Source organism: Candidatus Accumulibacter necessarius (assembly GCF_036625085.1).
The window spans coordinates 229,532-287,202 of the sequence record NZ_JAZKUM010000007.1 but is presented as its reverse complement, the minus strand read 5'-3'; the positions used below and the strand labels follow the sequence as shown (position 1 = coordinate 287,202).

Below are 57,671 nucleotides of genomic sequence, written 5' to 3'. Positions count from 1 at the left end.
CACCGATCTCTTCGAATTCGGGCTGATTCCCGAGTTCACCGGCCGCCTGCCGGTGATCGCCAACCTCCACCCCTTGAGCAAGGCGATGCTGGTGAGCATCATGAGCGTACCGAAGAACTCGATCTACCGGCAGTACATCGAGATCTTCCGGGGAGAAGGCGTGGAGTTGAGCATCGGACCGCGGGTATTCGAGCAGATTGCCGAGATCGCCATTGAATACCAGACCGGTGCCCGCAGCCTGCGCGGCATCTTCGAGGAACTGATCACGCCGATCCTCTACCTCGTGCCGGACAACCCGGAGATTGGCAAGGTTGAGATCCTTTCGTTGTTCGAAGACCCTCGCTATTTCAAGCGAAAATAGGAGCACTGTGCTGCGCCCACTGTCGTCGTCCGCCTTGCGCAGCCGCCCTGGCGGCTCGCGATGCATTGCCACGGCTGCGGCGACGCTGCGGATCGTAGTCCTCAGCGCCTTGAGTTATCTGATCGCCCTGACGGGAATCGCCATGTTCCAGAATCATCTGCTCTACTTCCCGGACCAGGCCAGCGTGGCGGAAATGGTCTCGGGTGGGCTTTCGCCCTGGCCAACGAGTAGCGACTTCCGCGGCCTGTCGGCCGAACCACTTGCGTCACCGGCACGCGCCACGGCGATCGTTTTCCACGGCAATGCCGGCCATGCCGGTCACCGCCAGTTCTACGCCGAAGTGCTCACCCGACTCGGTCTGCGCGTGATCCTCGCCGAGTATCCCGCTTATGGGCCACGCGCCGGCGAACTCGGCGAACCAAGCCTGGTCGCCGACGCCGAACAGACGATTTCCCTGGCGCACGCTCGCCACGGTGGGCCGCTGCTGATCATCGGCGAATCGCTCGGAGCCGGCGTGGCAGCCGCAGCCAGTGCGCGCCATCGCGAGGCGATCGCCGGCCTCCTGCTGATCACGCCATGGGACCGGCTTGAACACGTCGCCAGCCACCACTACCCGATGCTGCCGGTGAAGTGGCTATTGCGCGACCGCTACGACAGCGTCGGCCACCTGGCGACCATCGGACGCCCCGTGCTGGTGGTCGTTGCCGGCGACGACCAAATCGTCCCGAGCCGTTTCGGCCGGGCACTCTACGACTCGCTGGTAGAACCCAAGCGCCTGTCGGTGATCGCAGGCGCCGCGCACAACGACTGGTTCGACCGGCTGGACGAAGCCTGGTGGCGGCAGGCGATCGATTTCCTGCTGGCCGGATCTCGCTGAGCCGGGGAAGCCCGAGCGTGCCCAGGCGTTACGGGTGAACTCAATGACGATGGCTCCTTATGGCTGATTCCGCTCTCCGCAGGCGAGTGGCTGCGCAAGTCACCGGCAAGAAGCACAGAAAAGACTTCGCAACGGATCATCGAAAATCCTGATGGTTCGGCCGTTCGGCTTCGTCTAGACTAAGTTTTGCTCAACGCCAGACGCCAGCATTCATCCACCTGGGAAGGGAGTCCAGTGATGTCGTTCAGAATGGGGGTCTATGGCTTGGCAAACCAGTCGCCCCCGGTGTCGGTCTCCGGTCCCGCCTTGTCCGTCAAGGGCCAGGCGTTGTACGAGAAGAACTGAGGAACCTGGAACTCACCCAATCATCTCGCTAGAGGAGAATCCTGGGCGCCCTTGTACCAACCCTGTAACCCGCGCGGCAAGGCCGAAAGCACCGAGCTCGCGGTCATCCGCCCTTTGACAATTCCTGGCGTGCAAAATGCGCTGCGTGGCTGGCCCTGGGGGTGCAGATGTCAGGAATACGATCCTGCTTGTTGGCACTTTTGACCTTTCCATGGAGGAACCACGTATGGCAAACGAAAGCGGCACAAATCTACCCGTACTGTCCGGAGGAACGCTTTGCCCGGCGACTCTTTTCGACGGCAAGACACACTTTGGCGTGGCGGTGGCAGTGAAGGCGGACGGCAAAGAGTCTTATCTCATGATTCCCGACGCAACCAATATCACCAAAGGACAACCGGTCTATATAACAAAGCCGGTCACCATAAAGGGAGAACATCTGGTGGCTTACTTGAACAGCAAGAGCGTGTCCCTACCGGAGAGCCCCGACATAGCGAAGTTTCTAAACACAACGTCGATCTCCTGCGACGCTTTCTACTTTTCGAAAAACGAACGAGCGTTAACTGACACGGAGAAAGCAGCTTGGCTTGAGGAGCACAAAGCCGACGCCGACAGGGAAGCCAAGGTAGCGACGATCAAGGTTGACGACGGCGCTCTGCTGATGATGTTCGGGCTCAATTTTGAAGACGGCTTGATTGGCGCTTTGACGGGGGATGCGGATCTCGGCAATTTGTTTGACATCACCGGTGCGAGTTTGCGGGTGCTCAGATGTCGCGACTCTTCGAAGAAAATTCTCGAGGAGTACGCAGCGCTGCTTGGCGAAGAGTGAGGCTGTCGCGGTGGCCATGATTTCCCCGGCTGCCGTTTCGACGGCCCACTCCAGGATCCGGCTCCGGCCAGCTGCGTTTGGGGTTATCCGCGCCACGGCGGCGTAGGAGCCGAAGCGTCGCGGGCTACCCGGCCAACGGATGGTTTGTGGCTGGGACCACGGGCCCGATGCGCGAGTGCAGTTCAGGCGGGAGGGAGTTGCAGGCGGCGAGTGGATGAACGCGGGCACCTGGTTCGGACGCGGCTCCCTGCGCAGCCGCGCCGGCCATTCCGCACCTCGTCGCGCGTGTTCAGGAGGCGTACGACATGGCAGAACCGTTGGCGGTGTTGCTCGAAGCGAATGGCATGTCCGTGCCCGAGTGGTTGAGACCTCTCATTGAAGAAAACCCGGATCTCTTCTATCAGGTTCTCTTCCCTCCCGCCAAGGCGCTACCGGCAACAGGCGGGACATCCGTGGTGCCCGAACAGGCGGAGAACGCTTCCCTTGTCGTGTTGTTCAAGGCGCAGGGCGATGGGCAGTGGATGGGCAAGGTACCCGGGCTGGAGGGAATCGAGGATCTGTTTGCCGTGACGGACCTTGCCAGTGTGCGGGCGCTTCGCTGCCGCGCGGGTTCCCGACGACTGCTGGAGCAGTACTTGCGAGACCATTCTTCGAGCTGAGACGCGGGCCATGACCATCAGGATCGTCGCCAACATGTCGCAGCCGAATCGACGCCGTTCGCACTGGTTCGCGATCCGCGGGGGGAAGAGGTGGTCGCTGCGTTCGCCGGGCGTGACTCGGGAGCGTGGCCCTCTGCTTGACCGCATCCATCCGGAAGGCGTCACCACATGAATAAAGAGCGCAAGGAGCGCTTGCTTGAGGCGATCCAGCGAGCGTCCGAGTCGACGCAGTTCGCGCTCGTTCTCGATGCGAGACTGGCGGGGGAACCCGTCGATTTGAGCGCCGAGCATGGCGGTTCCGGCTGGAGGCTTGGCTGGCGCTGGAACCTCGGGGAGAGGACCCTCGATGATGTGGTCAAGCAAGTGCTGCCGAGTCTGGGCGAATTGCCGCAGGTAGGCCTTGAGGACATCAGGCTGCGCAGCATCTACGCCGAGTGCTTCTCGGGTAATGATTACAAGGGTCTGTCTTTCGGCATCGCGGATCTCAGCTTCCTCTACGTCAAGGTCTCGAAAGGGAATGAGCCTGCCACGTTATGGGGCATGGTCCACGAGAAGCCCATCGTGGTCCCCGCCTCCGGGGTGGTTGCAACGCTGATCGGCAAGGGGCTGACCCTGAGTGACTTGCGCATCGGGCAGGTCTCGGGTTTCACCCCGGATATGCGCCGCGCGGTGATCGGCCAGCTTGCCCAGGCCCGGCTCCTGCTTGACTCCGGGGGTTCGGGTTTTGTCGCCGGCATCGCCATCGGGGCAATCGGCGCCAAGACGATCGCGGTACCCCCGGTTGGCCAGCCGGCAAAGAAAACGGCCGGGAGTTCCGCGCCGTCGGGATCAGCGGTAAGCACGGCTGGCGGAGGATCGCCGACGGCTGCTGTGGACTCGGCCGATGGCATGCGCAAGTGGTTCGTGGTCGGCAAGACGATCGGCCCGCTGCGGCTTGGGCGCGTGGGCTGCGAGTGGAAGGACGGCAAGATCGGACTGCTCCTGGATTCCGCTGTTGACGTCGGCGGACTGCATCTCGGTCTGACGGGACTGTGCGTTCGCCTGCCGCCGTCCGACCCGAAACCGGCGAATCTGGAATTGGCGCTGGACGGCATCGACCTGGCCTATCGGGGCGGGCCGATCAGCATCAGCGGCAGCTTCCTGAAGAGCGAGATCTCGCTCAAGGGCCAGAAAACGGTTCAGTACGACGGCATGGCCATGATCCAGGCCGCGAACTTCGCCATTACCGGATTTGGCTCATATGCGTCGGTCGACGGCAGGGCTTCGCTGTACATATTCGCCATCGTGCACCTGGAATTGGGCGGGCCGCCCTGCTTTCGGGTTAACGGTCTGGCGGCGGGATTCGGTTACAACCGCAAACTGACCCTGCCGCCGATTGAAGAGGTCGCCAATTTCCCGCTCGTACGCGCCGCCCTCGATCCAGCTTACCTGTCCTCCGGACCGGGTAGCCTGATGCAGGATGCCATCGGGAAACTGCAGAAATTCATTCCGCCTTCGCTCGGCGATTACTGGTTCGCGATCGGTATCCGCTTCAGTTCCTTTGAAATGATCCAGGCGTTTGCCCTGCTTTCGGTTTCCTTCGGGAATGAGGTGGAGATCGGGCTCCTTGGGTTGGCCGCGATGACGATTCCCAAAGGTAGTGAGCCGGGCAAAGCGGTCGCCTATGCGGAGCTGGCGCTCAGGGTGGTGATCAAGCCCGCCGAAGGGACGATCAGGCTGGAAGCCCGGCTCACCGACGAATCGTACGTATTCTGCAAGGACTGCCACCTCACCGGCGGCTTCGCGTTCTACATCTGGTTTGGCGGACCGCTCGCCGGTGACTTCGTCCTGACGCTGGGAGGCTACCACCCGAAGTTCATGCCTCCGCCGCATTATCCGATCGTGCCCCGGCTGGGAATCAACTGGCAGGTCACCAAGGAAATGAGCATTACGGGGGGAATGTACTTCGCGCTCACCCCCTCGTGTCTGATGGCCGGCGGCAAACTTGCCGCTGTCTATCAGTCGTCCAGCGTCAAGGTCTGGTTTATTGCCTACGCCGATTTCCTGCTGAGCTGGAAGCCGTTCTACTACCTGATCGACGTGGGAGTTGCGCTCGGTGTCGAAGTCGACCTGGGGATCTTTTCGATCAGGATCCACCTTGGTGCGCAAATGCACCTCTGGGGTCCGGCGTTCGCCGGGCTCATCCAGATCGACCTCACGGTCATCACGGTTACCGTCCGCTTCGGTCCGGACAAACAGCCACCGCCGCCGCTCAGGGCGCAGGAGTTTGTCGAGTCCTTCCTGCCCCCGACGCTGAAGGGAAGCCCGGACAGCAGCAATGTGATCGTAACCCAGATCAACAGCGGGCTGATCCGCGAGGAAAAGACAAGGAGTGGGACGATGCTTCGCGTCGTCAATGCGCATGCTTTGGCGTTGACCACCCAGTCACTGATTCCCGTATCCGAGTTCACGGGGCTGAAACCGCAAGACGCTCTCACCTCCAGTCCGCCAGAACTGGGCATCCGTTCGATGGGCAAAACCGGGTTGAGGTCAAGCTACAAGGTCAGCATCAATGGCCGGACAGAGGTGCGAAAGAATATGCGCGCCTCGCTCGTCAAGACCGCTGTTCCCGATGCTCTCTGGGGCAAGAGCCTCGAAGAAGGCAAGGTGCCCTTGCCGGAGGCGCCCAAGGCCATCACGCTCCGGGCCTGGGCTGGCCTTCGGATCTCGTTCGATCCCATTCATCCGCAGGGCGCGCTGCCGGCGATGGCGATTGAAAAATTTGCCTATGAGACCTTTGACAAGCCTATCCCGTGGGACGATCAGTTGAAGGTTGCTGAAACCATCGCAGCGAACGAAAGAAAGGAGATCTGGACGGTGATGGATGATGTTTCCTCACCAAGGCGGAACGCGGTGCTCGCCGTTCTCGCCCGGGAGTCGCCCTTTGATGTGAACAAGGTGAATCTTGACGAGCTGGCCGAGGCCCGTGAATCGTATTTTCAGGCCGACCCGAAAATCTGCCGACTCGGTGAGGCATTTGTCTAGATGAGCGAACATCAAACAAGACTCGCCACTGGCGAGATTCAGTTTCACCAGTGGTGTGAGCCGCCGCTCGAACCGGGCGAATACCATGTCGAAGTCGCGCAGACCGTGCAAGAGCTGGCCGACGACCCGACTTCCAAGGGGAGCTACCGCAGCAAGTTCAGCTTTTCCGTGGCCGGTCCCCGCTTTGCGCTGAATCCAGCGGAGGTGTACTCCGTGTATCCTCCCAAGGGGCGGATTGGCGATTTTGCAAGTTCCCTGCCACACGTCGTTTTCACCCGGCGCACGCTACCCTGGGAGAGGAGCATCATCGCCGGCTCGCGGAAAACAGGTGACACGCGGCCATGGATGGCGTTGCTGGTTGTCAGTGCGGCGGATTTTCCGGCCAAGGGCTTTCCGGAGTGCAAGACGCGCAGGCTTGGTGAATTGATCAACCCGGCGGCGAACGAAACGTGGGTCGGCCCACACGTTGAACTTGCCTCCTATGAGTCAGAGGATGATCTGTGCCATACGATCGACCTTCCCTGGGAGGTCTTTCAGCGCGTCGCGCCGCGCTTCGATGACCTTGCCTATCTCGCGCATGTCCGGGAGGTGAATACCGGGGCCAAGGAAACGCTTTCCTTCCTCGCCGATGGCTGGTTTTCCGTGGTTCTTGCCAACCGTTTTCCGCTCCCCGACAGGAGTCCGGTGAAGGCGCTCGAGAACCGGGCCTACCTCGTCTCCCTGGAAGGATTGCAGGATCATCTTCCCGGCGCCGCGAAGCCGGCGGCAGACAAGCCCGTACGGCTGGCTGTGCTTTCGAGCTGGAGTTTTCACTGCTGTGAGGCCTTCGCCTTCAAGGCGTCGATGAACCAGCTCAAGGTGCAGTTGCTCCGTATTCCCCGGCAGGCTGACGGCGCCGCGGGCGCCACCCTGACGCCTGCGGAAAAACAGGTCTACGACGCCTGGGATCTGGGCTACACGGCCTTGAACCACAGCACGCGGCTCGGCGAAAAGACGGTCTCCTGGTATCGCGGCCCGCTCGTGCCGCTCTATCTTTCCAGGGAAACCAAGTACCGTTTCCTGCCTGCGGCCGACGCGGCCCTGCGCTACAGCCCGCTGGACGGAATGATGGATGTCACGTACGCCGCCGCCTTCCAGCTTGGCCGCCTGCTGGCCCTGCAGGATCGGCACTTCGCCACGGCGCTACACGCCCATCGCAAGAGGGTAAGGCGCCAGATCAATGAGGTGCTGGGCCGCAACCGGCTCAGGGCGTTTCTGGGCACCCCCGGCAACGCCGAGAGCGATATCATGACGTCCTGCGTCAAGGCGATGCAGAACGGCCAGACCCCGCAAAGCGGAAGTGAAACCTGGGCAGACCTTCCACCCAGCAGCGACGCTTTCCTGCGGGAGACGAAGGACGAGAAGACAACGCAAGCGGGCGAGTTGCAACTCACCACGGATTTCGACCTGACGATCCCGCAGACGGTCTGTCAGTGGCTGGCCCGGCTGGTGCTGCTCTATCGGGTTCCCTTCACCTATCTGGTTGCCGATGAACGGATGCTGCCGCCGGACAGCATGCGCTTTTTTTACCTCGATCCTGGCTGGCTCAAGTGCCTGCTGGAAGGAGCCTGCAGCGTCGGCAGGAGCGTCGCCCACGATGAGCTCGTGGACGAGTATTTGCGCGACAAATTCCTCGACTTCGCGATGGAGCAGTCACTGGAAGTTCGGACGAAGCCGCAGCTGATCACTTCGAACTCGGCGGCCAATCCCACCGTAGTGACGACCCTTGTTCCGCATGCGCTCAAGAGCAACGAGAGGATCCTGGTTTCTGGCGTGTCCGGGTCAAACGCGGAGATCAACGGTGAGCACCCGGTGACCTGCCTTGGCCCGACGACTTTTTCGCTGCCCGTCGATGCGAGTGGGGGCGAGGGCCAGGGCGGATCGTTTGTACGGTCGCAGCCGTCAGACATCGCCGTGAAACAGCCAGCCGGGAGGCGCCCCAACTGGCCACTCACCGGTTTCCTTCTTCGCTCGCCGGCGGTGGAAGGCTGGCAGGGGCTCGAGATGCGCGCCTGGAAAGACAGTGCTGCGACCATCCCCCTCGATCCGCTGCGCATCGACCGCCTGGCTCCCGACATCATGCTCTGCATCTTCAATGGAAAGGTTGATCGCATCGAGGTCAGGCAGCCGCCGGAGGGCATGCATTTCGGCGCTTCCGTCGATGGCACGGGCTTCCGGAAACTTCGTCTGCGGCGGCTCAATGACAACCCTGAGCATGACGAAAAGGACGGCGTCGCGCCGGGACCAGGCCATCAGCTCACTGGTAGCTCCCAGGTGCCCGTTCCTCTGCGAACCAATGCGCCGCGCGTCGTGGAGGTGGCGCAGTTGGCGAAGGCGCTGAAGGAGAAACTCGAGGCACTCAAAACAAGGGAAGCTACGCAGGAATTCACCTCCGCCGACTTCGGAGTGGAGATGGTAGAGAGCCCGGGCCGGGTCGTTTTTGACGTAGCAAACCCTCAGGACACGGACGCGCGATGAACAACGGCGACGAACCCGCCAGATTACTGGTGCCCATTCACATCGATGGACTGGTGGTAGGAACGTCGTTCCCATCAGACAGATATTTCAGTGGACGAATCTGGCCCCGAATTTTGCGAAGTTGAGTGGCAGCTACCTCTTCGGGGCGGAACTTGGCGGTGACAGCGATAGTAATGGCAATCCGTTCGAGAAGGCGGCTGACCTGCAGCCGGGGATTCATCTTCACTTTCGGCTGCCGCGGGCCTTGACGCATGGCAGTCAGTCGGGAGCTGAAAAGATTTCCTTTCCGCCGATTCCGAATCGTTGGCTGGTGCAGCGCTACGGCGGCAGCGGCGCAGCAAATGGCAAGCTATCCGGCAAGGCCTGGTTCATCAGGAGCGATGGTCAGCCAGCCGACCCTGCGAGCGCAATCACCTGGCCGACTTTTCACAAGGACAAAGCGGCAGAGTTCCAGAAGATTGGTGCCTGCACCGAGGTGACGGGAACCCTCGCAGAACAGGACGAAGCCGCGTTGGTGACGATCACGGCGATCGGTCCCGGGGATCCGGCCTTCAGCGCCTATTACCCCGCGTGTCGCGGAGTGCTTGGCTTTCATGACCCGGTGACGGGCATCCCCAAAGGCAGCCGCCTGTCCTACCTCGTCACCGGCTGGTATGCCGACCCAGAGGACGATCCGCTGGCCAGGTTGCTTGCCGAATTCCGCGCGAACAATTCCATGCCACCGGGGGACCTCACTCCGGAGCAGCAGGACAAGTATTTCACCGAGCTTCAGCGGTGGGCCAAGGAGCAGGCCTGGAGCATTACGGAGATCAAGCCGCCTACTTCGCCAGCGCGCCTTCTCTGCCACGGGTTGGTGAGAGGAATCACCTGGCAGGGGCCAACGCACAACTATATGCAGTCCGAGGAGGGGGCCGCTTCGAGTCAGCCCGCGGTCTTTCCCGCCAATCCGGATAACCACACGAAGGCTTACAAGCTTGCGGTCGGCAATACCGCAGCGGAAGCGGTAGCGGCCCTGCTCGTGCCGGGAGCGGTCGATCAGGATTTGCTCACGGCCCTGCAGGGCGACCTGCTATCTCAGTCCGTTACTGCCGCCGAGCTGCAGCATGAGTTGCATGAACGCCGCTTCAATGGGGTTCAGGGCGGCAGCATCTTCCTCATTCGCCCGGAACCCGATCTACCTGACACCAACCAAACTACCGGGCCGCCAAAGGCGGCGGGCACCAACCCGATCCCGGCAGGCCTCCGGAAGTTACTGCGTGAGCTGAATGCCAGGCAACAACGCTGCGATGACCTCTCTCGCCGTGTGGAGGACTTGCGCTGGCAGGTCTATGCGCTCTGGTATCTGTGGACCAACGAGCTCAGAGGTCGCGGCGTCTCCGCGCGGTCGAACGAGCTGGACAAACAGATCAGTGTCGCCAAAAAAGCTCTCGCTACCGAGCAAACCGCCTGGCATCGCGCCAGGAAAGAGCGGGATGCCAGCGAGAGAAGCCTCCATGACGCGTTGGGCGAGCAATTCAAGACTCAGCCGGATGGAACCCCGACGTTGGACGCTGGAAAGCGGGAGTTGAAATACCGTTTGGCGTCGGTGCCAGCGCCGCCCTTCCAGAGGCCGGGCGATCCGGCGATTGCGCTCCAGGGGCCCGCCATGGCGCGGCTCAAGACCTGGTCGTCGACCGACAATAAACTGGCGTGCCGCATCTCCGGCCAGGAGGTCACGGGGATCGTGCTGGCAATCCCTTCTGGCTCAATCGCCACGGTCACGGCCGAGCAGTTGTTTGCTGACCTGTTTCCCCAGCCGAACACGCTACCTGTCCCAGGCGGAATCCATTGGTCCCTGTTTCTTGAGGCTCTTCTGCTCGATGAGTGTAACGCTGCCACCATCGCCGGACTGGCGTCCAGACAGCACGAGAAAGAACTGAGCGATACCGTCAGAGCCTTGCAGAATCCGGGGAGTACAGCGGCACAGCAGAAGCCTGCTACGGATCCCAATTCGCTGATCGGTCGCCTGCCCGACCAGAGTTTCCCGATCAAATGGGATGGCAACCCCTGGATTCCTCTCTTTCTCGTATGGGAAGTTTCGTGGCAGTCTGCTTACGCGTCACCGACCGCGAGCGACGACGCCCTGCCGCAAGACTTGCTGAGCAGCCGTTGGCACCTCGTGGACAACGCGGGCGGCGATCTGATGCTGAAAGACGAAGGACCCTACCCGGCTGGTTCCGCTGGGGAAGCAAGCTATCAAGGCTATGCGATCCTGACCCCGAGCACGGCAAACAACCTGGTACAACGCCTGGAAGCCCTGGACAAGTCTCACCCCCTGGTCAATATCCTGAAGAACCAGAGGGTGTTGGCGCAAAGCCTCGACGGCTTCAACGACGCATTACTCTTGCAGCAACCCGGCATTCAACTGCCGCCGCTCGACTATGACAAGTGGCTCGACAGTGCGGGTCAATCGTATGAACTTGCGTCCGTGGATGCCGCCATCAATGACGGCTTCGATGAGCGGCGCGACACCTTCCGTACTGCGCCGCGCGTCGCTGACGGACCGTTCCTCCCGATCCGCGCCGGGCGTCTGGAGATCAAGCGCCTTTCGTCGTCGACGCTTTCGGCCAGACGCTGAAACTGCCGGTCGATCAGATCAATCAATCGGTGTCGGGGGATTGGGAGGCTCGGTTACTGCGCCGTGCGAGCTCGTGCGTGGTCGGCTCGACTGTGGCTGCGCATGACGCGAAGTTCATCGAGCTGCGTCCCCGCTTCACTCAGCCCATGCGCTTGCGGTTCGAGTGGGAAGACGCTTCCGGCCATCCGGAGGAGAATGGCGGACCGGTCTGTGGCTGGGTAGTCCCCAACCATCTGGAAAAGAGCCTGACGATCTATTCCGCGTCGGGCAAACCTCTGGGCGTGCTGCAAAGGAAGCTTGGCCTGAAGTCCGGCAGCTCGGCACCCGCGTTCTACTGGCTGGATGTTCCTGGCGTCGCGCCGGAGGCCATCGACAACCCGTACCTGCGTTACTTCCGTGACTGGGTCCTGGCCCTCATCCCTGATCACGGCAACACCTTTTCCGCCTGCATCGACCATGTGATGGCTTCTACCGACGAGCGCATTCCCGAAGCAGACCCCGGTGTCGCCGTCCTTGTCGGACATCCGCTGGCGCTGGTGCGGGCGAGTCTACGGTTCGAAACGGCCGGCCTGCCGGCGCATCGCCCCGAACTGCGCGCCGCCGATGCCGGCGAAGCGCCCGTCGATGCTCTCCTTGACACGCTCGGTTTCCAGCAGCTCAAGTGGCCTCTGCGTCTCGGCGACGTCCACGCCGCCGATGACGGGCTGGTCGGTGTCTTCCGATGCGCCGCTGCGCCATCGGGCGGAGGGGTCATCACCAGCGGTGCCTTCTACCCGGCCTGGGGTGAGGACAAGCGCGCCGTGGTCGGGAACACGGCCGGGTTTTTTGCCGTCCAGGACTTCGACATCGATTGCATGCAGCCGCTGCAGGTGACGATGCTGATCGATCCGCAGGCGCGTGTACACGCCACGACCGGGGCCCTGCCGCGAGCCTTTGTCGAACTGCCGCCCGAGGACGCGACCGGCGCGAGGCGCGCGCGCGAGGTCTTCTTTCAAACGGCGCCCGTCCTGGGGCTCTCTTCCACGCCGGAGATGCCCAGGCCGTCGGACGATTATGGCGAATGGTCGTGGGCTTATCGCCCGGATGTCACCCAGTGGAAACTCGACCCTGCGATCGTGGAAGCCACCGACCGTGCCGCTTTCTCCGATACCTGGCCGGCCATCGCCGAGGGTTGGCTGAAACTCGCTATCGCCCCGGTCAAGGTCCTGAGTTTCTGGGTGCGCGAAGGCGCCGAGGCAGTCGCCAGAGGGACACGCATCCATCTGGCCTGGTCGCTGCAGGGGGCAGAGTCATTGCAGTTGGAGCAGATGCGAAAGGACGGGGCGACCGTCTTGATCGCCAAATGGGATACGCAGCCTTTTCCGCGGGAATACGCTGTGACCGTCGAGGCCGATACCACCTATCGCCTCACTGCCTGCGCCGAGGACATGCCAGCGAACGCAAAACGACTCACCATCACGATCGACGCCGCACCAACCACAGCACCCTAGATTCGCAAGGACTTCGCATGAACGACTTCACAATTGCACGAACCGCTGACACGGCGGTAAAAATTGGCGACTCCTTTGCTGCCACCAACCAGGTCGGGATTGAGGTAAACGCCATCCCACAACTTCCGGCAGGAACTACGGTCAGGGTGACCGTCACAGTCGGTTGCGGCGCAAAGGAAGTTGACCTGTTGGCTTCGCGAGACGAATTCTTGAAAGTCACGGGGCAATCGGCTGGAAAGACGGCGAAGATCATTCCGCTGCAAAACCCACCAGCCGGCAAGAAAGCGTGGAATACCGGGCCTGTCCCGACCGCCCTGCCGGTTTCGATCTCACTGCAAGGCTTCGTGTCCAACACGCCGCCGGGCAACGCCGAAATCGAAGTCCTCGTTGAGACCTCGACGGGTAGGCAACAGTGGTCAACTGGCGAGAAGTCTTCAATAACGGTCAAGAAAGAACTGGAACCTCGGGGCAAACCCGACATTCGCTATTTCACGGTCAATCCCAACTACATTCTGCATGCCGGCCAGACGGGGGTCACGGTGGGCTTTTGCGCAACCGGCTACGACACGCTGACCCTGTTTCGGAATAATGAAGAGGTGGGAAACTGGACCGCCCAAGATGCCGGGAACAGGATCATCTCAGGTGCGTTTCCCGTCCTGGGCCAATTTCCCGAAACCGAAAAGCCGTCGATTACGTCCGTTTACCGCCTTGAGGGCAAATACAAGGAACCCGCAGATCAGACCGAAGTTCGGAATGCTCTCGACCGAACGGTCCAAGTCATTTCCCCCGGCTGGAACCGGATCGCGCTTCCCCAGGGATCTCCGGTCCGGCTCTTCGTCGCGACCGACTTCAGCGGCAGCGGCTCGGACCGGTTGTATGGCATCTTCAAGAACGGGCTTGGCACCTACGCCCTTTATTCCTCGGCCACGGGCGTCGATGCCTGGCGTCCTGAGCCCGGCGACGTTCCGCAACATATGGCGACGAGCCCGGGCATTTACTACAAGAACAAGCTGTGGCTGATCGGCGGCAGCTCGGTCGACCCAGATAGTCCGCGTAATGAGGTCTGGTGTCATGGAGCGGACCAGTCCTGGAAGAGGGAAGAAGATTTTCCTCCTACAATGCCGGCGCGCATGGGCCACGCCTGCCTAGTCTTCAACGACACGCTATGGGTCATCGGAGGTTACAACAATGGCACTGCCTATCGCGATGTTTGGCAGGGCAAGGAGAAACCCGATGCGCAACTCGAGTGGTCTCCTTTGCCGGAAGAGAAGTCCACTGTGCCAAGAGAGGGGCCTCCTTTGGCCAAGCCATGCGAGTGGGCTGGCCGCCTCAATCCTGCCGCTGCTGCCTGGACGCCTCCCGATGGTTCGCCCGAGGTCTGGATATACGGGGGCAGCAAGTCTCCACAAACGCCTGATCCACTGCGCGACTTCTGGTCAACGCGCGATGGTGAAACCTGGCAAGAGATGGATGAAAATCGGCGTCCACCTGTTCCGATCATGCCGGATCCCGGGGCGCCGCTCGCCTCGGCACTCGTCGCCTTTCGGCAGACGGAATCACCTGAAATGCCCCAATCGGATCGGCTTCTCCTTATGGGCTCATTCAAGGAGTTGGCCACGAATGGGAACGGCAAAGATCAAGGTAACCGGATTTTCTCCTTCCTGTTTGAGTGGCATCCAGGCACAGGCTTATGGGAGGGGCGCCCTGTCTTTGACGGATGGCAGCAATTCCAGGGCCAGAATTTTTATATGCAAGCCGTTGTCTTCAACCGTTTTCTATTCTGTTGGTCGCTCCTGAAAGACCCGGAATCCACAGGCAAGTTGAATATCCTGGTATCTCACTGACCATGTGGGGAGAATCGTTATGAACAAGTTTTTCCGGTTGTCAACCGGCCGCAGATTCCGGTTCAACATCGGCAACATTTTGTCAATTTGGTTTCTGGCGCTCTTGGCGTGCGCAATTCCTGCGACTTTAGCCGCAGGCGAACCAAGAAGTGTCATCACGCTCATGCCAACTGCCGCTCCTCAGTCGGAGGTGGAAACCGCCGAAATCGCCGGCGGCCAATTTGGCGAGAAAAATATTCTCCTTCGTTTTCAAGCGAGTTCGCTTCCGGCCCAAGCCAAGGTTACAGCGGCTCGACTCAGCCTCGTTTCAAGCGGACACACGACCGCCCAGCAGACCGTTAACGTAGCCGAATACCCCTCGGATGCCGCGTTGACTCCAAAGCCGGCTACCGGAACTCCTTTCGGCAGCAAGACACTCAAAGCCGCGAAAGAGGAGCGCGTATATTGGGATGCGAGAGAGGACTTTTTGGGTACGCTACAAGGCCAAGTCGGAGAAAGAAAGTTTTCGCTTCTTTTGACGACACCGTCCAGCGCCAGGAGCACTTGGTTTTCGGCAGGCACGACCAACCTCAGTCATCGGCCGCGACTGATCCTCGAATATACCCTGGCTGGGCAGCCAGCGCTGACCCAGTCGGACGGCCTGCCAGCCGTGCAAAGCGCACGGCCATTTCTGCCCACGGCAAGAATTGGCGGCAAGGACAGCGTTGCGTTTTCCTATGTGACCAGACCGTTCGCCAACGCGTGGTCGTATACGCCGGTGTTCCACAATGGCTTGGTCTATCTCATGACCGACAAGGAAGGAAAAAAGGCGCTGCAGGCACGGAGTCCGCTCGGTGCCAAGCCTGTCTGGCCGATCGAGGTAGGTGGCAAGCCTGTTTGGCCGATCAGCGTAGATGGCAACCCGGGCCAGCATCTGCTGGTATCGCAGTCCGGTCGCCTCTACATCGTTGGCAATGGCAGGATCATTAGCTACCAACTCGACTCCGGCAACCCGGCCCAGGCTCCGGCGGCCGCCCGAGTCCGTGAGGTCACGGGACTGAACCCTGAAAATCCGCCTTCGCTCGGTCCCGGTGGGAGCCTTTATCTTGTCAACGGCCAGGAGGTTTACGGCTTCAATCCGGATCTGCAGGAACTGTGGAAGGTGACACTGGCTGACCCAAAAACCAGCCGCGTGACGATCGGCCCCGGCGGTCGATTCGTTTATCTTACGGCCAAGAAGGAAGGACTGGTCGCCATTAATGCGCAGACCGGCGAATCCTTTAGAACCCCTCTTCTCAATCAGGCTGCGCTTGCCAAGGCCGATTTTCCCTCACTCCACGCCCCGGTAGTCATCCTGCACCCCGATGGATCGGAGAAGGTTTATGTCGCCGCCAACTCCGTAAACGAAGGCGTGCTCGCGTGCTTCAACAACCGTTCGGGAGCGATCGCCGCTGCGGAGAATTGGCCGCCCCTGACGGGCCTGTGGAGCCAACCGATACCGGATCAGCTATCGCCTGGCAGTGTGCAACAACCTGCCTCCGGCAAGCAGATCTACGCGGTGCGAGTCGCAGATCAGCGGGGCACACTGACTGGCATTGACTGGTTGACAGGGTCAACAAGGGCCATGGCTCCCACCTTTGCGGTGGGCGATTCAGCGTATCTACTCAACGGTGGCAATCTGGCGTCGGATCAGGCCGGCACTCGCTTCGTGTGGAACGGGGCGGGCGAGGTTGATCTGTTTGCCTTCGGTTCCGCCTTTTCCGGCCGTCTTCACTCGCCGGCTGGTGGCATTCCAGAGCAGGCCCAATTGCTCTTTGGCGGCGATGGCACTTTGTATGCAAACACCGTCGAAGGGGATCGAGTTCTGCGGGCCATCGTGCCGCACTACACCTTGAGCGCGGACTCCGACGCGAACATTTACAGTCCCACCCACCTGTGGGTCGATGGAGCGGCCGGCCAGTCGACGGTGTTGAAGGCAGCGGGGAACGTGCTGCTTGGCAAGGGTTTCACAGTCAGGCGAGGCGCCACCCTGGAAATCGCGACCGGGACGTCGACCCCATGAAAAAGGCACCGCTGCCCAAGCCGGGGACACCGACGGTCAACGAGCAGGACTCGATGCAACTCCTCCCCAGCCGAAACCCATCCTTTAGCGGCAAACCATTCCGCTCAGGCTCTACAACACCTAACCAGGAGAAAATCATGCCTGAACAATTTCGCGGCGATCTGCAAGAGGGGCTAACTGCCGTACGGAGACGACCGGGCGCGCTCGAAGCGACACAGAGCACGTCCAGGGTTGCCGGCAAGTCCGAGCGCCATCACGATTCTGCAAGGCGCCTGGTCTTGGGCCTGGTACCGTTTCTCGTCTGCCTGCTTTTCATGGGTAGCGCGGTAAGCGCTGACGAGGCGTTGTTCATCAACCCCCAAGGTTTGGTCGGCATCGGGACGGCGGATCCAGGCGAGAGACTGGAAGTCAGCAAGGGAAAAATTCAACTCGACGGCGACCAGAAGATCAGGTTCACCGATAGGGATACGGCCAACAACCTGAAATTGCAGTTGTGGAGCGGGTTCGGTCTGGGCATCAACCCCTACACCTTATTCTATGCGGCTGACGGCAGACACTCATGGCGCGACAAGAATGCTGCGAATGAGCGGATGGCTTTGACGACCGGGCCCGATGGCGGGCTGACCGTCATGGGAACGGGCAATTCGTCCTTCGCGGGCAACGTCGGCATCGGCATGCCACACCCTGGGAACGCATTGCATGTTGGCGCCAATAAATCGGTTCGCTTCGAATTGGGCGACAAGCAGAAAGTGTCGTTGGGCGAAAACGGCTCGCTTGAGGTGAATGCTCCCTCCATACCAGGTGGACGATTCGTTGTGACCGATGGCGGAACTGACGGGAAGAGCAGCAAGGTCGGCATCGGGACAGCTGAACCGAACGATAAGCTTGACGTGGCGGGGAATCTACGGATTCTGACGGGTTCCAATCCAATTCGTTTCACCTCAGAGTGGAGTGGCTTCCCGGATAACGTCACCAATCAGGCGGAGATTTCAAATGATACGACCGGTTTTAAAACGTTGATGATCATCGGCAATAAGTCAGCGGGCGGAGACAGACGACGAGTGGGAATTTGGGACCAACTCGTTGTCTCGGGTGATCTTTTCGTCACTGGCCGTTTGCTACATCAAGTGGAGAATCAGTGGAGACTGCTAAGGAGCAAAAGGAGTGGGTCTTGGGAATGGAGTTTCACGGACCCCGCAGCTGCACCGGTGCTGTCTGATGTACGCCTCAAGAGCGACGTGCAGACGCTGCCAACGGCATTAGACAAGATTCTTCAGCTGCGCGGAGTGAGCTATCAATGGAATGATGAAGCACTGAAATATTTTACCCGCGACATCGAAACAACGATCTCTGTCGGTCCTGACGGGACGGCGGCAGAAAACGAACAGCTCTGGAAAACGGAGCGGGACAAACGCCACAAGGAACTAAGTACGACTCAGGTCGGCGTCGTCGCCCAGGATGTGGAAGCGGTGCTGCCCGAAGCCGTGACCACGGATGAAGCGGGCTACAAATCGGTGCGGTATGACGATCTCATTCCGCTTCTGATCGAAGCCCTCAAAGAGCAGGACAGGACAGTCAAGGAGCAGGCCCAGCTGGTTGCCCAACAACAGCAGGAGATCGCGCGTCTGGCGGCGGGCAACCTGGCCATCCAGCAGAAGCTGGCGGAGCTGGCCGCCGTCAAAGAGCAGATGGCGCGGCTTGAGGCCACGCTACAACGTGTCGCCGCAACGCAAGCATTAGGCACGATAGACGCAGTAGCGCAGCTTTCCGAGACCAAAACCAGGTGATCGCACAGCAGTGAGCAAGGAGTAGGAGTAACACCAGGACGACGCAGATCAGCCAAAGCGGGAACCCCCCGGTTCTGCCGGGGAATCGTTCGATGCAGGCTCAAGGCACGCTCGGAAGCAGGTGGCTCGCCCTGATGATCCAGTTCACATAGATGTTCTGGGGGCGGGTTTCTGCGCCCCCGTTGCCTGGACAGACTTGCCATCCGGCGACCCTCTGCTCCATCGCCATCAGTCTCCGAAAGCTGCCGTCATGTCGCTTGGCAGCACTGCTCACCCTCTTCTCCTCGCCGCCATCTCTTCGTGCAGCGTCCGCTTTGCCGGCTTCAATGGCGTGCGGCTGACCGTCCAGCCGACTGCATCGGCGGCGTCAGCGCACGGAAGCGCGTCGCCAGCCAGCCAAAGGCGCGGTAGAGCGCCGGGCGGGTGTACAGCGCCGCCCAGCCCGACCAGATGGCGTCGACCAGGCGGCTCTTTGCCGCGCCCTGGCCGAGCATCGGCGCATGTCCGGGGCGTGCGTCGTGCTGCGCTTCGCCGCGCAGGCGGACCAGCAGCTCGGGAATCGGGATGCGCACCGGGCAGACCTCGCCGCAGGCGCCGCAGAGGCTGGACGCGGTCGGCAGGACGTGCGTCGCCGCCAGACCGAGCATGTGCGGCGAGATGATTTCGCCGATCGGCCCCGGGTAGGTGGTGCCGTAGGCGTGGCCGCCGATGCGCGTATAGACCGGGCAATGGTTCATGCAAGCGCCGCAGCGGATGCACTGCAGGGTCGAGCGCAGCTGCTCGTCGCTATAGGCCTGGGTGCGCCCGTTGTCGACCAGCACCAGGTGCATTTCGCGCGGGGCCATCCTTCTCGCCCGGCTTGCGCGGCCCGCTGATCAGGTTGAAGTAGGTGGTGATCGCCTGCCCGGTCGCCGAGCGCGTCAGCAGCCCGAACAGTGGCGGCACGTGTTCGAGTTTCTCGACGACCTTTTCGATGCCGGTGATCGCGATGTGCACGTCGGGCACGGTGGTGCACATGCGGCCGTTGCCTTCGTTCTCGACCAGGCACAGAGTGCCGGTCTCGGCGACGGCGAAGTTGACCCCCGAGAGCCCGACCTCGGCGTCATGAACTTCTCGCGCAGGACGGCGCGGCCGATGCCGATCAGTTCATCGACCGATTCGGTGTAGCCGGCGCCCGGCACCTTCTCGGCGAACAGGCGGGCGATCTGCTGCTTGGTCTTGTGGATCGCCGGCATGATGATGTGCGAGGGCTTCTCGCCGTCGAGCTGGACGATGTATTCGCCCATGTCGCTCTCCAGCGCGTCCATGCCGGCGTCGGCCATCGCATGGTTGAGCTCGATCTCCTCGCTGACCATCGACTTGCCCTTGACCATCAGCCTCGTCGAATGGCGCGCGCAATGTCGATGATGATCCGCGTTCGCCTCTTCGGGTTCTCGGCCCAGTGCACCTGCACGCCATTCTCGGTCAGCTTGCGCTCGAGCTGTTCGAGCAGCTCCGGCAGCCGCGCCAGGCTGTACTTGCGGATGTGTTCGGCGAGCGAACGCTGACGCTCGAGCAGCTTCAGGTCCGGGAACTGCGCCGCGCGCTTGCCGATCAGGAAATCCATCGCGCCGCGAAAGCTCTTGCGCAGATGCGCATCGGCAACGCGACGGCAGCGCGCTGCTTGAATTCGCTGGCCGGAACGAAGTTGAGTGGCTGTGCGTTCATTGCATTTCCTCCTCATCGACCAGCAGCAGCACGACTCCAGCTCCTTCGGGCCGTGCGCGCCGTAGGCGAGCGTGACCTGGATGTCGGCGGTCTTCGACGGACCGGAGACGAGCAGCGCGTTGGTCGGCATGCTGGCGCTCCAGCCCTGCCCGACATCGCCGCGAACAGCGTGTCGTGGAGCTGGTCGGCATCGAGCAGCGCGAAATGGATCGGCGGCACCAGCGACATCAGGCGCGGCTCGTTGGCGTCCGGCCAGATGATCAGCGTGCCGGTTTCGGCGATGCCGCCGCGCGTCGAGGTCAGGCTGGCATCGGTGTCTTCGAAGAGTTCCTTCTTCCACTCCTCGACCGGTCGGTCGTAAGGCTTCAGCCCGGCGATGCCGGCCGCCTTCAGCGCCGCGTGCGCACTCGCTCGCCGTGCAGCAGCGAGCGCACGCCCTTCGCGGCGCAGATCTCGCGCAGCTTCTGCGGCCAGTTGTCGTGCGTGACGCGGACGACCTCGCCGTGCCAGAAGGCCATCTTCTCGCAGAACAGCTCGATTCTCGCCGCGCGCGTGCTGACTGGCGTGCCGCGCTGACGCGCGATGGAAAGCAGGCACGTCGGGTGCCAGCGGTGGCCTGCCCTGTGGCGCCGCGCGCAGGCGCTGCAGGATGTTGTCACGCGCGCTCATTGCTGCCCTCCTTCGCCACTCGTCCGCTGCCACAGGAAAGTCGCCAGATGCTGTCCCTGCCAACCATCCCCGCCGCTTCTGCAGCGTGTGGTTGAGGCTGAGCATGCAGCCGCAGTCAGCCGACAGAAAGGTCTCGGCACCGGTCTCCTTGAGCGCATCGACCTTGTCGCCAGCCATCGCCGACGAAATCGCCGGGTGCTTGAGCGAGAAAGTGCCACCGAAGCCGCAGCATTCCGATTCGTGTTCGTGCATCACGACCTCGACCGCCGGCAACTGGCGCCAGCAGCGCGCGGCCGTGCTCGTGCGTGCCCATCTCGCGCCGCGCCGCACACGAGGTATGCAGGCGACACGTGCCGGCGCACCCTGGTCGGCCAGACTGACCTTGGCAACATGAGCAGGAACTCGCTGAGTTCGAACACCCGTTCGGCAAGCGCGTTCGCCTCGCCCAGCAGTCGCGGATCGTCGGCAAACATCTCGGGATAATGGTGGCGCATCATGCCGGCGCAGGAACCGGAAGGAACAATCACCGGCCACGGCTTCCGGAAAGAGCTGCAACTGGGCCAGAGCCACGGCGCGTGCCTGCTCGGGAAAGCCACTGCTGTGCGCCGGTTGCCCGCAGCAGGTCTGGTCGGCCGGAAAAAGGACCTCGATTCCCTCGCGCTCGAGCAGGCGAACAGCGTCCATGCCCGGCCTCCGGGCAGAACATATCGATCAGACAGGTCCCGAAGAGGTAGACCCTGGCCGGCTTTTCCGGGTATTGGCGGCTGCCTGTTGCATCCATGGCTGTCTCCTGTGCTTTGAAAAGTTGGCTGACAAGTGGTAAGACCAATTCCCCAATACACTAATTGCAGCCCCTCCTTTTGTCAATCGCCTGCCGCAGGGCCCCGATTGGTCGCTGGATTCGTAGGCACCCTAGCGCCGTAGGTTAAACTGGCACGCCTGCGGGGCAGCAACGCAAGCCGCCAAAAGTCGCACTCCTGACGAAACGACTGGTAAGACCACTGAATTCCTGCAATAATCAGGCGCACCGGATCCAAGGACATCAACAGATCGCATGACCTACAGCAAGCTCAAGCTGCCGCGCATCCCCGACGCCGTCGCTCATCAGCTCGAGACGCGCATTCTCGAGGGCTCCCTGAAACCCGGCGACCGCCTGCCTGCCGAACGCGAACTGGCGATCGAACTCGGCGTCTCCCGCCCTTCACTGCGCGAAGCGATCAAGAAGCTCGTCTCCCGGGACCTGCTGGTCAGCCGGCATGGCGGCGGCACCTACGTCACCGACCGGCTCGAGGCGAGCTTCATTGATCCCTGGCAACAACTGCTTCGAGCAACACCCGTTCCTGCAGGACGACGTGCTCGAATTCCGCCATCTGCTCGAAGGGTCGGCCGCCGAACTGGCCGCCCAACGGGCAACCGACGCCGACCTGGAACGTCTCGAACAGGCCTACGTGCGCCTTGACGCCGCCTACACGGCGAAGACCGCAGTGCGCAGGTCGCTGCCGATGTCGCTTTTCATCTGACGGTTGCCGAATCGGCGCACAACGCCTTGTTCGGTCATCTGCTGGCCAGCGTCCTGCGCCTGCTGCACGAGCATGTGCGGCGCAGCCTGCGCGAGATGGCGGTCAGTCCCGGAAACCGGTCGGCAACTGATGGCGCAACACCAGGCGATCCGCGACGCGATTGTCGCCCGCGACCGGACGCCGCCCGCTTGCTGCGCAAACCCACATCGATTATGTCCGTCAGCGGCTCAGTCGACGCCGCGCGCCGGGCAAAGACAGCAGCGGTCGCTGCGCCACCTCAGTTGAGACGAATCGCGCCAGCCCCGGGAGGCCAAGCGGCTGCGGACGCCCGGCGGCCCGCCGAGCCGCCTAGACCTTGACGCGCATCAGCCGCGCCTTCTCGCGCACCCAGTCGCGCTCCTTCTCGGCTTCCCGCTTGTCGTACTGCTTCTTGCCCTTGGCCAGGCCGATCTCGACCTTGATGCGACCGCGCTGGAAATGCAGGTCGAGCGGCAGCAGCGTGTAGCCGGCGCGTTCGACCTGGCCGATCAGTTTGCTGATCTGCCTGGCGTGCAACAGCAGCTTGCGGGTGCGCACCGGGTCCGGTTTGACATGCGACGACGCCGCCAGCAGCGGCGTGATGTGCATCCCGAAAAGGAAGACTTCGCCGTTACGGACGACGACATAGGCTTCCTTGATGCTCGCCCGGCCGGCGCGGATCGCCTTGACCTCCCAGCCCTCCAGCACGATACCCGCCTCCAGCTTCTCTTCTATGAAGTAGTCATGAAAGGCCTTCTTGTTGGCGACGATGCTCATGGTGCCTTTTCTCGGGTAATCAGGGTTCGGGAGTGCTAGAATCCGCGATTCTACAGGATTCACGAGGTGTGGCAGAGGATGGCCATGGTCAAGAAATCGGTGCTGATCGAGCGTTCATCGCAGCAGATGTTCGACCTGGTCGACCGTGTCGAGGACTATCCGCAGTTCCTGCCGTGGTGCAGCCAGACGCGCTGCGAGTTCCGCGACGAGCAGAAGACGGTCGCCACCCTGCACATCAACTACCGCAACGTCAAGTCGCACTTCACGACCGAGAACGACAAGGAGTCGCCGTCAGTGGATGAAAATCACGCTGGTGGATGGCCCGTTTCGCCGCCTTGACGGCCTGTGGCGTTTCAAGCCGCTGAGCCGCAGGCGCCTGCAAGATCGAGTTCCAGCTCTCCTACGAGTTCTCCAGCAAGATGTTCGAAAAGGTCATCGGCCGGTCTTCAGCCAGATCGCCAACACTTTCGTCGACGCCTTCGTGAAACGTGCGAACGAGGTGCATGGAGTGCCGAATGCCTGAGATGCTGCCATCGAGGTGATCTACGCCTTGCCGGACGAAGCAGCAGCTGGTCACCCTGCAGCTTGCCGCGGGCAGCACGGTGCGCAGGCGATCGAGGCCTCCGGACTGCTGCAGAAGCACCCGGAAATCGACCTCGCAAAAAACAAGATCGGCATTTTCGGCAAGCTCACCAAGCCCGACGCAGTCCTGCGCGATCAGGACCGCGTCGAGATCTACCGGCCGCTGATTGCCGATCCGAAGGAAGTGCGCAAGCAACGTGCCGCCGCCGGCAAGGTCATGAAAAAAGGCGCCGGCGACGAGCGAGGCCGGATTCGTGCAGCTCGCCTTGCCGGCGCTTACAGTGGCAATTCACCCTCCACGCCTGCACAACTGGCCTGCACGAGCTTTGGCGATCTCCTGCGCTGCGCTGCGCGTCATCGAGGTAGTAGCGCTCGCCCTTGCTGTCGCGCATCGCCACGCGTTCGCCGGACTCCAGGACCTGCAGCGAGCGCGTGCGCTCTCGCAGTTTTCCTGTTTTGCGCGCCGCGCGCTGTTCCTTGTCGGCCTTCTCGGCGCTTCCTGCGACTCCTTCTGACGCTTGCGAAACTCCATCTCGCGGTCGGCCAGCGTCTTGCCGGCGGCCGGCTCGCTCGCCGGCGCCGGTGCCTCGATCTTGCGTTGCTGCCGGTGACCTTGCCGGTCGGCGGTCGGTCGGAGATCACCGTCGGTTGTTTTCATCCTGCCATTGATAGATCTGGCCTTGCGCAGCAATGCGCAAGCGCAGGCGTGACAGCAGCAAGAGCAAAGCGTTTCATGGTCATTCAGCGGTAAGGGAGCACGCTGTATAATACGTTTTTGTGACCTCGGATCAAAGGCCATGCGTTTAATCCAAAGGGCGCTGACGTTCGACGACGTCCTCCTCGTTCCCGCCCATTCTTCGACGATCATGCCGCGCGATGTCACGCTCAAGACGCGCCTGACGCGCAACATCAGCCTCAATCTGCCGCTGGTTTCGGCGGCCATGGACACCGTCACCGAGAGCCGCCTGGCGATCGCCCTGGCGCAGGAAGGCGGCATCGGCATCGTGCACAAGAACCTCAGCCCGAAGGCGCAGGCGGCCGAAGTCGCCAAGGTCAAGCGTTTCGAATCCGGCATTCTGAAGGATCCGATCACCGTTCCGCCGACATGTCGGTGCGCGACGTGCTGGCGCTGACCCGCCTGCACAAGATCTCCGGCGTACCGGTGCTCGATGGCCGACTCGTCGTCGGCATCGTCACCAACCGCGACCTGCGCTTCGAAACCAGCTCGACCAGCCGGTGAGCAACATCATGACCCCGCGCGATCGCCTGGTGACGGTGCATGAGGGAGCAACCGTCGAGGAAGGCAAGGCGCTGATCCACAAGCACCGCCTCGAGCGCGTGCTGGTGGTCAACGACGCCTTCGAACTGCGCGGCCTGATCACCGTCAAGGACATCATCAAGACCACCGAACACCCGGACGCCAGCAAGGACGCTTCCGGTCGCCTGCGCGTCGGCGCCGCCGTCGGCGTCGGCCCGGGCACCGAGGAACGCGCCGAACTGCTCGCCGAAGCGGGCGTCGACGTGCTGGTCGTCGACACCGCACACGGCCATTCGCAGGGCGTGCTCGACCGCGTCCGCTGGATCAAGAAGAACTTCCCGCTGGTCGAAGTGATCGGCGGCAACATCGCCACCGCCGATGCCGCGCTGGCGATGCTCGACCACGGCGCCGACGGCGTCAAGGTGGGCATCGGCCCGGGCTCGATCTGCACCACGCGCATCGTCGCCGGCGTCGGCGTGCCGCAGATCACCGCCATCCAGATGGTCCACGATGCCCTCAAGGACAGCGGCGTGCCGATGATCGCCGACGGCGGCATCCGCTACTCCGGCGACATCTCGAAGGCGATTGCCGCCGGCGGCAACGCGGTCATGCTCGGCGGCCTTTTTGCCGGCACCGAGGAGCGCCCGGCGAGGTCGAGCTGTTTCAGGGACGTTCGTACAAGTCCTACCGCGGCATGGGCTCGATCGGCGCCATGGCCGCGGGTGCGGCGGACCGCTATTTCCAGGATACCGCCAACCTCGACAAGCTGGTGCCCGAAGGCATTGAAGGCCGCGTTCCCTACAAGGGCTCGGTGCTGGCCGTCATTCATCAGCTGATGGGCGGCCTGCGCTCGTCGATGGGCTACCTCGGCTGCCGCACGATCGCCGAAATGCACGACAAGGCCACCTTCGTCGAAATCACCTCGGCGGGCGTCCGCGAATCGCACGTCCATGACGTTCAGATCACCAAGGAAGCTCCCAACTACCACGTCGATTGAGCAGCACGCGACGATCAGCGGGCGGCGGCAGGCCGCCCGTGTCATTTGAGGCCGCACCATGTCCCATCAAAAATCCTGATCCTCGACTTTGGCTCGCAGGTCGCGCAGCTGATTGCTCGCCGCGTCCGCGAGCAACAGGTGTACTGCGAGCTGCATCCCTACGACGTCACCGAGCAGTTCATCCGCGACTTCAGCCGCAGGGAATCATCCTCTCCGGCGGTCCGAATTCGGTCTACGAGGTCGAGGACTTCAAGGCGCCGCAGGTGGTGTTCGAACTCGGCGTGCCCGTGCTCGGCATCTGCTACGGCATGCAGACGATGGCCGCGCAGTTGGGCGGCAAGGTCGAAAGCTCGAGCAGGCGCGAATTCGGCTATGCCGAAATGCGCGCCCGCGGCCACTCGGCCTTGTTCAAGGGCATCGAGGACCGCCGCAATGGTCAGGGTCATGGGCTGCTCGACGTCTGGATGAGCCATGGCGACAAGGTCACCGAACTGCCGCCGGGCTTCAGCGTCATCGGCAGCAACGATCGACGCCGATCGCCGCAATGGCCGACGAGAGCGCCGATTCTACGCCGTGCAGTTCCATCCCGAGGTCACCCACACCCTCAAGGGCAAGGAAATCATCGGCCGCTTCGTGCGCGACATCTGCGGCTGCGGACACGACTGGAACATGCCCGATTACGTCGCCGAGGCAGTCGACAGGATTCGTTCGCAGGTGGGCAGCGAGGAGGTCATTCTCGGCCTTTCGGGCGGCGTCGATTCGTCGGTGGCGGCGGCGCTGATCCACCGCGCGATCGGCGACCAGCTGACCTGCGTCTTCGTCGATAACGGCCTGCTGCGCCTCAACGAAGCCGAGCAGGTGATGCACACCTTTGCCCGCAATCTCGGCGTCAAGGTGGTGCACGTCGACGCCACGCGCAGTTCATGGGCCACCTGCAGGGAGTTGTCGATCCCGAGCAGAAGCGCAAGATCATCGGCCGCGAGTTCGTCGAGGTTTTCCAGGCCGAGGCCGGCCAAGCTCGGCCAACGCCAGCTGGCTGGCGCAGGGAACGATCTACCCCGACGTGATCGAGTCCGCCGGCGCGAAAACCAAGAAGGCGCACACCATCAAGAGCCACCACAACGTCGGCGGCCTGCCCGAACAGCTCAACCTCAAGCTGCTCGAACCGCTGCGCGAACTGTTCAAGGATGAAGTGCGCGAACTCGGCGTCGCCCTCGGCCTGCCGCATGACATGGTCTATCGCCACCCCTTCCCCGGCCCCGGCCTGGGCGTGCGGATCCTCGGCGAGGTGAAGCCCGAGTTCGCCGACCTGCTGCGCCGCGCCGACGCCATATTCATCGACGAGCTGCGTGCCGCCGGCTGGTACGAGAAGACCAGCCAGGCCTTCGCCGTCTTCCTGCCGGTCAAGTCGGTCGGCGTCATGGGCGATGGTCGGACCTACGAATACGTCGTCGCCCTGCGCGCCGTCGAAACGCAGGACTTCATGACCGCCCAGTGGGCCGAGCTGCCACACAGCCTGCTCGGCAAGGTGTCGAACCGGATCATCAACGAGGTGCGCGGCATCAACCGGGTCGTCTACGACATCTCGGGCAAGCCGCCGGCGACGATCGAGTGGGAGTAGTCTTCCATCGGACCGGCGCTGCGCCGGGGCAGGAACACCATTCGCTTCGATTTCGAGCCCGGCGATGCCAAAGCCAGCTATCGCGCCCAGTTGCGCTGGGCTGTCGTCAATGACGAGGCGACCGAGCAGCGAAGTGCCGGGCAGATCACGTCGACCAATCAGAGCGGCGAAGGCGTCGAGGAAAAGGCAGCGGCCGGGAAACTCAGCATGGCGCGCGAGTTCGACGCGCCGTTTGCCACTGAATACCCCTGGCATCGCGCGCCGGCGGTGACAGCACTCAGCAGCGCCGACAGGCAGGCCCTGGAAGCGCTGGTTAAAGCACGCGCCGACAGCTTCAGGCCGCCGTTCGAGGGAGTCTATGCGGCGCTCAAGACCAGCCCGCAGATCAAGGTCGAAGACGTCCGCAAGAGCAAGTGCCTTGACAAGGCTTACGCTGCCGGGGTGCGCATCGACGCTCCGACGGCCGGTCAACTGGACGCGACGCTGACCGGCAATGCCGAGGTGGTGCTGCGCAGCACCAGCGGCGATCTGTTCCGTCCAGCCGACCCGGCAAAATTCCAGAAGATCAAGGGAGAGGAAGCCCGGATGTGTGCCGGCATGGCACTCTATAGCGCATTCCCGCCGCGAATGGTCGTGGCGCGCAATCCGGCCGGCGACTGGGAGGCGGTCTACTAGACCCGTTGCCCGCACCGGCTGGCGTGCGCCTTGTTGGCATCAAGCCGGCCGGCTCTCCCTCCTGGCGATGGCGGGCTGCCGGAGGGCGGGCAACCTTTCGGCCAGTATCTCCCGTGCCGCCGTTTATTCGGGAAACCCCGCCAGCAGCTGATCGACGACCCAGCGCGCCTCGTCCTCGGTCAGGAAGCGATGCCAGGGCGGCATCGGCGTCCCCGGGCGACCGCCGTAAATCGTGGCGACCAGCGAGTCGACCGGCTTCTCGCGCAAGGCTTCGGGCTTCAACGAGGGGCCGAGCCCACCCTGCAACGTCATGCCGTGGCACGAACCGCAATCCTGACGAACCAGGTGAATGAGCTCCTTCCGGCGCTCCGGCGACGGCGCCACCGCTTCCGCCGCCAGCTGCGAACTGGCTGTGGAAGAGAAGAGCAACAGCGCCAGCCAGCCGACACGAACAGGCGAAGAGATCATCGGGCGGGACTCGCAGAGAAAGGTGCTGCGGCAATTTGCCGCATTCAACAAAACCGGGAAGCACACTAAGATTCGTCCATTCTATCCGAAGACCTGAGAACCGATCGCGCCAGGGGAGGCCCACCATGCAAGACAACCATCCAGACTGCAGCGAAGACGATGGCGAACTGACCTCACTGCTGCTCGGTGCCGGTTTCGCGCTTGCCTCCCTGATCATTCTGCCGGCGCTGGCGCAGCGCGTCGGCATTGGCAGCAGCCTGACGATCGCCCTGCGCGGCGCCCTGATGCGGGCTGCGAATCGGGTTTGATGCCCTACCGGCCGGCAGGCGTCGCCCGCCACTCGCCCCTGGCCGCCGGCGGCATTGACGCGATGGTTGCCGGTTTTTCTGGCCGCAGGTGATCGGCGCAAGCCGGCGTCTGCGGCCGCCTCTTGCCTGAAGCCATGCCCGTTGCCCGCCGCAGCCATCGCGCCCTGATTGCCCTCGCCTGCGCCATCAGCCTGGTCGCTGCCAGCTTTGCGGATGCCGCCTGGCTGCGCCAGCAACGCGCCGCTGCCGGCGTGCGCATGGGCGAACTGGTCGTCCAACTGCAGCTGACCGACCTTTGCCTGTTCACCGAAGCCCGCTACACGCGCCACCTGTCGCAGGCCGACCTGCATTCGGCGTTCCAGGATCATCCGCTGGGCCTCGAACACTTTCCGACCGGTTCGCTGGTCCCGCCGCCCGCCCGCCTGACTGCCGCCAATGAACGCCTGGATCGAGAAACAGAAGTACCTGATTGATTTCACACTCTCGTCGCTGGCGCGGCGCAAGGCGAAAAACCTCGGTCTGTTGCTGGTCTATACGCTGATCGTCTTTCTGCTCGCCTCGGTGATGCTGTTCACCCACGCGCTGCGGCAGGCCGCGACCCAGGTTCTCGCCGGCGCACCGGAAATCGTCTTGCAGCGGATGGTCGCCGGCCGCCACGACCTGATCCCGCCCGGCTACCTCGAACGTATCGGCCGCATCCGCGGCGTGCAGGAGAAGGAAGGCCGCCTCTGGGGCTATTATTACGACCCGGTGGTCAAGGCCAACTACACCTTCATGGTGCCAAACCATCAGGAGATCGCTGCCGGCACACTGTTCGTCGGCGCGGGCATGGCCCGGGCACGCGGCCTCGCCGTCGGCAACCTCATTTCCTTCCGTTCCTATTCGGGACAGCTCTTCAGCTTCACGATCGCCGGCATCCTGCCCAGCGACTCGGAGCTAGTGAGCGCCGACCTGGTGCTGCTGAGCGAAGCGGACTTCCGCGCCTTTTTCGAGATCGCCGCCGGCCATTTCACCGACATCGCCCTGTCGGTCGCCAATCCGCTCGAAGTGCGCAACATCGCCAGCAAGCTGGCGCAGCAGTTCCCGGATGCACGGCCGATCCTGCGTGCGGAAATCCTGCGTACCTACGAGTCGGTCTTCAACTGGCGCGAGGGCATCGTCCTGGCGCTTGCCTCGCTGGCCATCCTCGCCTTCGCCATCCTCGCCTGGGAGAAGGCCTCCGGCCTGTCGGCCGACGAGAAGCGCGAGATCGGCATTCTCAAGGCGATCGGCTGGGAAACCGGCGATGTCCTGAAGATGAAGTTCTGGGAAGGGGCCCTGATCTCGCAGGCCGCTTTCCTGATCGGCTACCTCGCTGCCTATCTGCACGTCTTCCGCTTCTCTTCGTCGCTTTTCGCGCCGGTCCTCAAGGGCTGGGCGGTGCTCTACCCGCGCTTCGAACTGAGCCCGGTGATCGACGGCTTCCAGGTCGCCACGCTGTTCTTCTTCACCGTCTTCCCCTACGCTGCGGCAACCCTGGTGCCGATCTGGCGGGCGGCGATTACCGACCCCGACGCCGTCATGCGCGGCTGAGCGAACGATGATCGAGCTGAAAGACATCCACAAGGCCTTCAACGCCGGCCGGGAGAACGAGTTCCATGCCCTCAAGGGCATCGACCTGCATCTGCCGGCGCAGCGCGTCACCGCCTTCCGCGGGCCGAGCGGCTCGGGCAAGACGACGTTGCTGTCGATCATCGGCTGCCTGTCACGGCCGACCAGCGGCCGCGTCCGCCTCGGCGACCGCGACATCTCGGGACTCCCCGAGCGTTTCCTGACCGACATCCGGCGCCAGACCTTCGGCTTCATCTTCCAGCAATTCAATCTGATCAGGGGCCTCTCGGCCCAGGAAAACGTCATGCTGCCGGCCTACCCGCTGGGCGGCCACTGGCGTGTGCTGCACGAGCGTGCCGAGCGCCTGCTGGGCGATCTGCGCCTGTCGCATCGGCGCGCGGCCGCCGTCGAACACCTCTCGGGCGGCGAACAGCAGCGGGTGGCAATCGCGCGGGCGCTGATCAACGATCCGCAGATCATCATCGCCGACGAACCGACGGCCAATCTCGACAGCGCGCTGGCGCTCGAATTCATGGCCATCCTGGAAAGGCTGCACGGCATCGGCAAGACGGTGATCCTGACCAGCCATGACCCGCTGGTCGTCGATTCGGCGATCGTCCATCAGGTGATCGACCTGCGCGACGGTTGCATCGTGCCACCGCCGCCCGGGGGGAATGGATGATCTTCCAGCCGGCGATCATCGCCTTGCTGCTCGCCTCGCTGGTCTGCGTCGGCCTGCTGCTCGCCGCCGCGCCGCTGGCCATCGACCTCGTCCGCCACTGGGACATCCGCAGCGGCAGCGAACGCCAGCTCGTGCTCGAACGCCGAACCTACCTGCTGTCGACCCTGCTCTCCTTCCTCTTCGCCAGCCAGCTCGTCGCGTTGCTGTTGTTCGTCTTCAACGCCGACCGGATGTCTTCGATGTTCGTCGGCGCGATGTGCGCGGTTGGCGCGCTCAAGGTCAATGCATTCGGCTTCCCGGCACTGATCGCGCAGATCCTCATTTTTTTGCTGGCCTCGAGCTGGCTGGTGATCAATCACGTCGACACCCTCGCGCCTGACTACCCGCTGGTGCGCGTCAAGTACTTGCTGCTGCTGATCCTGCTGCCCTGCGTCATCGCCAGCGCGGTGCTGCAGCTGCGCTACTTTCTCGGGCTCAAGGCCGATGTCATCACCTCCTGCTGCGGCAGCCTGTTTTCCGAAGAAGCGCCGAGCCTCAGCGCCAGTGTCGCCGCTGCGCCACCGCTGCCGACGATGATCGCTTTCTACCTCACACTGCTGCTGGCCGCCGGCGCCGGACTCCTCTACCGCCTGCGGCAACGCGCGCCCTGGCTGGTCGCGCTGCTCTCCGGCGCGGCCTTCGTCGTGACCATCGCCGGCATCCTCTCGTTCATCTCGCTCTACGTTTACGAACACCCGCAGCACCATTGCCCTTTCTGCATCCTCAAGCCCGAATACGGCTACCAAGGTTACTGGTTGTACCTGCCGCTTTTCGTCGCCACGGCTGCCGGGCTGGGCGTCGGTGCCATACAGCCCTTCGCCCGCATTCCGAGCCTGAAGCGCATCATCCCGGCCGTCGGCAAGCGACTGGCGACCGTGGCCGCAGCGATGTTCGTTGTCGTCGCCGCCGTCGCTTCGCTCATGATCCTCAACTCGCGCCTGATTCTGCTCGATGGCTAGCATGCTCCGGCAACCGATCGCCCTGCTGAGCTTCCTCGCCGTCCTGGCCTTGACGGCCTGCGATGACGGCAACGCCAACAGGCTGAACAGCGGCGACATCGCGCCCGCGTTCACCGCCAGCAGCCTCGGCGGTGCCCCGGTCAGATTCCCTGACGACCTGCGCGGCAGACCGGTCGTCATTCGCTTCTGGGCCGACTGGTGCCGCTACTGCGAAAACGAGATGCAGGCCATCGAGCGCGTCTGGCAACGGCACAGGGAGCGGGGGCTGGCGGTCATCGCGGTCAACGCCGGCCAGAGCCGACAGGAAGTGGACGCGTTCATCGGCAGGATTGGGGTCACCTACCCCGCGCTGCTCGACGAAAAGGCGGCGATTTCACGACAATACGGCGTCGTCGCGCTGCCGACGACCTACTTCGTCGGCGCCGACGGCCGGATCCGTGGCAAAGTGCTTGGCGAAGCCGACGAAGCCACCTTCGAGCGCCTGGCAGTGGACCTGCTGCAGTGAGCGACAGCCAGGCCTGTGCCCTGTGTGGCCTCGACTGCGGCCTCCGGCCCCTGATCCTGCGCACAGCGGAGCGGCGCCTGCCGTTCTGCTGCGAAGGTTGTCGGGGGATCTATCAGATGTTGCACGAGATCAATGAAGTACCGCCGGATTCGCCGCAGAATGACAACGAAAGCGTTTGAGAACGAAAGGAAGATCCATGAACATGATGATGAACGAAGGAGCGATGGGAACGCTCGGGCACCTGATGAGCAAGCCGGTTACCCAGGGAGCCGCGACGGGCGCCACCGCCGCAGCGGCTGGTGGAGTGGTCAGCCGCACGCTGCTGGTCAATCCGCTGACGCTGCTGGCCGTCGGCGTCGCCGGCGGTGTCGTCGCCGGTTACCTGCTGCACCGCTACCGCAAGGAAATCGCCCTGACCGTTTCGAAAGCCTGTGGCATCGGCAAGGACTTCGCCCTGCAGCAGAAGGAAAGCCTCGCCGACCTGATCGAAGAGGCCAAGGAAAGCGAAGCGCGAGCGGCACAGCCGGCCCCGGCTGCGGCCGGCGTCGACGAGCCGGCAACCCAGGCCGGCTGATGCGGGTCAGCGTTACCGGAGCCAGGCGATGACTGCAGCCCCCGATCCAGACGCCCTGTCCAGACAGATCGTCGTTCGCTACCGCGATCCTGGCCATGTCCGCTTCGCCCTGCCGGCCGAACTGTGTTCCCTCGCCGCGGCAAACGCCATCGAGACCGCGCTGCGCCGTCAGGACGGCGTCTATCGCGTGACGATCCATGCCGCCGAGCGCAAGCTGTCGGTGTTCTACGACGAGCATGTCTGCGATCTGCATGCCGTCGCGCGCCGGCTGTTCGCAGCGCTCGGCGAACTCCCGGCGGGCGACGATACGGCGACCATGGCGGCGCGCGACGATCGGGCCACTGCAGCGTCGCCGGCGAAGACGCGCCGCGCCGGCGGCAGCCTGAACATCGAAGCGCGCGCCCGGCGGGCCCTGCGCCGGGTGATGCAGGAAATGTCGCGCCACCCGCAGCTGCGCGGCGTGCAGGAACGTGTGCAGCCGATGCTCGAGAGCGCGCTGACCGAGCAGGCGATCATCAATTTTCTCAACGACCTGCTGGCCTTCTACCTGATCCGCGTCCATTGGGACCTGATCACCCAGCGCTGGTTGCGCGAGCCGCTGAAGTTCCGCTACGCCTGGCTGACGATCTTCTACCTGGTCTTCCTGCTGGTTCGCTATCGCAAGACCGGCACGGGCAAATGAGCGGCGAGGCCCAGCGGAACTGCCGCGTCGTGCACCGGCTGACCCGGCGCGTTCGCCTGCTCGCGCCGCCGCTGGTCCGCAATGCCGAGCGCTGCTACATCCTCGAAATCCTCCTGCGCAAGCGCCCGGAAATCAGCGAGGTGCGGGCCGTGCCGGATATTGGCTCGCTGGCGATCCACTACGATCCGCGCCGCCTACCCGAGCAGCGCCTGCTGGCGATCGTCGATGGCCTGCTCGACAACCTGATTGCCTGCCCGCCGGCGAAGCCGGCGGCGGCAGTCGCCGACGACACGCCCCTGCAGGAATGCTCGCTGGCCATCGAAGGAATGAGCTGCGCCTCGTGCGCGCTGCTGATCGAACTGTCGCTGCGCCGGGATCCGCGGGTGCAAGTGGCGAACGTGAACTTTGCCGCGCAGACCGCGCTGGTCCGTGGCACGCTCGGCCGCGACGACGTTTTCGCGCTGATCGGCAGGCTCGGTTACCGGGCACAGCCGATCGACACGCTGGCGCAACGCCGCCTGCTCGTCGAGCGCGAGAAGGAACAGCTGGCGCGGGCGAAAAAGCGGGTCATCGTCGCTGCGGCACTGACTGCACCCGTGATGCTCCTGGGCATGGCGATGCACCGCTCGCCGGCGCTGCGCGGGCTCGAATTCGCGCTGGCCACGCCGGTGCTGTTCGGCCCGGGCAGGGAGATCTTCGCCAGGGCCTGGCAGCTGGCGCAGCAGAAAAGCGCCAACATGGATTCGCTGATCGCGCTCGGCGCGGGGGCAGCCTACCTGTACAGCCTGCCGGGGCTGTTCCGGCCGCAGCATCACGTCTACTTCGAAGCGGCGGCCGGGATTGTCGGTTTCGTCCTGCTTGGCCGTTTTCTCGAAGAGCGAGCCAAGGGCCAGGCCAGCGAGGCGATCCGCAAGTTGATCGAACTGCAGGCGGAAACTGCCGTTGTCCTGCGCGATGGTGAAGAGCAGGTCGTGCCGATCGACCGGGTCGTCGTCGGCGATCTGCTGCGCTTGCGCCCCGGTGACCGCATTCCGGCCGACGGCCTGCTGGTCTGCGGCAGTTCGGCAGTCGACGAAGCGATGCTCAGCGGCGAGTCGTTGCCGGTCAGCAAGAAGCCGGGCGACACGGTGCACGCCGGCTGCCTCAACGGCAACGGCACTTTCACGCTGCGCGTCACGGCCGTCGGCGCAAACACCGTGCTCGCCGGAATCGTCCGCCTGGTCGACCACGCGCAGGGCAGCAAGCTGCCGGTCCAGAAGCTTGCCGACCGCATTTCGGCGCGCTTCGTGCCGGCGGTTGGCGGCATCGCCGCGTTGACCCTCGGCGGCTGGTTGCTGGCGCGCGCTCACCCGGCCACGGCCCTGGCACACGCCATCGCCGTGCTCCTGATCGCCTGCCCGTGCGCACTCGGGCTGGCGACGCCGACGGCGATCATGGTTGGCACCGGCGAGGCCGCCAGGCGCGGCATCTATATCCGCAACGGCGAGGCGCTCGAAACGGCGTCGAGCCTCACGACCGTGGTTTTCGACAAGACCGGCACCATCACCGAAGGCAAGCCTGCCGTCACCGACTTCATCGCCGTCGAGGGTGTCGATGAAGCGAACCTGCTTGCCCGTCTGGCCGGCGCCGAGGCCGGCTCGGAGCACTTTCTCGCGCGCGCGATCGCTGCCTGGTGCCTTGCCCGCGGTGCCGAGCCGGCCGCCTGCAGCGATTTCGAGGCAATCCCGGGACGCGGCGTACGCGCCCACTGCCAGGGTCTGCCGATGCTGATCGGCAACGCCGCACTGCTCGACGAAGCCGGCGTTTCCTGCAGCGCGCAGCAGCCGCAGGCGGCAGCGTTTGCCGAACAGGGCAAGACACCGGTCTTCGTCGCCGTGGACGGCCGCATCGCCGCACTGCTGGCGATCGCCGACCAGCCGCGCCAGGGTGCGCGCGAAGCGATCGCCTCGCTCCGCCGCCTGGGCATCGAGACGGTGATGGCCACCGGCGACCTCGCGGCCGTCGCGCAGCACATCGTCCGCCAGGTCGGCATCGAGCGGGTAATCGCCCGTGCGACGCCGGCAATGAAGCTCGAGCTGATCCGCGAACTGCAGCAGCAGGGCAAACGCGTCGGCATGATCGGCGACGGCATCAACGACGCACCGGCGCTGACTGCCGCCGACGTCGGTCTGGCCATCGGCGGCGGCGCAGACATCGCGCTGGAAGCCGCCGACATCACGCTCGCCGGCGGCGACATTGCGCGCGTTGCCCTGACCATCCAGCTGTCGCGGCAAACGATGCGCATCATTCGCCAGAACCTGTTCTGGGCGCTTGGCTACAACGTCGTCGCCATCCCGATCGCCGCCGCCGGCCGCCTCAACCCGATGGTCGCCTCGGCAGCGATGGCCTTCTCCTCGGTCTCGGTCGTCGCCAATTCGCTGCGTCTGCAGCGGGGCTGAACGGTGGATCACAGCCACCACCCGCTGCTCGTCGAGTTGTCGTATGGACTCGCCTTCATGACCGGCGTGCTCGGCAGCGGCCATTGCCTCGGCATGTGCGGCGGCCTGGTTTCCGGCTTCTTCATGAAACTCGGCACCCGAACCTTCGCCCCGTATCTGGCTTACCACCTGACGCGCGTCGGCGTCTATGCGCTGATCGGCCTGGTCGCCGCCGCCCTCGGCACGGTCCTCCTGCAGACCGGCTCCTTCGGCAAGCTGCAGGGGCTGCTGCAGATCGTCGCCGGCCTGCTGGTGATCCTGCTGGGCCTCGACCTTCTCGGCGTCTCGCCCTGGCGCAACTCGCTCGGCTTCGCGCCGATCGCCTGGCTGCGCCGCCAGTTTCTCGCGGCGACTTCGCGCGGCGTATTGCCGGGCGCGATCATTGGCGGTGCGATCAACGGCCTGATGCCCTGCTCGATGACGATGGCCATGGCGGTCAAGGCGACGACCGCGCCATCGGTGCTCGAAGGCGGCCTGCTGATGCTGGCCTTCGGCGCCGGCACCCTGCCCTCGATGCTCTCGGCGAGTTTTCTCTTCGGCAGGCTCGGCGTCAGGACGCGTGGCTGGCTGCTCAAGGGCGCCGCGCTGTTCGTCATCGTTCTCGGCATCGCCACCGTCTGGCAGGGCATCCGCTACTACCTGGTGATGCAGCGGCTGCTCGGCTGAAGAGGCAGCGCTTGCGACGATTTGCCGCAGGACGCGAGCCGGCGAAAAACCTACCATTCGGGATGACCGCCGATGCCCCTCGGCCGCGCTTTCGTCCACCTGAAGGAGTGTCATCGTGAACCGACCGAAGGAGTGTCATCATGAATCGACGTAGTATGCTGAAACTCTCGCTCGCTACCGCCGGCCTGGCCACCGCCGCCACCGCCCATGCCCAGTCGTGTGCCACCGACGGCACACCCGCACAGTTCATCCCAAAGAAAGCCGCTGACCCGAAGGCGTATGAGAACGACCTCGACAAGTTCCCCAAGTGTCCCTATTGCGGCATGGATCGCCGTCAGTACCATCACTCGCGCATGCTGATCCAGTATAGCGACGACCTGCCGGACGGCGTCTGCTCGCTGCACTGTGCCGCGATCAGCCTGGCGGTCAACGTGGACCGCGAACCGAAGCGGATCTGGGTTGCCGACAACGCCTCCACCGCGGAAATCAAGCCGCTGATCGACGTCGACCAGGCGACTTTCCTGATCGGCAGCCAGATCAAGGGCGTAATGAGCAAACGCAGCAAGGTCGCCTACGGCAGCGAAACCGCGGCAAGAGCGGCGATGGCTGCCAACGGCGGCGAACTCGGCAGGTTCGACCAGGCCCTGCTCGCCGCCTACACCGACATGTCGCAGGACGTTTCGATGATCCGCAAGGTCCGCGAAGAACGTCGGCAGCGCGCAGCAACGCAGCGCCAGGGCTGAGAACTCGAGCCGATGATGCGCCGCCGCAAGCTGCTGCTGACGCTCGCTGCACTGACTCTAGGCGCTGCCGGGGGCGTTTTCGCGGCCCCGGACAAGCTACCGAAACCCTCCGACCGGGATCTGTGCCCGGTCTGCGGGATGCTCGTCGCCAAGTACCCGAACTGGCTCGCGATCGTCGTTTACAAGGACGGCCATGCGCATTTCTTCGACGGCGCGAAGGACCTTTTCAAGTATCTCGGCAACGTCCCCAAGTACGCACCTGGTCACCAGCTCGCCGACATTGCCGGTATCTGGGTCACCGAGTTCTATGGCCTGACCCGGATCGACGCCCGTCAGGCTTTTTACGTCGTCGGCTCGGATACGCTTGGCCCGATGGGGAACGAGTTCGTACCGCTGGCCACGCGTGCCGACGCCGAGGATTTCGTCAAGGACCACAAGGGCCGGCGCATCATCAGCTTCGCCCAGGCAACGCCGGAACTGGCCGCCCGCGTCGACCAGGGCAGCTTCGACTGAAACGTCGCCGACGGGGCTTGCTCCGTCGGCGGGCGACCAGCGATCTCCCCCCGCTCGCAGCCAGCGCAGCGCACTCCGACCTCGAAAAGCCCAGGCTACTGCAGCAAAGGCGTGTCGGCCACTTCGAGCACGATGCCTTCGACCATCGCCGCAGCGGCCAACAGGCGCAGGTATTGGCGCAACGCCGTCACGAACGCCTGCTGGCGCAGGGCATTTGCAACTGTGCCGCGTACCGCCTCGAACGGCTGAATCACGCCCGGATCGCGTTCCTGGACCTCGACGACATGCAGTCCGAAGCGGCTGTGCACCAGCCGCGACAGCACGCCGACCTCGACGTGACCGAACAGCTCGTGTGCAAATTCGGGGGCACAGTCGTTCGCGCTGAGCCAGCCCAGCTCACCACCCAGCTCGCCACTGGGGCAATTGGACAGCTCGCGGGCCGAGTCGGCAAAGCGATCAGTGGCGTTGCTGCTCGTTTGCCGATCGTGGCAACGCACGTCGAGCAGGCAGGCCTCGGCGCGCTGGCGCAGGGCCGCAAGGTTCAGCCCCGGCGTCACGGCAAACAGGATGTGCCGCACGCGAACGCGTTCACCGCTGCGGTAAGCGCCCGCGTGCGCGGCATGGTAGCGGCGGCAGGCTTCTTCAGAAGCTTCGGGCAAAGGAAGATTCTGTCCAAGCAGAGCTTCAATGGCGTTGGCCGCGGCTTCGCTGATCACCCCGTCGTCAGATACGACGTCGTCGGCGTCGAGCAGAGCCGCCTCGATGGCCGCCTGGCGCAGCAGCTCGGTGCACGCCCGCTGGCGTAGTTCCTCGGGCGCGACGTACTCGGCCGCTTTGTTCAGGGCGACGCCGTTGATGCGAGCCACCGTCACCGGTAGGGCCGGCTCGGCGGCACGGCAATCGACAGTTTGCACAGGCATGGTGGAGACTCCGCGGAACTCAGACACCGGTGCCTGGTTGGCTCGGCAGATTGTGGCCGGCCGGCACGTTCAGGCGCCGGCTGCGCACTACCTGGTTTGGCCGGAAGAGAAAGCCGACCGTGGCAAAGCCGCTCCAGACATGAACCAGGCGACTGAATGGAAAGAGCAGGAAGATCGTCATGCCGAGGATCAGGTGAATCAGGTACGGCCAGTCCAGCAGCAGCAGCCCTTCGGCATGGGGGCGGAAGGTCACGATGCCTTGGGCCCAGTCACCCAGTATCAGCATCGCGCTGGCATCCGTGTGGCCGAACGAGTACGGCAGCGTGATCAGACCGATCACCAGTTGCACCCAGAGGATCACCAGGATCGCGATGTCGGTGCGATGACTGGTCAGACGAATTCGCGGATCAAAGAGGCGCCGGTGCAGCAGCAGGGTGAGACCGATGAAGCAGGCAACACCGGCCGCACCACCCGAGTAAATGGCCATGCGTTGCTTGTCCGGCGCGCTGATGAAGGGCTCATAGAGCCAGTGCGGCGTAAGCAGACCGACGAAGTGCCCGAAGAAGAGGAACAGGATGCCGATATGGAACAGGTTGCTGCCCCAGCGCAGCGTGCCGGTGCGCAGCAGTTGTGACGAGTCGCTCTTCCAGGTGTACTGATCGCGGTCGAAGCGCGCCAAGCTGCCCATGAAGAATACGGCCAGGCAGATGTACGGGTAGACGTTGAAGAAGAAGTTGTGCAGGTAGGACATGACGGGGTTCATGCGACGACTCCTGATTGCGGGTTAGCCTGGGCACTGGTCGCCCGCGAAGGCCTTGGGGGTTGCAGCGGTTGGACGACGTGGATCGCTTGCGTCTGGCCGGGCTGGCCCTGGCCCCTTACCGAACAGCCGTCGAACACCACCGGCTCGGCCCAGCTCTCGTCCAGCGACTCTTCGGCAACGGGTACGATCGGCCGCGCCTGCTCGCCGGCCAGGTCCAGCAGCGCGCCAAGCACGCTCGCGTAAGGACTGTTGCGCCGCTGCAAGGCACCGAAGAGGGCATTGAGGATGTGCGCCATCTCGCCGAGGAAGGCCTTCGCCTCGTCTGGCGGCTGGGTCGAGACGAACTCCAGCACCGCCGGCAGGTAGTCGGGCAGCTCGCCCTCGGCCAGGATCAGACCGGCTTTCTCGTAGGTCTGGCCGAGGTCGATCATCGCCGGGCCGCGCTCCCGCGAGTCGCCGTGAACATGCTCGAAGAGATGCAGCGAGGTGGCGCGGCCTCGATCGAAAAGCTCGACGTAAGCAGCCTCGGTCTGCAGCGGGTCACCGCGCTGCAGGGCGTCGATCAAGGCATGAAGCTCTGCCCCCCGCGAGGGCGACAGGGCGCACTCTTCACACAGCAGCGCGCGCATCTCCGGCAGATAGCCTCGCATCAGCGCGTCGGGATAGCCGAGCAGGGCTGCCAAGACGCGCAGGCTCTTCGACATCGATGGCCGGGAGTTCAACGCGGACATGGTCAAACCTCCGCCTTGATCGGAATGGTGCGCTTCTTCTCGCTACCGAACAGGCTGGTCTCGCTGGTCCCTTCGGAGCAACCGTTGCCGAAGCTGAAGCCGCAGCCGCCACGCACGCTGAAAGCGTTCTCGGCGTATTCGCGGTGCGTGGTGGGAATCACGAAGCGGTCTTCATAGTTGGCGATCGCCATCACGTGGTACATCTCGTCGACCTCGGCCTGGCTGAGGCCCACCTGGGTCAGCACAGCCTGGTTGATGCGGCCGTCGACATGCTTTTCGCGCTGGTAGGCGCGCATGGCCAGCATGCGCTCGAGCGCGCGCTCAACCGGCATGGTGTCACCGGCGGTCAGCAAGTTGGCGAGGTACTGAACGGGGATGCGCAACTGCTTGACGTCCGGGATCTCGCCATTGCTGCCGAGCTGCCCCGCCTGGGCCGCAGCACTGATCGGGGAGAGCGGCGGCACGTACCAGACCATCGGCAGCGTGCGGTACTCCGGGTGCAGCGGCAGCGCCACCTTCCATTGCATCGCCATCCTGTAGACCGGGCTGTTGCGCGCAGCCTCCATCCATTTGTCGGGGATGCCGTCGATGGCCGCCTGCGCGATGACCCTGGGGTCGTGCGGGTCGAGGAAGATGCGCAGCTGCGCCTGGTACAGGTTGCGGTCGTGTTCGGTACTGGCCGCCTCTTCAATGCGGTCGGCGTCGTAAAGCAGCACGCCCAGATAGCGGATGCGACCGACGCAGGTCTCGCTGCACACGGTTGGCTGGCCGGCTTCGATGCGCGGAAAGCAGAAGATGCACTTCTCGGCCTTGCCGCTCTTCCAGTTGTAGTAAATCTTCTTGTACGGGCAGCCGCTGACGCACATCCGCCAGCCGCGGCACTTGTCCTGGTCGATCAGCACGATGCCGTCCTCCTCGCGCTTGTAGATCGACCCCGAGGGGCACGACGCCACGCAGGCCGGGTTCAGGCAGTGCTCGCACAGCCTGGGCAGGTACATCATGAAAGTGTTTTCGAACTGGCCACAGATGTCCTTCTGCGCCTGTGCAAAACCGCCGTCGAAGTTCTTGTCCTTGCTCCGCCCGGAGAACTCGCCGCCGAGAATCTCCTCCCAGTTCGGGCCCCAGACGATCTTGTCCATCTGCTTGCCAGTAATCAGGCTGCGTGGGCGGGCCGTGGGCGCCGCCTTCATCTCGGGCGCCGACTGCAGGTGCCCGTAGTCAAAGGTGAACGGCTCGTAGTAGTCGTCGATCTCCGGCAGGCTAGGGTTGGCGAAGATGCGCATCAGTAGCTTCCACTTGGCACCCTGGCGCGGCTCGATACTGCCGTTTGCCTTGCGTACCCAGCCACCGTTCCACTTGTCCTGGTTCTCCCATTCCTTCGGGTAGCCGATACCGGGCTTGGTCTCGACGTTGTTGAACCAGGCGTACTCGACGCCCGGGCGGCTGGTCCAGACGTTCTTGCAGGTGACCGAACACGTGTGACAACCGATGCACTTGTCCAGGTTCAGGACCATTCCGATTTGAGCACGGATCTTCATGCGACTTCTCCCTGGGCTTGCACTGGGCGGACCAGTTCATCAGCGACCGGTGTGTCGAGCCAGTCGACCTTCTTCATCTTGCGCACGACGACGAACTCGTCACGGTTGGTGCCGATGGTTCCGTAGTAGTTGAAGCCGTAACTGAACTGCGCATAACCACCGATCATGTGCGTCGGCTTGAGCACGATGCGCGTCACCGAGTTGTGGATGCCACCACGCACGCCAGTGATCTCGGCCGCCGGCGTATTGACGATTTTTTCCTGCGCGTGGTACATCATCACCATCCCCGGATTGACGCGCTGACTGACGACCGCCCGCGCTGCGATGGCGCCATTGATGTTGAACAGCTCGATCCAGTCGTTGTCCACGATGCCCACGCTTTTCGCGTCGTCTTCGCTGATCCACACGCAGGGTCCGCCGCGGCTGAGCGTCAGCATCAACAGGTTATCGGTGTAGGTGCTGTGGATGCCCCACTTCTGGTGCGGCGTGATGAAGTTGAGCGCAATTTCCGGGTTGCCATTGGGCCTCATGCCCTGGATTCCGGCAGTGGTCTTCAGGTCTACCGGCGGGCGGTAGCTGGTAAAACCCTCGCCAAAAGCGATCATCCACGGGTGATCCATGTAGAACTGCTGGCGACCGGTCAGCGTACGCCACGGGATCATCTCGTGCACGTTGGTGTAGCCGGCATTGTACGAAACGGTTTCAGACTCGATGCCGCTCCAGGTAGGCGAGCTGATGATCTTGCGCGGCTGCGCCTGGATGTCGCGGAAGCGGATCTTCTCGTCTTCGCGGTGGATCGCGAGGTGCGTGTGATCCAGTCCGGTCTGCCTGCCCAGAGCCTCCCAAGCTTTCACCGCGACATGGCCGTTGGTCTCGGGTGCCAGCATCAGCACCACCTCGGCGGCGTCAATATCGCTCTCGATCTTCGGCATGCCGCAGCTCACGCCTTCGGCGCTCACCAGGCCGCTGAGTTCGCCGAGTTGCCGCACTTCCGTCTGCGTGTTCCAGGCAATGCCCTTGCCGCCATTGCCCACCTTGGCCATCAGCGGGCCGAGCGCTGTGAAGCGCTTGTAGACGTTGGGGTAGTCGCGCTCGACGACCTGCAGATTCGGTGCCGTCTTGCCCGGAATCAGTTCGCAATCGCCGCGCTTCCAGTCCTTGACCGCAAAGGGCTGGGCAAGCTCCGACGGGCTGTCGTGCATCAGGGGCGTCAGTACCAGCTCCTTTTCGACCCCCAGGTGACCGACGCACACTTCGCTGAACTTCCTGGCGAAGCCTTTGTAGATCTCCCAGTCGCTCCTGGCTTGCCAAGCCGGGTCCACCGCGGTGGACAACGGGTGGATGAACGGGTGCATGTCGCTGGTGTTGAGGTCGTTCTTTTCATACCAGGTGGCGGTGGGCAGCACGATGTCGGAATACAGGCAGGTGGTACTCATACGGAAATCGAGCGTCACCAGCAGGTCGAGTTTGCCTTCCGGCGCCTTGTCGTGCCACACCACTTCGCCCGGCTTGGCCACTTCGGCACCGAGATCCTTGCCCTGTACGCCGTTGCTGGTGCCGAGCAGGTGCTTGAGGAAATACTCGTGACCCTTGCCGCTGGAGCCGAGCAGGTTGGATCGCCAGACGAACAGGTTACGTGGCCAGTTGTCCGGGTGATCGGGATCGGTGCAGCTCATTTTCAGCGATCCGTCCTGCAGCGCCTTGACCGCATAGTCCCTGGGGTCCATACCGGCGTTCGCCGCATCGCGCACCACCTGCAGCGGATTGGTCTGCAACTGCGGCGCACTCGGCAACCAGCCCATGCGCTCGGCACGCACGTTGTAGTCGATCATGCTGCCGCCGTACAGCTTCTTGTCGGCAAGTGGCGAGATGACTTCGTCCATGCCCAGCTTCTCGTAGCGCCACTGATCGGTGTGCGCGTAGAAGAAGCTGGTGCTGTTCATCTGACGCGGTGGGCGGATCCAGTCGAGCGCAAAAGCCAGCGCCGTCCAGCCAGTTTGCGGCCGCAGCTTTTCCTGCCCGACGTAATGCGCCCAGCCCCCACCGCTCTTGCCAATGCAGCCGCACAACATCAACATGTTGATGACGCCGCGATAGTTCATGTCGCTGTGATACCAGTGATTCATCGCCGCACCGATGATCACCATCGACCTGCCCTGGGTCTTGTCAGCGTTATCGGCGAACTGGCGCGCGACAGTGATCACCTGATCACGCGGCGTGCCGGTGATCCGCTCCTGCCAGGCCGGGGTATAGGGCGTGTCATCGTTGTAGGTGCTGGCGGCCAGTTCGCCGGCCAAGCCGCGTGCGACGCCGTAGTTCGCTACCTGCAGGTCGAACACGGTGGCGACTAGCGCTTCGACCTGCTCACCTTTCTGACCAAGGGCCATGCGTTGCACCGGCACAGTGCGCACCAGCACGTCGCCGTTCTCACCCTTGAGGACGTTGTTCGGAAAATGTTCACTGGCGATGCCCCCAAAATACGGAAAGCCGACCTTCGCCGTCTCCTTATCCGGGGCGTCACCCTCGAGCAGCGAAAGCTTCAGCTTCACGTCACTCCCCTGTTGCGCCTCCTTGGCCTCGAGGTTCCACTGCCCCTGGTCGGCACGGCCATCGGGACCCCAGCGGAAACCGATGGCGCCGTTCGGCAGCACCACCTGGCCGGCTTCGTCGAAGGCGACCGTCTTCCATTCCGGATTGTTGGCCTGGCCGAACTGGTGGTCGAAATCGGACGCGCGCAGGTAACGATCCGGAACCATGATTTTCTCGCCGCCCGGCAAGACATGTTCCTTCAGCATCACCAGCATCGGCAGGTCGGTGTAGCGGCGCGCGTAATTGTCGAAGTACGCACTGCGTTTCTCGAAATAGAATTCTTTCAGGATCACATGCCCCATCGCCATGGCGACGGCGGCATCGGTGCCCTGCTTCGGGTGCAGCCAGATGTCCGAGAGCTTGGCGACTTCGGAGTAGTCGGGCGTGACTGCCACGGTCTTGGTTCCCTTGTAGCGAACCTCGGTGAAAAAGTGCGCGTCTGGGGTACGGGTCTGTGGCACGTTGGAACCCCAGGCGATGATGAAGCTGGAGTTGTACCAGTCGGCCGACTCGGGTACGTCGGTCTGCTCGCCCCAGACCTGCGGGCTCGAGGGCGGCAAGTCGCAGTACCAGTCGTAGAAGCTCATGCAGACGCCGCCGATCAGGCTCAGATAGCGGCTGCCAGCGGCATAGCTGACCATCGACATGGCCGGAATCGGCGAGAAACCGACCACGCGATCCGGTCCGTAACGCTTGATCGTGTAGACGTTGGCGGCAGCGACGATCTCATTGACCTCGTCCCAACTCGCACGTACAAAGCCGCCAAGCCCGCGCACGCACTGGTACTCACGTCGCTTTGCCTCGGATTCGACGATGGAGGCCCACGCGTCGACCGGGTTCCTGCTCGAACGCGCTTCCCGCCAGCTCTTGAGCAGGCGACCACGGACCATTGGGTACTTCACCCGGTTGGCGCTGTAGAGATACCAGCTGTAGCTCGCACCACGCGCGCAGCCGCGAGGTTCATGATTGGGCATGTCCCAGCGGGTACGCGGGTAGTCGGTCTGCTGGGTTTCCCAGGTGACGATACCGCCCTTGACGTAGATCTTCCACGAACACGACCCCGTGCAATTCACGCCGTGGGTCGAGCGCACGATCTTGTCGTGGGCCCAGCGATTACGGTAGGCGTCCTCCCAGGTACGGTCTTCTCCGGTCGCGACGCCGTGGCCGTCGGAGAAAGTTTCCCGCGGTTGGGAGAAATAGGTCAGTCGATCGAGAAAGTGGCTCATGCGTTTTTCCGATAAGGTTGACGTGGGAACATGAACAAGACAGGGCTCAGGGGTTTTTCACGTAGGCGTTGGCGCGCAGGTAGAACCACCAGTTCAGTACCAGGCACAGGCCATAGAACACCGCAAAGCCATACATCGCCATCTGCGGGGTGCCGGCCTTGATCTGGTTGCCGATCACCACCGGCGCGATGAAGGCGCCGTAGGCGGCGATCGCCGAGGTCCAGCCCAGGACCGGGCCGGCCTGCTGGCGGTCGAAGATCACGCCGATGGTGCGGAAGGTCGAGCCGTTGCCGATGCCGCTGGCGAAAAACAAGACGATGAACAGGCCGAGGAAGGCCGGGAAATACTGCTCTGGCGTAGCCGATCCGTAGGCCTGCATCATCACGTAGCCGACGGCGGCGGACGCGGCCACCATCACCAGGGAGATGACCTGGGTGACGATCGAACCGCCGAGCTTGTCGGAGATCCAGCCACCGATCGGGCGCACCGCCGCGCCGACGAACGGGCCGATCCAAGCGTAGGTGAAGGCCGACGGCGCGTTCGGGTTCTTCAGCGTGTGCTGCAGCACGCCGTTCGCATCAGGCACGTGGCTGATGCCGAAGATCACGGTGATCGACAACGGCAGCGCCATCGAGAAGCCGATGAACGAGCCAAAGGTCACGATGTACAGGGCGGTCATCGACCAGGTGTGCTTGTCCCTGAAGATGAGGAATTGCTTGGCGACGTTCTCCTTCATCGTGCCGAACGCTGCCAATTTCATCACCAGCAGCGCGCTGACGATGTCTAGCGGAATCGCCACCCACATGCTGATGAGGCCCAGCCCGGTGGGCGCTGGCAGGTACAGGTACAGGCCGAAGATGGCCGGGACGAAGGCCAGCGTGTACAAGTAGGTGATCTTGGCGAACGCGACGATCGGGTTGCCGGTATCCGGAGAGACCGTCTTCAGGTTATGCATCCCGAACCAGCACAGGATGGACAGGGGTACCAGCGACAGCACCCAGGCGAAGCCGGCGTTCTGGATCCAGGTCGGCGTGCCGGCTGGGATCTTGCCGAGGATCCAGCCGCTGTCCTTCAACAACGTCATCGACTCACCGCCGAAGCTGCCGAACAGCCCGACGGTCATCACCAGTGGGATGACGACCTGCATCGTCGTCACGCCGAAGTTGCCGATGCCGGCATTCAGGCCGAGCGCGGTGCCCTGCAGCCGCTTCGGGAAGAAGGTGCTGATGTTGGACATCGAACTGGCGAAGTTGCCTCCGCCGACGCCCGACCACAGCGCCATCAGCTGGAACACCCACAGCGGCCAGTCCTTGTGCTGCAGCGCAATACCGGTGCCGATGGCGGGCGCAAGCAGCATCGCGGTGGTCAGGAAGATGGTGTTGCGTCCGCCTGCGAGCCGAATGAGGAACGAGGCCGGGATCCGCATCGTCGCGCCGGAGATGCCGGCGATCGCGGTCAGCGTGAACAGTTCGGCCTGGGTGAACGGGAAACCCAGGTTGAGCATCTGCACGGTGATGATGCCCCACATGCCCCAGACAGCGAAGCCGCACAGCAGCGCGGGCACCGAGATCCACAGGTTGCGGTAGGCGATTCGCTTGCCCTGCGATTCCCAGAAGACGGGATCCTCAACGTCCCACTTCGCGACATCGGCAGACCCGTAGACGACCGCTGTTTCTGTACCCGTTGGCTTCTGATCATTCACCTGGATTCCAATCTTCATTTTTCTGGCGCTCACCGGAGCCCGAACCGCGCTTCCGAAAGGGAGTGGCCATGAGGCTCTGCTGCAGGTTTCAGTTGAAAGGCACCGGCGTGGCCGCCTGGTGCTTGCTGGCGTGCTGCGCGCTCATTGGCCGAACTTCCGCGAAGTACATCCACATCAGGGAGACCCAGACAATGCCGAACATCAGCATGAATGCCGATGAGCGCAGACCGGTCAGGTCAACCAGCGCACCGAACAGGATCGGCAGGACGAAGCCACCCATGCCGCCCGCGAGGCCGACGATGCCGGACACGACGCCGATGTTGTGCGGGTAGTCGTCCGAGATGTACTTGAACACCGACGCCTTGCCGATCGCGAAGGAGATGCCCATGGTGAACATGATGATGGTGAACGCCGTCGCGTTGAGCCCGACATGGAAGGTCTTCGGCCCCGATATCGTGTGGATCGTGAACTCGGTCTGCGGGTAAGACAGGAAGAAGAGGCAGACCAACCCGACCCAGAGCACCCACCAGGTGACCGAATGCGCACCATACTTGTCGGAAAACCAGCCGCCGATGGCTCGGAGCAAGCCACCAGGGATGCTGAAAGCGGCGGCGAGCAGCGCTGCCAACTGGATATCGAAACCGTACTCGGTGATGTAGTACTTGGTCATCCACAACGACAGTCCCACATAGCCGCCAAAGACGATCGAGTAATACTGGCTGTATCGCCAGACGGCCGGATCTTTCAGCGCCATCAGCTGTTCTTTGACCGTCACGTGCGAAGCCCCAGCGCTATGTTCCTCATCGGTGTAGGTGAACAACCAGAAGATCCCCGCCATGACCAGCATCAGCACGGCATAGACCTGCGGCACCATGGTCCAGCCGTAGGCGACGACGATCGTCGGCGCAACGAGCTTGGTGACCGCAGCCCCGGTATTACCGACGCCGAAGATGCCCATCGCCAGCCCCTGGCGGCTCCTCGGGAACCAGCGCGCGCAATAGGCGATACCGACGGTGAACGAACCGCCGGCGACGCCAACGAACAGGCCGGTCACCAGGAAATGCCAGAATTCGGTGGCTTGGGAAATCAGCCAGATCGGAAACACGGTGGACAGCATCAGGATGAAGAACACGATGCGCCCCCCAAAGCGGTCGGTCCACATGCCGAGTGGCAGACGGATCAGTGAGCCGGTGAGCACCGGCATCGCCACGAGAATGCCGAACTGCGTTTCGTTGAGGCCGAGGGACTGTTTGATCGGGATGCCGATGACGGCGAACATCATCCACACCATGAAGCACACCGTGAACGCGGTCGTACTCGCCGCGACGACCGACCACTGCTTGAACTTTTCCGATGCCACTGCGCGCCCCTCGCGATTGACGGTCTCGACACCGATCTGTCGCGTCGAGATTCCGAAACCCAGTCTAGGCCGGCGAAACAGCCTAAACTTTGATGTGAATCAAGAAAAAACCGGAGACTGCCGGCGCCGCTCCGCCGGGCCGGTCGGCCAGCGGTGCGAACGTGGACCGTGCTGATGTTCGCCCACTAATTTGACGTGGATCAACGACCGATTGCTTTGCTCGGTGATCCAATATCGGCGTTATTGCTGGCGCCACGTACCGGGACCGCCCTGTGGGCCAATGATATTCATGCCTGCAGGCTGCGTGGGCTTTCGGGTCGAGAAGTTCGCCAAATCAACGGAGGGAGGAAAAATGAAGCAAATGCGTGTAAAGAAATGGTCCGTGGCCTTGTCTGTGATTGCCCTGGCAATAACGAACCTCAATGCGCAGGAAACAAAACCCGAAAAGGTCAAGGCAGTGGAAGAAGGGCGTATGCAGGTCGGCGGTCCGTCGCCGGTCGGCCAGGCCGAAATGATGCAGGCCCTTAACCCCAAGTCGCCACCCATGAGCAAGGCGGAGTTCGATGTCGGCAAAAAGATTTACTTCGAGCGCTGCGCCGGATGTCACGGCGTACTGCGCAAGGGCGCGACCGGCAAACCACTGACCACCGACATCACCCTCGAGCGAGGTTCCGAATACCTGCGCACCTTCATCCACTACGGATCACCACTGGGTATGCCGAACTGGGGCACCTCCAACGCGCTGACCGAGCAGGAGGTGGACGTCATGACGCGCTACATCCAGCATGAGCCGCCGACGCCTCCCGAATTCGGTATGAAGGAAATGAACGCGACCTGGAAAGTGATCGTCCCGCCAGCACAGCGCCCGACAAAGAAAATGAACAACCTCGACCTGGCCAACCTCTTCTCGGTCACGCTGCGCGATGCCGGAAAAGTTGCCCTGATCGACGGTGCCAGCAAGAAGATCGTCGAGGTGATCGACACCGGCTACGCGGTGCACATCTCGCGCCTGTCGAAGTCCGGCCGCTACCTCTATGTGATTGGCCGGGATGCCAAGATCGTCCTGATTGACCTGTGGATGGAAAGGCCGGCACCGGTGGCCGAAATCCGGGTCGGTCTCGAAGCGCGCTCGATCGAAACCTCCAAGTACAAGGGCTACGAGGACAAGTACGCGATCGCCGGCAGCTACTGGCCGCCCCAGTACACGCTGATGGATGGCGACACGCTCAAGCCGTTGAAGATTGTCAGCACGCGGGGCATGACCTCGGATGACAACGAGTATCACCCCGAGCCGCGCGTTGCCGCCATCGTTGCGTCGCATTACCACCCCGAGTTCCTGGTCAACGCCAAGGAAACCGGCGTCGTGCATCTGGTTGACTACAGCGATCTGAACAATCTCAAGGTAAGAATGATCAAGACGCCGCGCTTCCTGCACGACGGTGGCTTTGAGTCGACCGGCCGCTACTTCATGGATGCGGCGAATGCGTCGGACAAGATTGCGGTGATCGATACCAAGGAAGGCAAGCTGGCAGCATCCATTTCAGTCGGCAAGACGCCCCACCCTGGTCGTGGCGCAAACTTCATTCATCCGAAGTTCGGCCCGGTCTGGGCGACGAGCCATCTGGGCGACGAAACCATATCGCTGATTGGCACGGACCCGGTGAAGCACGGCAACAATGCCTGGAAGGTGGTGCAAACGCTCAAGGGCGCAGGCGGCGGTTCGCTGTTCCTGAAGACGCATCCGAAGTCCAGGAACCTGTGGGTCGACGCACCGCTGAATCCTGATCCGGCGATTTCGCAATCGGTTGCCGTATTCGACATCAACCAACTCGACAAAGGCTTCGAACTCCTGCCCATCGCCGAGTGGGCCGGCGTCAAACCAGGTGCCAAGCGGGTGGTTCAGCCAGAGTACAACCGCGCTGGCGACGAGGTCTGGTTCTCGGTCTGGAGCAGCGGCAGCGAGGAGTCGGCGATCGTCGTCGTGGACGACAAGACGCGCAAGCTCAAGGCCGTCATCAAGGATCCGCGCGTGGTCACGCCGACCGGCAAGTTCAACGTCTACAACACACAGAACGACGTCTATTGAGCAGTGGCAGCGGCCGACCGGGCAGCGCGCCCGGTCGGCCGCTGCCCGATCTTCCCACCGCTGCCCCTCGGGCGTAACCCGAGGGTCTCAACCCCACCATTTCAACGGAGCAAGAACCATGCAAGCGATCCCTCTCCTCCTGCTGGCCACCGCCAGCCTCCTGTCGGCTGGCGCTGCCCAGGCGGATGAAGCCCTGGCGAAATCCAAGAACTGCCTGTCGTGTCACGCAATGGACAAGAAGGTCGTCGGTCCCTCATACAAGGACGTCGCCAAGAAATACACCGCCAACGACGAAGCGATGCTGGCCGAAAAGGTCATCAAAGGCGGCAAGGGCGTCTGGGGCCCGGTACCGATGCCGCCGAACCCGTCGGTCAAGCCCGAGGAGGCGACCAAACTGGTCAAGTGGATCCTCAGCCAGAAGTGACCCAGGGGACGACAGGGAAGGTCCCCGACCGCTCCTGACGCATCAGATGGCGAGAAAAGCGCCTACAAGGGGTGCTTTGGCGCCGAGCGGATGGTGCGACTGGTTGAAATATCGACCAGCGGCAACTCGGTCGGCTGGCCCACCGGCTCCCTGGCCTGATACATCGCTCGAAGACCGCCATCATCCACGAACTCGACACCGACCCCCAAGCTCATCAGCAAGATGCTCGCGGTCCTGTCGATGTGACTGCATCACTCTATTGACGGCATAGCGGCTTATTCACTGCGTCACGGCTGTCAGCGCGTCATCCGTTGTCGGCTGCGCCACCAACCGGTCGAACATGAAAAGGCAATCACCGTAACGCTCCCCACCAATAAAGGAATCATCGCCTCACATCTCAACCTGACGCAAGCGACTTTCTCCCGCATCCTGCAGAAGCTTGCCAGACAGGGACTGATCTCGGTTGAATGCCGAAGGATCAATATCCCGGACGTTGACCGGCTGCAAACGGCGATCGCCGTCGTTTGATTTCGACAGCGGTCGTCATTCGAGTTGAAAAGTTGCTGGCGGGGCCCTTATCCTTGCAGCTCAGCCAACGATCGGGAAGAAGTAATGAGTCAGAAGACGTCGTCACCAGCAGTCGGGACCGTATACATCGTCGGTAGCGGACCGGGCGACCTCGACCTGCTGACGCTGCGCGCCGCCCGCCTGATCGGCGAAGCAGATGCCATCGTCTACGATCATCTGATCGCCGATGGTGTGCTGGAGCTGGCCCGGCCTGAAGCCGAGAAAATCTACGCCGGCAAGGAGAGTTCGAATCACAGCGTGCCACAGGGTGAACTCAATCGGCTGCTGGTCCGCCTGGCGCGCACCGGCAAGAACGTCGTCCGCCTCAAGGGTGGCGACCCCTTCGTTTTCGGGCGCGGTGGCGAGGAGATCGAGACCCTGGTCGACTCGGGAATTCCCTTCGAGGTGGTTCCCGGAGTGACCGCAGCCGCCGGCTGTGCGGCCTACGCCGGCATCCCGCTGACCCATCGCGAGCACGCCCAGGCCGTCGCCTTCGCCACCGGCCACCTCAAGGACGGCACGATCAATCTCGACTGGCCCTCGCTGGCACGTCCGCGGCTGACCGTCGTCTTCTACATGGGTGTCGGCGGCCTCGCCGAAATCTGCCGCCAGCTGATCGCGCACGGCCTGCCACCGGACCACCCGGCCGCCGTCGTGCAGAACGGCACCACCCGCCGTCAACGTGTCCTGACAGCCGACCTGGCGACCTTGCCGGCGAAGGTTGCAGCCGCCGGCATCAAATCGCCCGCCCTGATCATCGTCGGCACGGTCGTCCGCCTGCAGCAGAAACTCGCCTGGTTTCACCCGCAAGCGACCGCCACGCAGGGCTGAGCGCTGCTCGGGCCGGGAGTCTACTCGGCTACTTTGCAGGCTCTTTGCACGGTTCCGCAGCTGTGGTGGATGGTGCGAGGGGGGACCGCCACAAGCCCCTGCGAGCCATGCCGCTGCGGCCCAAGTGCCTTTGGCATTTTTGAGTCAGCGCGGGAATTACCCCGGATATGTCTACGCGGGTCTTCGTTCCGACGCAGACAACGGGTGGGTCGATAAGACGTGATTGCACGGCCATAGTCATCCACTTGAGATTTTGCATCCCCTGGGCTACATTTATAGTCATTTAAGTCAAAATTGATTCCCGGGGGCTACATTGACAACGCTTTCTGATGTTGCCGAGATGCTCAAGAACGCTCGCCGCGAAGTGCGGTTGAGCCAGGATCAACTTGCCAAGCGGGCGGGTGTTTCGCGCACGACCGTGGCGCGCATGGAAAACCTGGCCAAGGGCGACATGAGCGTGTCCGCGCTGGTGCGCTTGCTCGAAGCCGCTGGCTACGACTTGAAGCTAGTGAAGCCTGGTCACACGCGCACGGTCGAGGACATCCTCGCCGAGCAGCGCCGAGGTGATTCCGCATCTATGTGAGGATCGATATGTCTACGCGGGTCTTCGTTCTGACGCAGACAACGGGTGGGTCAATAGGCTCCGCGGGGGTCGACCGTGGTCGCAAGTTGCCAGACTACCGCACCGGCGTCGGGGGCCTGTTCAGAACCACGCCACGGGACTTCTCCCTTGGCCGCTTTGCCAGTGACGCAGTTGACGGGATTTTAGTGAACATGGCCATGGAACAACCTATTGTTTTGGCTAAATATTTGTCAGCTTTTGTGCATTCATACAGCATCCTGACGCAAAGCTTTGCGTCAAGTAGGATTGCTACTTCACGTTAGAAAACAGGAGTCATCTTGGTATCCCCACGCCTAGTCGCAAAAATTGAGTCTGAAGAACCAACTCTTCGTTTGGCGGTCCTCATTGACGCTGACAACGCACAGGCTGCCGTCATCGAGGGGCTTCTTGCAGAAATTGCACGATTCGGTGAGGCAACCGTAAAGCGCATATACGGCGACTTCACAGCCCAAACTAGTTCCTCCTGGAAAAAAGTACTGCAACGGTACGCAATTAAACCCGTTCAGCAATTTGCATATACGACTGAGCCTCTTGCAAAACTCACCCGGACAAATTGCTGCGCCGCACCATTCGCTCTCGGGGAGCGATTTTTTTCGCGAGGGAGGTCTCCTTGGCTGAGCGGCTAACCGTATGGCATGGTTTGCCTCATGCGGGGCGAGCGCCCTCCTGCATTCCGCGAATGCACAGCGGCCGGAGAGGGAACGCTGGCGGTCATCGTCGTAATCGCATCAACTGGTCAGCGGACAGCGCCAGGATGCCGAACATCAGGTGAGCCATCACTTTGGTGTCGCCTTTGACCCGGATGGTCTGACCGCCGAATTCATCCTTCAGCCGGGCGTTGCTCCGCTCGGCGGCGGTCCGTTCGTTGTAGCGGATCGCTTCAGCCGGGGAGAATTCGATCTTCTCTCCGCGGCGCGGATTGTGATCGATCAGGGGGACGTGGCCCAGGCTCTGGCTGTGCTCGCGCAAGTCGGCGCTGCAATAGGCCGCATCCATGAGGTCGTAAAGGTTGGTGACGCGATCGGCGCTGATCAGCGACAGCGGAATGGCGGCCAAGCTGTCGTGCATCGAGGCGCTGGAGAGCAGCGCCGCAATGGGGACGCCGCAGTCGGCGGTGTCGAGATGCAGCTTGTAGCCGCGCCAACTGTTCTTGTAGCCTTGGGCATTGCACTTCGTGCCGCGATCACACGCGGTGGGAATCTCTTCGAGCATTTGAGCCAACGTTTGCTCGCGCTGGCGCTTGATCGGGGCGGCCTTCGCAGCCGGACGTGCTTCGCCGCGCCGCGGGCGGCCTCTCTTGCGTGCCGGTGCGGGCGTTTCAGGCACGCTCGTCTCGGCAGGGCGCTCTTCCTTCGGCAACAGGGCGGCCTGTGCCGTGGCGGCCGCTTCCGATGCGGGCGTTTCCTTCCGGGACGGACGTTCGCGGGCTTCGATGGCCGTGCCGTCACGATTGAGATGCCCGATCAGCTGATCTCCCAGATGTTCCTTGATCAGGGCTTCATGCACGCGCTGGCTCAGGCCCCCTTCGGCAAACTCGTCGAAGGCGCGCGAGAAGGTCGCCTCGGAAGGCAGCGTCTTGTGTAGCGGGAAACCACAGATGCGGCGCAGCGCACGGTCGATCATCAGGCGTTCAATCAGCCCCACGGTCGTCGTCAGGCCCAACACGGCCTTGGCCACAAAGGCGTTCGCCAGCCACGCCCGTTCAAACGGCGGACGCCCTACGCCACACCACGAAACCGCCGTGAATTCCTCGATACGTACCCATTCCAGCGTGTGGATGACCTTCTCCAGCTTCGGCGTCAGCGGACCCACTTGCGCCTTCAACTCGGGCAGTAACTCGTGCTGAACCACGTGCCACCGTTGCATGATCAGCTGGGGTTGGGTAGTATTCATTTGGCGGGCGTTATGATATTGGTCTCGATAACCATATCATGCCAGAAGTGGCCGCCCGCGTCCTCCGCTTTCGCCTCCAGCCGCGAAAAAATCAGCCCTGCAGGGTGAGTTTTGCAAGAGGCTCGACTGGAAAAAACGCTACAGACAGCACACTCATCATCGATGCGATGGACTTGCTCTACACACGCAAATTCGATGGCTTCTGTCTGATTACAAGCGATAGCGATTTCACTGGTCTTGCAATGCGGCTCCGCGAAGAGGGACTCACTGTCCTGGGCTTTGGCGAAAATAAGACGCCAGAGGCGTTTCGCAATGCTTGTCACAAGTTTGTATTTACTGAAGTCCTGCGCCCAAGCACCGCAGCCGAGCCGAACGTATCGACCCAGAAAGCCAATACTGAACTTAAGGTTGCACCAGCTCAGCCCGTTGTTGATGCAACTGAAGAAAAGCTGGAATTCCCAAAACAGTTCGTCCTAACCGCCCTTGAGCAGTCAATCGACGACGCTGGGTGGGCACATTTGGGCACCTTTGGGAGCTACCTCACCAAGCTGCAACCCGACTTTGACTCCAGGCTTTACGGTTACAAGAAGCTCTCTGATCTCGTCAAAGCAAAGACCGAACTATTCGTGACAGCGGAACGACAACCGCCGGGGTCAACCCAGAAGGTTTTATACCTTCGTGCGAAATAGTTTTCTAATCGGGTAAGGGCCGGCGTCCAACCGGCCCTCCCCACACCACCCGGCATGCGGGTCCGCACCGGGCGGTTCATGAACAGGGCGCACACGACGTTCTTAAGCGTAACCGTGAGCCTTCATCCAAAGATCCCGGATACTCACCAGACCTTGTGCCCTCAACCAATCGTTCGTCATCCCGACTTGCGTGGCCTTTGACCGAGACAAATGCCAGTAGCTCTTGCCGCTGACTCCCGTCAAGATCGCCGTCCGCCGGTCGACCCCCAGCGCCAGAAGGTGGCTGATCTTCGTGCGACACAAACGCCACTGTTTCCAGTAGCACATGCGCACACGTCGGCGTAGCCATTCATCCAGTTCGGGAATCGGTCGGTAATACTCCGAGATGCCAAAGTAGCCCATCCAGCCGCGCAGGTACTGCCCGAGTTTCTCGAACCGATGTGGCATCGAGACTCCCCAGCTTCGCCCCGTCAGTTCCCGGAGGCGGTGCTTGAAGTCGGCGAAGGCAGCATCCGACCAGCGCAGTTTCTTCTTCCTGAAGGTGAATCCCAGAAAGACGCACTGCTCGATCTTTGCCACCTGGCTCTTCTTCTCGTTGACCGGCAGTTTGAGTTGCCGGCCGAGGTAGGCGGTGAGACTGGCCTTGACGCGCTGGCCGGCCCGTTCGCTCTTGACCAGAACCATGAGGTCGTCGGCGTACCGCGCAAAGCGGTGGCCTCGCCCTTCCAGCGTCCGATCCAGATCGTCAAGCAGGATGTTGGCCAGCAGCGGCGAGAGGGGTCCGCCTTGCGGCGTTCCCAACTCGCTGGGTTGAAGCGTGGAACCCATCATGACACCCGCCCGCAGGTAGCGGCCGATGAGGGCCAGCAACCGCTTGTCGCTTACCTTTCTGGCCACTCGGGCCATCAGGATGTCGTGATCGACGTTGTCGAAAAATTTCGCCAAGTCAAGGTCAACGGCGATGCGATAACCGGCCTTGAGGTCGGCTCTGACCTGCTTGAGTGCGCCGTGGGCGGAGCGTCCGGGCCGAAACCCATAGCTCGATTCGGAGAATTCCGGATCGAAGATCGGTGTCATGATTTGAGCGATGGCTTGCTGGACGACCCTGTCAACAACGGTCGGGATGCCCAGCGCGCGTTCGCCACCACTGGGCTTCGGGATAGTCACCCGTCGCACCGCTTGTGGCTGATAGCGACCCTCGCTCAGGGTCTGGCGGATGGCCGGCCAGTGCTCACAGGCATACGCCGGGAAGTCCTCAATGCGCAGTCCGTCGATTCCCGGTGCGCCGCGGTTGGATTTCACTCGACGCCAC

Annotated in this window: 46 protein-coding genes and 9 pseudogenes (2 of these 55 running past the window's edge); 39 read left to right on the top strand and 16 right to left on the bottom strand. The window is 62.8% G+C overall.

Translation table 11 applies throughout. From position 1 onward, the window contains the following. The 11 genes from clpX to V5B44_RS19575 form a co-directional block, all read left to right on the top strand. Nucleotides 1–361, top strand: partial view of an ATP-dependent Clp protease ATP-binding subunit ClpX gene (gene clpX / locus V5B44_RS19625; protein ID WP_332360758.1) — the 3' end only. It extends 641 nt beyond the left edge of the window; 361 of the gene's 1,002 nt are visible here — the last part of the coding sequence; the start codon falls outside the window, past its left edge; the stop codon is at nucleotides 359–361. A gap of 142 nt (nucleotides 362–503) precedes the next feature. Further along, nucleotides 504–1,238 (top strand): alpha/beta hydrolase, encoded by a 735-nt coding sequence (locus V5B44_RS19620; protein ID WP_332360785.1) that lies wholly within the window; start codon nucleotides 504–506, stop codon nucleotides 1,236–1,238. A gap of 571 nt (nucleotides 1,239–1,809) precedes the next feature. Next, nucleotides 1,810–2,409, top strand: coding sequence for a hypothetical protein (locus V5B44_RS19615; protein WP_332360757.1), 600 nt, complete (start codon nucleotides 1,810–1,812; stop codon nucleotides 2,407–2,409). Nucleotides 2,410–2,714: 305 nt separating this feature from the next. Further along, nucleotides 2,715–3,068 (top strand): hypothetical protein, encoded by a 354-nt coding sequence (locus V5B44_RS19610; RefSeq protein WP_332360756.1) that lies wholly within the window; start codon nucleotides 2,715–2,717, stop codon nucleotides 3,066–3,068. A gap of 168 nt (nucleotides 3,069–3,236) precedes the next feature. Further along, nucleotides 3,237–6,092, top strand: coding sequence for a DUF6603 domain-containing protein (locus V5B44_RS19605; RefSeq protein WP_332360755.1), 2,856 nt, complete (start codon nucleotides 3,237–3,239; stop codon nucleotides 6,090–6,092). Next, entirely contained in the window at nucleotides 6,093–8,609 is a 2,517-nt protein-coding gene (locus tag V5B44_RS19600) for a hypothetical protein (RefSeq protein ID WP_332360754.1), read from the top strand. Nucleotides 8,610–8,730: 121 nt separating this feature from the next. Beyond that, a complete protein-coding gene (locus tag V5B44_RS19595) occupies nucleotides 8,731–11,226 on the top strand; it encodes a hypothetical protein (protein ID WP_332360753.1) in 2,496 nt (831 codons plus the stop codon). A gap of 77 nt (nucleotides 11,227–11,303) precedes the next feature. Further along, nucleotides 11,304–12,716: a hypothetical protein gene (locus V5B44_RS19590; RefSeq protein ID WP_332360752.1), complete on the top strand. Its 1,413-nt coding sequence runs from the start codon at nucleotides 11,304–11,306 to the stop codon at nucleotides 12,714–12,716. 17 nt (nucleotides 12,717–12,733) lie between these two features. Beyond that, complete coding sequence (locus tag V5B44_RS19585; protein WP_332360751.1) at nucleotides 12,734–14,560, top strand: kelch repeat-containing protein; 1,827 nt, start codon at nucleotides 12,734–12,736, stop codon at nucleotides 14,558–14,560. A gap of 19 nt (nucleotides 14,561–14,579) precedes the next feature. Next, on the top strand, nucleotides 14,580–16,601 hold the full coding sequence (locus tag V5B44_RS19580; RefSeq protein WP_332360750.1) for a PQQ-binding-like beta-propeller repeat protein: 2,022 nt from the start codon (nucleotides 14,580–14,582) through the stop codon (nucleotides 16,599–16,601). Continuing rightward, nucleotides 16,598–18,388, top strand: coding sequence for a tail fiber domain-containing protein (locus V5B44_RS19575; RefSeq protein ID WP_332360749.1), 1,791 nt, complete (start codon nucleotides 16,598–16,600; stop codon nucleotides 18,386–18,388). The genes V5B44_RS19580 and V5B44_RS19575 overlap by 4 nt, the downstream gene beginning before the upstream one ends. Before the next feature lie 270 nt (nucleotides 18,389–18,658). On the opposite strand, the pseudogene V5B44_RS19570 reads toward V5B44_RS19575, so the two are convergent. The 4 pseudogenes from V5B44_RS19570 to V5B44_RS19560 form a co-directional block, all read right to left on the bottom strand. Next, a pseudogene (locus V5B44_RS19570) lies at nucleotides 18,659–20,095 on the bottom strand (LutB/LldF family L-lactate oxidation iron-sulfur protein). A gap of 85 nt (nucleotides 20,096–20,180) precedes the next feature. Then, nucleotides 20,181–20,225 (bottom strand): annotated as a pseudogene (locus V5B44_RS26830) (hypothetical protein); the annotation flags it as partial. Nucleotides 20,226–20,257: 32 nt separating this feature from the next. After that, nucleotides 20,258–20,461, bottom strand: a pseudogene (locus tag V5B44_RS26825) (LUD domain-containing protein); the annotation flags it as partial. A gap of 299 nt (nucleotides 20,462–20,760) precedes the next feature. After that, nucleotides 20,761–21,545, bottom strand: a pseudogene (locus V5B44_RS19560) ((Fe-S)-binding protein). 273 nt (nucleotides 21,546–21,818) lie between these two features. Here V5B44_RS19560 and V5B44_RS26820 point away from each other — a divergent pair. Both V5B44_RS26820 and V5B44_RS26815 read left to right on the top strand, forming a co-directional pair. Further along, nucleotides 21,819–22,223 (top strand): GntR family transcriptional regulator, encoded by a 405-nt coding sequence (locus tag V5B44_RS26820; RefSeq protein ID WP_434735490.1) that lies wholly within the window; start codon nucleotides 21,819–21,821, stop codon nucleotides 22,221–22,223. Beyond that, nucleotides 22,117–22,643 (top strand): annotated as a pseudogene (locus V5B44_RS26815) (FCD domain-containing protein). The gene V5B44_RS26820 and the pseudogene V5B44_RS26815 overlap by 107 nt, the downstream one beginning before the upstream one ends. Here V5B44_RS26815 and smpB read toward each other — a convergent pair. Further along, entirely contained in the window at nucleotides 22,633–23,079 is a 447-nt protein-coding gene (smpB, locus tag V5B44_RS19550; protein ID WP_332360746.1) for an SsrA-binding protein SmpB, read from the bottom strand. The pseudogene V5B44_RS26815 and the gene smpB overlap by 11 nt on opposite strands. A gap of 78 nt (nucleotides 23,080–23,157) precedes the next feature. Here smpB and V5B44_RS26810 point away from each other — a divergent pair. From V5B44_RS26810 to V5B44_RS19520, 7 genes and pseudogenes are all read left to right on the top strand, one after another. After that, nucleotides 23,158–23,602 (top strand): annotated as a pseudogene (locus V5B44_RS26810) (type II toxin-antitoxin system RatA family toxin). Between the two features lie 15 nt (nucleotides 23,603–23,617). After that, nucleotides 23,618–24,412 carry an RnfH family protein gene (locus V5B44_RS26805; protein WP_434735489.1) on the top strand — a complete coding sequence of 265 codons (795 nt, stop codon included), beginning with the start codon at nucleotides 23,618–23,620 and terminating at the stop codon, nucleotides 24,410–24,412. A 46-nt stretch (nucleotides 24,413–24,458) separates the two neighbouring features. Next, nucleotides 24,459–24,794 carry an IMP dehydrogenase gene (locus V5B44_RS26800; RefSeq protein ID WP_434735488.1) on the top strand — a complete coding sequence of 112 codons (336 nt, stop codon included), beginning with the start codon at nucleotides 24,459–24,461 and terminating at the stop codon, nucleotides 24,792–24,794. After that, nucleotides 24,773–24,901: a CBS domain-containing protein gene (locus tag V5B44_RS26795; protein WP_434735487.1), complete on the top strand. Its 129-nt coding sequence runs from the start codon at nucleotides 24,773–24,775 to the stop codon at nucleotides 24,899–24,901. The genes V5B44_RS26800 and V5B44_RS26795 overlap by 22 nt, the downstream gene beginning before the upstream one ends. 8 nt (nucleotides 24,902–24,909) lie before the next feature. Next, nucleotides 24,910–25,916 (top strand): annotated as a pseudogene (gene guaB / locus V5B44_RS19530) (IMP dehydrogenase). A 45-nt stretch (nucleotides 25,917–25,961) separates the two neighbouring features. Then, nucleotides 25,962–27,537, top strand: a pseudogene (gene guaA, locus V5B44_RS19525) (glutamine-hydrolyzing GMP synthase). A 90-nt stretch (nucleotides 27,538–27,627) separates the two neighbouring features. Next, nucleotides 27,628–28,212: a hypothetical protein gene (locus tag V5B44_RS19520; protein ID WP_332360743.1), complete on the top strand. Its 585-nt coding sequence runs from the start codon at nucleotides 27,628–27,630 to the stop codon at nucleotides 28,210–28,212. Between the two features lie 123 nt (nucleotides 28,213–28,335). Here the strand turns inward: V5B44_RS19520 and V5B44_RS19515 are convergent, their stop codons facing one another. Continuing rightward, nucleotides 28,336–28,680, bottom strand: a complete 345-nt coding sequence (locus V5B44_RS19515; RefSeq protein WP_332360742.1) for a c-type cytochrome — start codon at nucleotides 28,678–28,680, stop codon at nucleotides 28,336–28,338. Nucleotides 28,681–28,805: 125 nt separating this feature from the next. On the opposite strand from V5B44_RS19515, the gene V5B44_RS19510 reads away from it, so the two are divergent. The 12 genes from V5B44_RS19510 (at nucleotide 28,806) to V5B44_RS19455 (ending at nucleotide 38,418) form a co-directional block, all read left to right on the top strand. Beyond that, the gene (locus V5B44_RS19510) at nucleotides 28,806–28,988 is read left to right on the top strand and encodes a hypothetical protein (RefSeq protein WP_332359639.1); all 183 of its coding nucleotides are present in this window, start codon (nucleotides 28,806–28,808) and stop codon (nucleotides 28,986–28,988) included. A 134-nt stretch (nucleotides 28,989–29,122) separates the two neighbouring features. Further along, nucleotides 29,123–29,461 carry a hypothetical protein gene (locus tag V5B44_RS19505; RefSeq protein WP_332360741.1) on the top strand — a complete coding sequence of 113 codons (339 nt, stop codon included), beginning with the start codon at nucleotides 29,123–29,125 and terminating at the stop codon, nucleotides 29,459–29,461. Further along, complete coding sequence (locus V5B44_RS19500; RefSeq protein ID WP_332344866.1) at nucleotides 29,424–30,560, top strand: ABC transporter permease; 1,137 nt, start codon at nucleotides 29,424–29,426, stop codon at nucleotides 30,558–30,560. Before V5B44_RS19505 ends, V5B44_RS19500 begins: the two co-directional genes overlap by 38 nt. A 7-nt stretch (nucleotides 30,561–30,567) precedes the next feature. Beyond that, entirely contained in the window at nucleotides 30,568–31,260 is a 693-nt protein-coding gene (locus tag V5B44_RS19495; protein ID WP_332344867.1) for an ABC transporter ATP-binding protein, read from the top strand. Further along, on the top strand, nucleotides 31,257–32,258 hold the full coding sequence (locus V5B44_RS19490; protein WP_332360740.1) for a hypothetical protein: 1,002 nt from the start codon (nucleotides 31,257–31,259) through the stop codon (nucleotides 32,256–32,258). Before V5B44_RS19495 ends, V5B44_RS19490 begins: the two co-directional genes overlap by 4 nt. Next, nucleotides 32,251–32,763, top strand: coding sequence for a TlpA disulfide reductase family protein (locus tag V5B44_RS19485; RefSeq protein WP_332360739.1), 513 nt, complete (start codon nucleotides 32,251–32,253; stop codon nucleotides 32,761–32,763). The genes V5B44_RS19490 and V5B44_RS19485 overlap by 8 nt, the downstream gene beginning before the upstream one ends. Nucleotides 32,764–32,959: 196 nt before the next feature. Continuing rightward, nucleotides 32,960–33,337 carry a hypothetical protein gene (locus tag V5B44_RS19480; RefSeq protein WP_332360738.1) on the top strand — a complete coding sequence of 126 codons (378 nt, stop codon included), beginning with the start codon at nucleotides 32,960–32,962 and terminating at the stop codon, nucleotides 33,335–33,337. A 28-nt stretch (nucleotides 33,338–33,365) separates the two neighbouring features. Next, nucleotides 33,366–34,019: a heavy metal-associated domain-containing protein gene (locus V5B44_RS19475; protein WP_332359633.1), complete on the top strand. Its 654-nt coding sequence runs from the start codon at nucleotides 33,366–33,368 to the stop codon at nucleotides 34,017–34,019. Continuing rightward, entirely contained in the window at nucleotides 34,016–36,457 is a 2,442-nt protein-coding gene (locus V5B44_RS19470; protein WP_332359632.1) for a heavy metal translocating P-type ATPase, read from the top strand. Before V5B44_RS19475 ends, V5B44_RS19470 begins: the two co-directional genes overlap by 4 nt. Nucleotides 36,458–36,460: 3 nt before the next feature. After that, nucleotides 36,461–37,162, top strand: a complete 702-nt coding sequence (locus V5B44_RS19465) for a sulfite exporter TauE/SafE family protein (protein ID WP_332359631.1) — start codon at nucleotides 36,461–36,463, stop codon at nucleotides 37,160–37,162. 140 nt (nucleotides 37,163–37,302) lie between these two features. Next, the gene (locus tag V5B44_RS19460; RefSeq protein WP_332359630.1) at nucleotides 37,303–37,905 is read left to right on the top strand and encodes a nitrous oxide reductase accessory protein NosL; all 603 of its coding nucleotides are present in this window, start codon (nucleotides 37,303–37,305) and stop codon (nucleotides 37,903–37,905) included. Nucleotides 37,906–37,920: 15 nt separating this feature from the next. After that, a complete protein-coding gene (locus V5B44_RS19455) occupies nucleotides 37,921–38,418 on the top strand; it encodes a nitrous oxide reductase accessory protein NosL (protein WP_434735467.1) in 498 nt (165 codons plus the stop codon). A 95-nt stretch (nucleotides 38,419–38,513) separates the two neighbouring features. Here V5B44_RS19455 and V5B44_RS19450 read toward each other — a convergent pair whose 3' ends face one another. The 7 genes from V5B44_RS19450 to V5B44_RS19420 all read right to left on the bottom strand — a co-directional run bounded on the left by V5B44_RS19450 (nucleotide 38,514) and on the right by V5B44_RS19420 (nucleotide 49,247). Beyond that, a complete protein-coding gene (locus V5B44_RS19450) occupies nucleotides 38,514–39,338 on the bottom strand; it encodes a peptidylprolyl isomerase (RefSeq protein ID WP_332360737.1) in 825 nt (274 codons plus the stop codon). 19 nt (nucleotides 39,339–39,357) lie between these two features. Next, nucleotides 39,358–40,089, bottom strand: coding sequence for a respiratory nitrate reductase subunit gamma (gene narI, locus V5B44_RS19445; protein WP_434735466.1), 732 nt, complete (start codon nucleotides 40,087–40,089; stop codon nucleotides 39,358–39,360). An 8-nt stretch (nucleotides 40,090–40,097) separates the two neighbouring features. Next, on the bottom strand, nucleotides 40,098–40,832 hold the full coding sequence (gene narJ, locus V5B44_RS19440; RefSeq protein ID WP_332360736.1) for a nitrate reductase molybdenum cofactor assembly chaperone: 735 nt from the start codon (nucleotides 40,830–40,832) through the stop codon (nucleotides 40,098–40,100). Nucleotides 40,833–40,834: 2 nt separating this feature from the next. Further along, entirely contained in the window at nucleotides 40,835–42,370 is a 1,536-nt protein-coding gene (gene narH, locus V5B44_RS19435) for a nitrate reductase subunit beta (protein WP_332360735.1), read from the bottom strand. Continuing rightward, nucleotides 42,367–46,185, bottom strand: coding sequence for a nitrate reductase subunit alpha (locus tag V5B44_RS19430; protein WP_332360734.1), 3,819 nt, complete (start codon nucleotides 46,183–46,185; stop codon nucleotides 42,367–42,369). Before V5B44_RS19430 ends, narH begins: the two co-directional genes overlap by 4 nt. Nucleotides 46,186–46,231: 46 nt before the next feature. Next, the gene (locus tag V5B44_RS19425) at nucleotides 46,232–47,905 is read right to left on the bottom strand and encodes an antiporter (RefSeq protein WP_332360733.1); all 1,674 of its coding nucleotides are present in this window, start codon (nucleotides 47,903–47,905) and stop codon (nucleotides 46,232–46,234) included. 70 nt (nucleotides 47,906–47,975) lie between these two features. Beyond that, the gene (locus V5B44_RS19420) at nucleotides 47,976–49,247 is read right to left on the bottom strand and encodes an MFS transporter (protein WP_332360732.1); all 1,272 of its coding nucleotides are present in this window, start codon (nucleotides 49,245–49,247) and stop codon (nucleotides 47,976–47,978) included. A gap of 352 nt (nucleotides 49,248–49,599) precedes the next feature. Between V5B44_RS19420 and V5B44_RS19415 the strand changes: the two genes are divergently transcribed. Both V5B44_RS19415 and V5B44_RS19410 read left to right on the top strand, forming a co-directional pair. Further along, nucleotides 49,600–51,333, top strand: a complete 1,734-nt coding sequence (locus tag V5B44_RS19415; RefSeq protein ID WP_332360731.1) for a cytochrome D1 domain-containing protein — start codon at nucleotides 49,600–49,602, stop codon at nucleotides 51,331–51,333. A gap of 118 nt (nucleotides 51,334–51,451) precedes the next feature. Continuing rightward, the gene (locus tag V5B44_RS19410) at nucleotides 51,452–51,757 is read left to right on the top strand and encodes a c-type cytochrome (RefSeq protein WP_332359623.1); all 306 of its coding nucleotides are present in this window, start codon (nucleotides 51,452–51,454) and stop codon (nucleotides 51,755–51,757) included. Between the two features lie 62 nt (nucleotides 51,758–51,819). Here V5B44_RS19410 and V5B44_RS19405 read toward each other — a convergent pair whose 3' ends face one another. After that, nucleotides 51,820–51,972 carry a hypothetical protein gene (locus tag V5B44_RS19405; RefSeq protein WP_332360730.1) on the bottom strand — a complete coding sequence of 51 codons (153 nt, stop codon included), beginning with the start codon at nucleotides 51,970–51,972 and terminating at the stop codon, nucleotides 51,820–51,822. A gap of 31 nt (nucleotides 51,973–52,003) precedes the next feature. Here V5B44_RS19405 and V5B44_RS26790 point away from each other — a divergent pair, with 31 nt between their 5' ends. From V5B44_RS26790 to V5B44_RS19390, 4 genes and pseudogenes are all read left to right on the top strand, one after another. Next, entirely contained in the window at nucleotides 52,004–52,285 is a 282-nt protein-coding gene (locus tag V5B44_RS26790) for a helix-turn-helix domain-containing protein (RefSeq protein WP_434735492.1), read from the top strand. 84 nt (nucleotides 52,286–52,369) lie between these two features. After that, nucleotides 52,370–53,155: a uroporphyrinogen-III C-methyltransferase gene (gene cobA / locus V5B44_RS19400; protein ID WP_332360729.1), complete on the top strand. Its 786-nt coding sequence runs from the start codon at nucleotides 52,370–52,372 to the stop codon at nucleotides 53,153–53,155. A gap of 313 nt (nucleotides 53,156–53,468) precedes the next feature. Beyond that, nucleotides 53,469–53,738 (top strand): helix-turn-helix domain-containing protein, encoded by a 270-nt coding sequence (locus V5B44_RS19395; RefSeq protein ID WP_332360728.1) that lies wholly within the window; start codon nucleotides 53,469–53,471, stop codon nucleotides 53,736–53,738. A 317-nt stretch (nucleotides 53,739–54,055) separates the two neighbouring features. Beyond that, nucleotides 54,056–54,301: pseudogene (locus V5B44_RS19390) on the top strand (NYN domain-containing protein); the annotation flags it as partial. Between the two features lie 187 nt (nucleotides 54,302–54,488). Here V5B44_RS19390 and V5B44_RS19385 read toward each other — a convergent pair. Then, on the bottom strand, nucleotides 54,489–55,670 hold the full coding sequence (locus V5B44_RS19385; RefSeq protein WP_332357344.1) for a transposase: 1,182 nt from the start codon (nucleotides 55,668–55,670) through the stop codon (nucleotides 54,489–54,491). A 38-nt stretch (nucleotides 55,671–55,708) separates the two neighbouring features. Between V5B44_RS19385 and V5B44_RS19380 the strand changes: the two genes are divergently transcribed. Then, nucleotides 55,709–56,359: an NYN domain-containing protein gene (locus V5B44_RS19380; RefSeq protein ID WP_332360727.1), complete on the top strand. Its 651-nt coding sequence runs from the start codon at nucleotides 55,709–55,711 to the stop codon at nucleotides 56,357–56,359. 102 nt (nucleotides 56,360–56,461) lie between these two features. On the opposite strand, the gene ltrA is transcribed toward V5B44_RS19380, so the two are convergent. After that, nucleotides 56,462–57,671 carry the 3' portion of a group II intron reverse transcriptase/maturase gene (ltrA, locus tag V5B44_RS19375; protein WP_434735486.1) on the bottom strand. Its footprint extends 173 nt past the window's final position, so 1,210 of the gene's 1,383 nt are visible here — the last part of the coding sequence; its start codon lies beyond the right edge, outside the window; its stop codon occupies nucleotides 56,462–56,464.

Excerpts from the sequence above, each read along its gene's own strand:
- V5B44_RS19485 (WP_332360739.1), top strand. The coding sequence starts at position 32,251 with ATGGCTAGCATGCTCCGGCAACCGATCGCCCTGCTGAGCTTCCTCGCC.
- V5B44_RS19480 (WP_332360738.1), top strand. The coding sequence starts at position 32,960 with ATGAACATGATGATGAACGAAGGAGCGATGGGAACGCTCGGGCACCTG.
- V5B44_RS19580 (WP_332360750.1), top strand. The coding sequence starts at position 14,580 with ATGAACAAGTTTTTCCGGTTGTCAACCGGCCGCAGATTCCGGTTCAAC.
- V5B44_RS19585 (WP_332360751.1), top strand. The coding sequence starts at position 12,734 with ATGAACGACTTCACAATTGCACGAACCGCTGACACGGCGGTAAAAATT.
- V5B44_RS26820 (WP_434735490.1), top strand. The coding sequence starts at position 21,819 with ATGACCTACAGCAAGCTCAAGCTGCCGCGCATCCCCGACGCCGTCGCT.
- V5B44_RS19470 (WP_332359632.1), top strand. The coding sequence starts at position 34,016 with ATGAGCGGCGAGGCCCAGCGGAACTGCCGCGTCGTGCACCGGCTGACC.
- V5B44_RS19490 (WP_332360740.1), top strand. The coding sequence starts at position 31,257 with ATGATCTTCCAGCCGGCGATCATCGCCTTGCTGCTCGCCTCGCTGGTC.
- V5B44_RS19410 (WP_332359623.1), top strand. The coding sequence starts at position 51,452 with ATGCAAGCGATCCCTCTCCTCCTGCTGGCCACCGCCAGCCTCCTGTCG.
- V5B44_RS19615 (WP_332360757.1), top strand. The coding sequence starts at position 1,810 with ATGGCAAACGAAAGCGGCACAAATCTACCCGTACTGTCCGGAGGAACG.
- V5B44_RS19610 (WP_332360756.1), top strand. The coding sequence starts at position 2,715 with ATGGCAGAACCGTTGGCGGTGTTGCTCGAAGCGAATGGCATGTCCGTG.
- narI (WP_434735466.1), bottom strand. The coding sequence starts at position 40,089 with ATGTCCTACCTGCACAACTTCTTCTTCAACGTCTACCCGTACATCTGC.
- narH (WP_332360735.1), bottom strand. The coding sequence starts at position 42,370 with ATGAAGATCCGTGCTCAAATCGGAATGGTCCTGAACCTGGACAAGTGC.
- V5B44_RS19505 (WP_332360741.1), top strand. The coding sequence starts at position 29,123 with ATGCCCGTTGCCCGCCGCAGCCATCGCGCCCTGATTGCCCTCGCCTGC.
- V5B44_RS19430 (WP_332360734.1), bottom strand. The coding sequence starts at position 46,185 with ATGAGCCACTTTCTCGATCGACTGACCTATTTCTCCCAACCGCGGGAA.
- V5B44_RS19510 (WP_332359639.1), top strand. The coding sequence starts at position 28,806 with ATGCAAGACAACCATCCAGACTGCAGCGAAGACGATGGCGAACTGACC.
- V5B44_RS19605 (WP_332360755.1), top strand. The coding sequence starts at position 3,237 with ATGAATAAAGAGCGCAAGGAGCGCTTGCTTGAGGCGATCCAGCGAGCG.
- V5B44_RS19405 (WP_332360730.1), bottom strand. The coding sequence starts at position 51,972 with ATGAGCTTGGGGGTCGGTGTCGAGTTCGTGGATGATGGCGGTCTTCGA.
- V5B44_RS19500 (WP_332344866.1), top strand. The coding sequence starts at position 29,424 with ATGAACGCCTGGATCGAGAAACAGAAGTACCTGATTGATTTCACACTC.
- V5B44_RS19600 (WP_332360754.1), top strand. The coding sequence starts at position 6,093 with ATGAGCGAACATCAAACAAGACTCGCCACTGGCGAGATTCAGTTTCAC.
- V5B44_RS19460 (WP_332359630.1), top strand. The coding sequence starts at position 37,303 with ATGAATCGACGTAGTATGCTGAAACTCTCGCTCGCTACCGCCGGCCTG.
- V5B44_RS19620 (WP_332360785.1), top strand. The coding sequence starts at position 504 with ATGTTCCAGAATCATCTGCTCTACTTCCCGGACCAGGCCAGCGTGGCG.
- narJ (WP_332360736.1), bottom strand. The coding sequence starts at position 40,832 with ATGTCCGCGTTGAACTCCCGGCCATCGATGTCGAAGAGCCTGCGCGTC.
- V5B44_RS19455 (WP_434735467.1), top strand. The coding sequence starts at position 37,921 with ATGCGCCGCCGCAAGCTGCTGCTGACGCTCGCTGCACTGACTCTAGGC.
- V5B44_RS19415 (WP_332360731.1), top strand. The coding sequence starts at position 49,600 with ATGAAGCAAATGCGTGTAAAGAAATGGTCCGTGGCCTTGTCTGTGATT.
- V5B44_RS26800 (WP_434735488.1), top strand. The coding sequence starts at position 24,459 with ATGCGTTTAATCCAAAGGGCGCTGACGTTCGACGACGTCCTCCTCGTT.
- V5B44_RS19380 (WP_332360727.1), top strand. The coding sequence starts at position 55,709 with ATGCCAGAAGTGGCCGCCCGCGTCCTCCGCTTTCGCCTCCAGCCGCGA.
- V5B44_RS19495 (WP_332344867.1), top strand. The coding sequence starts at position 30,568 with ATGATCGAGCTGAAAGACATCCACAAGGCCTTCAACGCCGGCCGGGAG.
- V5B44_RS19385 (WP_332357344.1), bottom strand. The coding sequence starts at position 55,670 with ATGAATACTACCCAACCCCAGCTGATCATGCAACGGTGGCACGTGGTT.
- smpB (WP_332360746.1), bottom strand. The coding sequence starts at position 23,079 with ATGAGCATCGTCGCCAACAAGAAGGCCTTTCATGACTACTTCATAGAA.
- V5B44_RS19475 (WP_332359633.1), top strand. The coding sequence starts at position 33,366 with ATGACTGCAGCCCCCGATCCAGACGCCCTGTCCAGACAGATCGTCGTT.
- V5B44_RS19575 (WP_332360749.1), top strand. The coding sequence starts at position 16,598 with ATGAAAAAGGCACCGCTGCCCAAGCCGGGGACACCGACGGTCAACGAG.
- cobA (WP_332360729.1), top strand. The coding sequence starts at position 52,370 with ATGAGTCAGAAGACGTCGTCACCAGCAGTCGGGACCGTATACATCGTC.
- V5B44_RS19515 (WP_332360742.1), bottom strand. The coding sequence starts at position 28,680 with ATGATCTCTTCGCCTGTTCGTGTCGGCTGGCTGGCGCTGTTGCTCTTC.
- V5B44_RS19450 (WP_332360737.1), bottom strand. The coding sequence starts at position 39,338 with ATGCCTGTGCAAACTGTCGATTGCCGTGCCGCCGAGCCGGCCCTACCG.
- V5B44_RS19425 (WP_332360733.1), bottom strand. The coding sequence starts at position 47,905 with ATGAAGATTGGAATCCAGGTGAATGATCAGAAGCCAACGGGTACAGAA.